The sequence below is a fragment of the Litchfieldella rifensis genome (genome assembly GCF_042646605.1).
Lineage (GTDB): Bacteria > Pseudomonadota > Gammaproteobacteria > Pseudomonadales > Halomonadaceae > Litchfieldella > Litchfieldella rifensis.
The window spans coordinates 182,940-237,056 of sequence record NZ_JBHRUG010000009.1 but is presented as its reverse complement, the minus strand read 5'-3'; the positions used below and the strand labels follow the sequence as shown (position 1 = coordinate 237,056).

General features: G+C 62.3%; 62 protein-coding genes (1 of these 62 cut by a window edge). 29 read left to right on the top strand and 33 right to left on the bottom strand.

Annotated elements, in window-relative coordinates; translation table 11 throughout:
- Positions 1–1,053, bottom strand: partial view of a DNA recombination protein RmuC gene (gene rmuC, locus ACFOEV_RS04660; protein ID WP_386771968.1) — the 5' portion only. 384 nt of this gene lie to the left of the window's left edge; 1,053 of the gene's 1,437 nt are visible here — the first part of the coding sequence; the start codon lies at positions 1,051–1,053; the stop codon falls past the left edge of the window.
- 156 nt (positions 1,054–1,209) lie between these two features.
- Here rmuC and ACFOEV_RS04655 point away from each other — a divergent pair, with 156 nt between their 5' ends.
- A complete protein-coding gene (locus ACFOEV_RS04655) occupies positions 1,210–2,061 on the top strand; it encodes an alpha/beta hydrolase (protein ID WP_386771967.1) in 852 nt (283 codons plus the stop codon).
- 25 nt (positions 2,062–2,086) lie between these two features.
- On the opposite strand, the gene ACFOEV_RS04650 is transcribed toward ACFOEV_RS04655, so the two are convergent.
- From ACFOEV_RS04650 to ACFOEV_RS04590, 13 genes are all read right to left on the bottom strand, one after another.
- Positions 2,087–2,500 carry a RidA family protein gene (locus tag ACFOEV_RS04650; protein ID WP_386771966.1) on the bottom strand — a complete coding sequence of 138 codons (414 nt, stop codon included), beginning with the start codon at positions 2,498–2,500 and terminating at the stop codon, positions 2,087–2,089.
- Positions 2,501–2,511: 11 nt separating this feature from the next.
- Entirely contained in the window at positions 2,512–2,919 is a 408-nt protein-coding gene (locus ACFOEV_RS04645; protein WP_386771965.1) for an acyl-CoA thioesterase, read from the bottom strand.
- 9 nt (positions 2,920–2,928) lie between these two features.
- Positions 2,929–3,609, bottom strand: coding sequence for an ABC transporter ATP-binding protein (locus ACFOEV_RS04640; protein ID WP_386771964.1), 681 nt, complete (start codon positions 3,607–3,609; stop codon positions 2,929–2,931).
- 1 nt (position 3,610) lies between these two features.
- The gene (locus tag ACFOEV_RS04635) at positions 3,611–4,354 is read right to left on the bottom strand and encodes an ABC transporter ATP-binding protein (RefSeq protein ID WP_386771963.1); all 744 of its coding nucleotides are present in this window, start codon (positions 4,352–4,354) and stop codon (positions 3,611–3,613) included.
- Complete coding sequence (locus ACFOEV_RS04630) at positions 4,347–5,336, bottom strand: branched-chain amino acid ABC transporter permease (RefSeq protein WP_386771991.1); 990 nt, start codon at positions 5,334–5,336, stop codon at positions 4,347–4,349. Before ACFOEV_RS04630 ends, ACFOEV_RS04635 begins: the two co-directional genes overlap by 8 nt.
- A gap of 49 nt (positions 5,337–5,385) precedes the next feature.
- The gene (locus ACFOEV_RS04625; RefSeq protein WP_386771962.1) at positions 5,386–6,306 is read right to left on the bottom strand and encodes a branched-chain amino acid ABC transporter permease; all 921 of its coding nucleotides are present in this window, start codon (positions 6,304–6,306) and stop codon (positions 5,386–5,388) included.
- Positions 6,307–6,379: 73 nt separating this feature from the next.
- Positions 6,380–7,528 carry an ABC transporter substrate-binding protein gene (locus tag ACFOEV_RS04620; RefSeq protein WP_386771961.1) on the bottom strand — a complete coding sequence of 383 codons (1,149 nt, stop codon included), beginning with the start codon at positions 7,526–7,528 and terminating at the stop codon, positions 6,380–6,382.
- 57 nt (positions 7,529–7,585) lie between these two features.
- Positions 7,586–9,232, bottom strand: a complete 1,647-nt coding sequence (locus ACFOEV_RS04615; protein WP_386771960.1) for a benzoate-CoA ligase family protein — start codon at positions 9,230–9,232, stop codon at positions 7,586–7,588.
- A gap of 61 nt (positions 9,233–9,293) precedes the next feature.
- Positions 9,294–10,427 carry an acyl-CoA dehydrogenase family protein gene (locus tag ACFOEV_RS04610; RefSeq protein WP_386771959.1) on the bottom strand — a complete coding sequence of 378 codons (1,134 nt, stop codon included), beginning with the start codon at positions 10,425–10,427 and terminating at the stop codon, positions 9,294–9,296.
- The gene (locus tag ACFOEV_RS04605) at positions 10,427–11,236 is read right to left on the bottom strand and encodes an enoyl-CoA hydratase family protein (protein WP_386771958.1); all 810 of its coding nucleotides are present in this window, start codon (positions 11,234–11,236) and stop codon (positions 10,427–10,429) included. The genes ACFOEV_RS04610 and ACFOEV_RS04605 overlap by 1 nt, the downstream gene beginning before the upstream one ends.
- Positions 11,233–11,685: a MarR family winged helix-turn-helix transcriptional regulator gene (locus ACFOEV_RS04600; RefSeq protein WP_386771957.1), complete on the bottom strand. Its 453-nt coding sequence runs from the start codon at positions 11,683–11,685 to the stop codon at positions 11,233–11,235. Before ACFOEV_RS04600 ends, ACFOEV_RS04605 begins: the two co-directional genes overlap by 4 nt.
- Before the next feature lie 26 nt (positions 11,686–11,711).
- On the bottom strand, positions 11,712–12,455 hold the full coding sequence (locus ACFOEV_RS04595) for an SDR family NAD(P)-dependent oxidoreductase (protein ID WP_386771956.1): 744 nt from the start codon (positions 12,453–12,455) through the stop codon (positions 11,712–11,714).
- Positions 12,456–14,741 (bottom strand): bifunctional salicylyl-CoA 5-hydroxylase/oxidoreductase, encoded by a 2,286-nt coding sequence (locus tag ACFOEV_RS04590; RefSeq protein WP_386771955.1) that lies wholly within the window; start codon positions 14,739–14,741, stop codon positions 12,456–12,458. It abuts the gene before it with no gap.
- Positions 14,742–14,888: 147 nt separating this feature from the next.
- On the opposite strand from ACFOEV_RS04590, the gene ACFOEV_RS04585 reads away from it, so the two are divergent.
- From ACFOEV_RS04585 to ACFOEV_RS04555, 7 genes are all read left to right on the top strand, one after another.
- Positions 14,889–15,659, top strand: a complete 771-nt coding sequence (locus tag ACFOEV_RS04585; RefSeq protein ID WP_386771954.1) for an enoyl-CoA hydratase-related protein — start codon at positions 14,889–14,891, stop codon at positions 15,657–15,659.
- Between the two features lie 2 nt (positions 15,660–15,661).
- Positions 15,662–17,065, top strand: coding sequence for a 3-hydroxyacyl-CoA dehydrogenase NAD-binding domain-containing protein (locus tag ACFOEV_RS04580; protein WP_386771953.1), 1,404 nt, complete (start codon positions 15,662–15,664; stop codon positions 17,063–17,065).
- Between the two features lie 157 nt (positions 17,066–17,222).
- Positions 17,223–19,160, top strand: coding sequence for an ATP-dependent zinc metalloprotease FtsH (gene ftsH, locus ACFOEV_RS04575; protein ID WP_386771952.1), 1,938 nt, complete (start codon positions 17,223–17,225; stop codon positions 19,158–19,160).
- A 19-nt stretch (positions 19,161–19,179) separates the two neighbouring features.
- The gene (locus tag ACFOEV_RS04570) at positions 19,180–20,907 is read left to right on the top strand and encodes a PHA/PHB synthase family protein (protein WP_386771951.1); all 1,728 of its coding nucleotides are present in this window, start codon (positions 19,180–19,182) and stop codon (positions 20,905–20,907) included.
- Between the two features lie 126 nt (positions 20,908–21,033).
- Entirely contained in the window at positions 21,034–21,252 is a 219-nt protein-coding gene (locus tag ACFOEV_RS04565; RefSeq protein ID WP_386771950.1) for a hypothetical protein, read from the top strand.
- Between the two features lie 22 nt (positions 21,253–21,274).
- Complete coding sequence (locus tag ACFOEV_RS04560) at positions 21,275–21,733, top strand: nodulation efficiency, NfeD-like protein (protein WP_386771949.1); 459 nt, start codon at positions 21,275–21,277, stop codon at positions 21,731–21,733.
- Positions 21,734–21,735: 2 nt separating this feature from the next.
- Positions 21,736–22,773: an SPFH domain-containing protein gene (locus ACFOEV_RS04555; RefSeq protein ID WP_386771948.1), complete on the top strand. Its 1,038-nt coding sequence runs from the start codon at positions 21,736–21,738 to the stop codon at positions 22,771–22,773.
- An 18-nt stretch (positions 22,774–22,791) separates the two neighbouring features.
- On the opposite strand, the gene ACFOEV_RS04550 is transcribed toward ACFOEV_RS04555, so the two are convergent.
- The 6 genes from ACFOEV_RS04550 to ACFOEV_RS04525 all read right to left on the bottom strand — a co-directional run bounded on the left by ACFOEV_RS04550 (position 22,792) and on the right by ACFOEV_RS04525 (position 29,522).
- Positions 22,792–23,277, bottom strand: coding sequence for a GNAT family N-acetyltransferase (locus ACFOEV_RS04550; protein ID WP_386771947.1), 486 nt, complete (start codon positions 23,275–23,277; stop codon positions 22,792–22,794).
- An 84-nt stretch (positions 23,278–23,361) separates the two neighbouring features.
- Positions 23,362–24,702, bottom strand: a complete 1,341-nt coding sequence (gene astB / locus ACFOEV_RS04545; RefSeq protein ID WP_386771946.1) for an N-succinylarginine dihydrolase — start codon at positions 24,700–24,702, stop codon at positions 23,362–23,364.
- Positions 24,699–26,168 (bottom strand): succinylglutamate-semialdehyde dehydrogenase, encoded by a 1,470-nt coding sequence (astD, locus tag ACFOEV_RS04540; protein ID WP_386771945.1) that lies wholly within the window; start codon positions 26,166–26,168, stop codon positions 24,699–24,701. Before astD ends, astB begins: the two co-directional genes overlap by 4 nt.
- Positions 26,169–26,176: 8 nt before the next feature.
- Positions 26,177–27,193: an arginine N-succinyltransferase gene (gene astA, locus ACFOEV_RS04535; protein ID WP_386771944.1), complete on the bottom strand. Its 1,017-nt coding sequence runs from the start codon at positions 27,191–27,193 to the stop codon at positions 26,177–26,179.
- Positions 27,193–28,257, bottom strand: a complete 1,065-nt coding sequence (locus tag ACFOEV_RS04530; RefSeq protein WP_386771990.1) for an arginine N-succinyltransferase — start codon at positions 28,255–28,257, stop codon at positions 27,193–27,195. Before ACFOEV_RS04530 ends, astA begins: the two co-directional genes overlap by 1 nt.
- A 50-nt stretch (positions 28,258–28,307) precedes the next feature.
- On the bottom strand, positions 28,308–29,522 hold the full coding sequence (locus ACFOEV_RS04525) for an aspartate aminotransferase family protein (RefSeq protein WP_386771943.1): 1,215 nt from the start codon (positions 29,520–29,522) through the stop codon (positions 28,308–28,310).
- Between the two features lie 243 nt (positions 29,523–29,765).
- On the opposite strand from ACFOEV_RS04525, the gene ACFOEV_RS04520 reads away from it, so the two are divergent.
- Entirely contained in the window at positions 29,766–29,903 is a 138-nt protein-coding gene (locus ACFOEV_RS04520; RefSeq protein WP_386771942.1) for a hypothetical protein, read from the top strand.
- 89 nt (positions 29,904–29,992) lie between these two features.
- On the top strand, positions 29,993–30,631 hold the full coding sequence (locus tag ACFOEV_RS04515) for a class I SAM-dependent methyltransferase (protein WP_386771941.1): 639 nt from the start codon (positions 29,993–29,995) through the stop codon (positions 30,629–30,631).
- Here ACFOEV_RS04515 and ACFOEV_RS04510 read toward each other — a convergent pair.
- The 5 genes from ACFOEV_RS04510 to fabV form a co-directional block, all read right to left on the bottom strand.
- Entirely contained in the window at positions 30,605–31,627 is a 1,023-nt protein-coding gene (locus ACFOEV_RS04510) for a GlxA family transcriptional regulator (protein WP_386771940.1), read from the bottom strand. The two genes, ACFOEV_RS04515 and ACFOEV_RS04510, sit on opposite strands and share 27 nt — an antisense overlap.
- The gene (locus tag ACFOEV_RS04505; protein ID WP_386771939.1) at positions 31,617–32,174 is read right to left on the bottom strand and encodes an isochorismatase family protein; all 558 of its coding nucleotides are present in this window, start codon (positions 32,172–32,174) and stop codon (positions 31,617–31,619) included. Before ACFOEV_RS04505 ends, ACFOEV_RS04510 begins: the two co-directional genes overlap by 11 nt.
- 118 nt (positions 32,175–32,292) lie before the next feature.
- On the bottom strand, positions 32,293–33,270 hold the full coding sequence (locus ACFOEV_RS04500) for a GlxA family transcriptional regulator (protein ID WP_386771989.1): 978 nt from the start codon (positions 33,268–33,270) through the stop codon (positions 32,293–32,295).
- Positions 33,271–33,426: 156 nt separating this feature from the next.
- Entirely contained in the window at positions 33,427–33,624 is a 198-nt protein-coding gene (locus ACFOEV_RS04495) for a hypothetical protein (protein WP_386771938.1), read from the bottom strand.
- Between the two features lie 41 nt (positions 33,625–33,665).
- A complete protein-coding gene (gene fabV / locus ACFOEV_RS04490) occupies positions 33,666–34,865 on the bottom strand; it encodes an enoyl-ACP reductase FabV (RefSeq protein WP_386771937.1) in 1,200 nt (399 codons plus the stop codon).
- Positions 34,866–35,063: 198 nt separating this feature from the next.
- Here fabV and ACFOEV_RS04485 point away from each other — a divergent pair, with 198 nt between their 5' ends.
- Positions 35,064–35,453 (top strand): DUF7079 family protein, encoded by a 390-nt coding sequence (locus ACFOEV_RS04485; RefSeq protein ID WP_386771936.1) that lies wholly within the window; start codon positions 35,064–35,066, stop codon positions 35,451–35,453.
- A gap of 5 nt (positions 35,454–35,458) precedes the next feature.
- Here ACFOEV_RS04485 and ACFOEV_RS04480 read toward each other — a convergent pair whose 3' ends face one another.
- Together ACFOEV_RS04480 and ACFOEV_RS04475 are read right to left on the bottom strand one after the other, a co-directional pair.
- Positions 35,459–35,953 carry a glutathione peroxidase gene (locus tag ACFOEV_RS04480; protein WP_386771935.1) on the bottom strand — a complete coding sequence of 165 codons (495 nt, stop codon included), beginning with the start codon at positions 35,951–35,953 and terminating at the stop codon, positions 35,459–35,461.
- A gap of 79 nt (positions 35,954–36,032) precedes the next feature.
- Positions 36,033–36,578 (bottom strand): NUDIX hydrolase, encoded by a 546-nt coding sequence (locus tag ACFOEV_RS04475; RefSeq protein WP_386771934.1) that lies wholly within the window; start codon positions 36,576–36,578, stop codon positions 36,033–36,035.
- 141 nt (positions 36,579–36,719) lie between these two features.
- Here ACFOEV_RS04475 and ACFOEV_RS04470 point away from each other — a divergent pair, with 141 nt between their 5' ends.
- Both ACFOEV_RS04470 and ACFOEV_RS04465 read left to right on the top strand, forming a co-directional pair.
- On the top strand, positions 36,720–38,366 hold the full coding sequence (locus tag ACFOEV_RS04470) for an acyl-CoA dehydrogenase family protein (protein ID WP_386771933.1): 1,647 nt from the start codon (positions 36,720–36,722) through the stop codon (positions 38,364–38,366).
- 102 nt (positions 38,367–38,468) lie between these two features.
- A complete protein-coding gene (locus ACFOEV_RS04465) occupies positions 38,469–38,960 on the top strand; it encodes a copper chaperone PCu(A)C (protein WP_386771932.1) in 492 nt (163 codons plus the stop codon).
- Here the strand turns inward: ACFOEV_RS04465 and ACFOEV_RS04460 are convergent.
- The 3 genes from ACFOEV_RS04460 to ACFOEV_RS04450 all read right to left on the bottom strand — a co-directional run bounded on the left by ACFOEV_RS04460 (position 38,951) and on the right by ACFOEV_RS04450 (position 41,330).
- The gene (locus ACFOEV_RS04460; RefSeq protein ID WP_386771931.1) at positions 38,951–40,144 is read right to left on the bottom strand and encodes an EAL domain-containing response regulator; all 1,194 of its coding nucleotides are present in this window, start codon (positions 40,142–40,144) and stop codon (positions 38,951–38,953) included. The genes ACFOEV_RS04465 and ACFOEV_RS04460 overlap by 10 nt on opposite strands.
- A 99-nt stretch (positions 40,145–40,243) precedes the next feature.
- Positions 40,244–40,861 (bottom strand): LysE family translocator, encoded by a 618-nt coding sequence (locus tag ACFOEV_RS04455; RefSeq protein ID WP_386771930.1) that lies wholly within the window; start codon positions 40,859–40,861, stop codon positions 40,244–40,246.
- Positions 40,862–40,946: 85 nt separating this feature from the next.
- Complete coding sequence (locus ACFOEV_RS04450; RefSeq protein ID WP_386771929.1) at positions 40,947–41,330, bottom strand: hypothetical protein; 384 nt, start codon at positions 41,328–41,330, stop codon at positions 40,947–40,949.
- A gap of 482 nt (positions 41,331–41,812) precedes the next feature.
- Between ACFOEV_RS04450 and ACFOEV_RS04445 the strand changes: the two genes are divergently transcribed.
- The 3 genes from ACFOEV_RS04445 (at position 41,813) to ACFOEV_RS04435 (ending at position 43,672) form a co-directional block, all read left to right on the top strand.
- Positions 41,813–41,968, top strand: a complete 156-nt coding sequence (locus ACFOEV_RS04445; protein ID WP_386771928.1) for a hypothetical protein — start codon at positions 41,813–41,815, stop codon at positions 41,966–41,968.
- A 525-nt stretch (positions 41,969–42,493) separates the two neighbouring features.
- Positions 42,494–42,694 carry a hypothetical protein gene (locus ACFOEV_RS04440; RefSeq protein WP_386771927.1) on the top strand — a complete coding sequence of 67 codons (201 nt, stop codon included), beginning with the start codon at positions 42,494–42,496 and terminating at the stop codon, positions 42,692–42,694.
- Between the two features lie 114 nt (positions 42,695–42,808).
- Positions 42,809–43,672 (top strand): hypothetical protein, encoded by an 864-nt coding sequence (locus tag ACFOEV_RS04435; RefSeq protein WP_386771926.1) that lies wholly within the window; start codon positions 42,809–42,811, stop codon positions 43,670–43,672.
- 15 nt (positions 43,673–43,687) lie between these two features.
- Here ACFOEV_RS04435 and ACFOEV_RS04430 read toward each other — a convergent pair whose 3' ends face one another.
- Genes ACFOEV_RS04430 through ACFOEV_RS04420 form a run of 3 tightly spaced genes read right to left on the bottom strand, consistent with a single transcriptional unit; the run spans position 43,688 to position 44,487 of the window.
- Complete coding sequence (locus tag ACFOEV_RS04430; RefSeq protein ID WP_386771925.1) at positions 43,688–43,972, bottom strand: hypothetical protein; 285 nt, start codon at positions 43,970–43,972, stop codon at positions 43,688–43,690.
- 53 nt (positions 43,973–44,025) lie between these two features.
- Positions 44,026–44,160 (bottom strand): hypothetical protein, encoded by a 135-nt coding sequence (locus tag ACFOEV_RS04425; RefSeq protein ID WP_386771924.1) that lies wholly within the window; start codon positions 44,158–44,160, stop codon positions 44,026–44,028.
- Between the two features lie 42 nt (positions 44,161–44,202).
- A complete protein-coding gene (locus ACFOEV_RS04420; RefSeq protein ID WP_386771923.1) occupies positions 44,203–44,487 on the bottom strand; it encodes a hypothetical protein in 285 nt (94 codons plus the stop codon).
- Between the two features lie 139 nt (positions 44,488–44,626).
- Between ACFOEV_RS04420 and ACFOEV_RS04415 the strand changes: the two genes are divergently transcribed.
- The 13 genes from ACFOEV_RS04415 to ACFOEV_RS04355 all read left to right on the top strand — a co-directional run.
- A complete protein-coding gene (locus tag ACFOEV_RS04415) occupies positions 44,627–44,833 on the top strand; it encodes a DNA-binding protein (RefSeq protein ID WP_386771922.1) in 207 nt (68 codons plus the stop codon).
- Positions 44,830–45,255, top strand: coding sequence for a hypothetical protein (locus ACFOEV_RS04410; RefSeq protein WP_386771921.1), 426 nt, complete (start codon positions 44,830–44,832; stop codon positions 45,253–45,255). The genes ACFOEV_RS04415 and ACFOEV_RS04410 overlap by 4 nt, the downstream gene beginning before the upstream one ends.
- Positions 45,252–45,467: a hypothetical protein gene (locus ACFOEV_RS04405; protein WP_386771920.1), complete on the top strand. Its 216-nt coding sequence runs from the start codon at positions 45,252–45,254 to the stop codon at positions 45,465–45,467. Before ACFOEV_RS04410 ends, ACFOEV_RS04405 begins: the two co-directional genes overlap by 4 nt.
- Positions 45,468–45,840: 373 nt before the next feature.
- Positions 45,841–46,167 carry a hypothetical protein gene (locus tag ACFOEV_RS04400; RefSeq protein WP_386771919.1) on the top strand — a complete coding sequence of 109 codons (327 nt, stop codon included), beginning with the start codon at positions 45,841–45,843 and terminating at the stop codon, positions 46,165–46,167.
- 12 nt (positions 46,168–46,179) lie between these two features.
- The gene (locus tag ACFOEV_RS04395; protein ID WP_386771918.1) at positions 46,180–46,278 is read left to right on the top strand and encodes a tail virion protein G7P-2; all 99 of its coding nucleotides are present in this window, start codon (positions 46,180–46,182) and stop codon (positions 46,276–46,278) included.
- Between the two features lie 100 nt (positions 46,279–46,378).
- A complete protein-coding gene (locus ACFOEV_RS04390) occupies positions 46,379–46,621 on the top strand; it encodes a major coat protein (RefSeq protein ID WP_386771917.1) in 243 nt (80 codons plus the stop codon).
- A gap of 66 nt (positions 46,622–46,687) precedes the next feature.
- The gene (locus ACFOEV_RS04385) at positions 46,688–48,052 is read left to right on the top strand and encodes a hypothetical protein (protein ID WP_386771916.1); all 1,365 of its coding nucleotides are present in this window, start codon (positions 46,688–46,690) and stop codon (positions 48,050–48,052) included.
- Between the two features lie 2 nt (positions 48,053–48,054).
- On the top strand, positions 48,055–48,423 hold the full coding sequence (locus ACFOEV_RS04380) for a DUF5455 family protein (protein ID WP_386771915.1): 369 nt from the start codon (positions 48,055–48,057) through the stop codon (positions 48,421–48,423).
- A gap of 8 nt (positions 48,424–48,431) precedes the next feature.
- Entirely contained in the window at positions 48,432–49,487 is a 1,056-nt protein-coding gene (locus ACFOEV_RS04375) for a zonular occludens toxin domain-containing protein (RefSeq protein ID WP_386771914.1), read from the top strand.
- Entirely contained in the window at positions 49,468–50,715 is a 1,248-nt protein-coding gene (locus ACFOEV_RS04370) for a secretin N-terminal domain-containing protein (RefSeq protein ID WP_386771913.1), read from the top strand. Before ACFOEV_RS04375 ends, ACFOEV_RS04370 begins: the two co-directional genes overlap by 20 nt.
- Positions 50,715–51,410 (top strand): TraX family protein, encoded by a 696-nt coding sequence (locus ACFOEV_RS04365; protein WP_386771912.1) that lies wholly within the window; start codon positions 50,715–50,717, stop codon positions 51,408–51,410. The genes ACFOEV_RS04370 and ACFOEV_RS04365 overlap by 1 nt, the downstream gene beginning before the upstream one ends.
- Before the next feature lie 403 nt (positions 51,411–51,813).
- Positions 51,814–53,109: a hypothetical protein gene (locus ACFOEV_RS04360; protein ID WP_386771911.1), complete on the top strand. Its 1,296-nt coding sequence runs from the start codon at positions 51,814–51,816 to the stop codon at positions 53,107–53,109.
- On the top strand, positions 53,109–54,117 hold a 1,009-nt coding region (locus ACFOEV_RS04355; protein WP_386771910.1), incomplete at its 3' end, for a phage integrase. The genes ACFOEV_RS04360 and ACFOEV_RS04355, both read left to right, overlap by 1 nt.

The window sequence follows — 54,117 nt, the reverse complement described above, 5'->3', positions numbered from 1 at the left end:
CACGTTGTTCTCGATGGCGCGCTGGTAGAGGCTCTCGTCGTACTTGAGCGCCTCGACATAGGCCGACTCTACGGGGATGAACATCACTACCACCTCCGGCGAATTGAGCCCCGGGAGGTCGTAGTAGTGGCGATCGGCCAGCTCGGTGATGCGATCGGAGACCGCCCGGCAGTGCTCGGCCAGGGCCTGGCGGCGTTCGACGTCGTCGTCGCTGTTCACGTAGCGGGTATAGGCCGCCAGCGAGGTCTTGGCGTCGATGACCAGGTGCTTGTCCTGAGGCAGGTAGACGATGGCATCCGGGCGGCGGCGGCCCTCTTCGGTGTTGAAACTCTCCTCGCGCTGGTAGTCCTTGCCGCGGCGCAGGCCGGCACCGTCGAGCACGTTCTCGAGCATCAGTTCGCCCCAGTTGCCCTGGATCTTCTTCTGCCCCTGCAACGCCGTGGTCAGCTTGTCGGCCTGGTCGGTGATCGCGCGGTTGAGTGTCTGCAGGTGCTGCAGCTCGGTGCGTAACTGCACGCGCTGCTCGGTCTCCTGCTGATGGATCGACTCGACCTTCTCGCGAAAGCCCTTCATCTCCGTCTGGATCGGCTGCAGCAGGCCGCTGATGTTCTTCTGCGACAGCTCCGAGAACGCCTTGCCCTTGCGCTCGAGGATCTCGTTGGCGAGATTCTCGAACTCACGCTTCAACTGGTCGCGGCTCTCCTTGACCAGCTCGAGCTGCTCGCGAAAATGCGCCTCCTTGAGCGCCAGCGTCTCGGTCGTTCTGGCCCTTTCCTGGCGCAGGCGCTGCTCGCGCTCCTGCAACTCGGTCAATCGCGCCTGCAGTGCCTCACCATCCTGTTGCGCCCGATCCAGCGCCTGGCGCGCGGCATCGCATTCGGACTCCAAGCGCGCCTGGCCGACATTGGCCTGCGCCAGTTGCTCGCGCAGGCGTGCCGCTTCGGCACTCTCCTTCCCCAGCCGACGCCCCGCACGCCAGCTCGACAGGGCCCAGGCCACCACGAAGGCCAGCAGCGCTGCCAGGGCATTCATCATCATCGGGTCGAGGATCATTATGAATTCCTTTTAATCCATCAGCTATGAATGCAAGCCATGGTAGCGTGGTGCAACTCATCGCGTGAAAATCTTCTGACGCACCACGGCGGCGATACTGAGATGTATCTAACGTAAACTGCCCAGAAGAGAACCAAGCACAAGCAAGGATCCTCCATGCTCTACCGCGACTTCGCCACCCAGGAACAGATCGACGCCCAGTACGACCCGATGCGTGGTCGCGATAGAGCGGCGCTGCTCGCCGACTGGCGCGAGCGCAGCGCGGCGACCCGTTCGCGCCTGACGGTGCGCGAGGATGTGGCCTATGGCCCGTCGCTGACGGAACGCCTGGACCTGTTCCCCGCACAGCAGGCCAATGCCCCACTGCATGTGTTCTTTCACGGCGGCTACTGGCGCTCGTTGAGTCACAAGGAGTTCTCGTTCGTCGCCGAACGGCTGGTGGAAGCCGGCATCAACGTGGCAGTGGTCAACTACGCGTTGTGTCCAAGCGTGCCGTTCAGCGAGTTGGTGCGTCAGTGCCAGGCGTCGCTAGCATGGCTCTATCGCCATGCCGGCGAGTTGGGAGCCGATGCTGAGCGCATCACGGTGTCCGGGCATTCGGCGGGTGGCCATTTGTGCGGCATGCTGATGGCGACCGACTGGGAGGGGGTGTTCGGGTTGCCCAACGACCTGATCAAGGGTGCGCTGGCGATCAGCGGGCTATTCGACCTGCGACCGTTTCCGTATTCCTGGCTGCAGCCCAGTCTGCAACTCACCGGCCGCGAGGTGACGGACTACAGCCCACTGTTCCTGCCACCGCGGGTCGCAGCCCCGGTGCTCCTGACCGCCGGCGGCGCGGAACCCGCCGAGTTCGCGCGCCAGATGAACGCCTACGCCGAGCATCTGCGCGACCGGGGAATCGAGGTTCATGCGGATCTCAAGGCCGGTGACGATCACTTCTCGATTCTTGAGCACTACGTTCGTCCCGGTGGCGATTTCATTACCGCCATCGAGCGCTTGAGTCACTGAGATACGGCAGCCAGGGCATGATGACTCAGCGCTGCGGCACTACGGCGGTGGCTTCGATCTCGACCTTGGCGCGGTCCTCGATCAGGTCCGCCACCTGGACCATGGTCATCGCCGGGAAGTGCTTGCCCAGCACGGCGCGATAGGCGTTTCCCACCTCCTTGAGCCGCGCCAGGTATTCGCGCTTGTCGGTGATGTACCAGGTCAGCCGCACGATGTGTTCGGGGCCGGCATCGGCCTCGGCCAGCACGGCGACGATGTTCTCCAAGGCCTGGCGGATCTGCGCGACGAAGTCGTCGCTCTCGAAGACCTGATCCTGGTTCCAGCCGATCTGGCCGCCCACGAACAGCAGACGGCCGTCGGCCAGCATGCCGTTCGCATACCCCACGGCGGGTTTCCAGTGGGCAGGGTGCAGCAACTCATGGGCCTTGAGTGACGTCATGGCAAGGGTCCTTATGAAAGCTCGGAGACAAGACGCTGACGCATGGCATCAGGCCAGGGAATGGGGCGGCCGCTGTCCATGTCGACGAACACCAGGGTCGTCCGGCAGCTCAGGCGGAGTTCATCTCCGCAATGGACGTGAATGGACAGCGTCAGGCTGGTCGTGCCCACTGCTGTCGGCTCCAGGCGGAACTCCAAGTCGTCGCCGAGACGGCTGGAGGCGTGGAACTGGGTGTCGAGCGAGGCGGTGGGCACGCCCACATGGCGCTCGACATGCATGGCCCGGAAATCGACTTCCACCACCTCGGCGAAGTAGTCCTCGACCACCGAGTTGATCATCTCGAAGTAACGCGGATAGAAGACGATGGCCGCCGGGTCGCAATGCTGGAAGCGCACCTTGCGGTGGGTGACGTATGGCATATGATCTCCTTATACTCCCAGATAACGATCGCGGATCCCCTCGTCGAGCTCGCCGGGCAGCCCGTTCCAGGCCGTACGCCCTTTCTCCAGGATGGTGCAGCGGTCGACCAGCGGCAGCAGCTCGGAAAGCGACTTGTCGACGATCAGCGTCGACTGCCCCTGCTGCTTGAGGGTACGGATGGCCGCCCAGATCTCCTTGCGGATCACCGGGGCCAGGCCCTCGGTGGCCTCGTCGAGCACCAGCAGGCGCGGGTTGGTCATCAGCGCCCGACCGATGGCCAGCATCTGCTGCTCGCCACCCGACAAGGTTTGCGCCGACTGCTCGGCACGTTCGGCCAGGCGCGGGAACAGGCGCTCGACCTGCGCCAGATCCCACTGGCCGGGGCGGGCGGTGGCGATCAGGTTCTCGCGTACCGTCAAGTTGGGAAAGCAGCGACGCCCCTCCGGCACCAGGCCTAGCCCCAAGCGGGCGATGCGATAGGATGGCAGCTTGCGCAGGTCGCGAGCCTCGAACTCGATGGTACCGCTGGCAGCCGGGGTCAGGCCGAATAACGAGCGGATGGTGGTGGTCTTGCCCATGCCGTTGCGGCCCATCAGCGCCACCATCTCCCCCGCGGCAACCTGCAGGTCGACGCCGAACAGCGCCTGGGAGGGACCGTAGAAGGTTTCGATACTCGTGATGGTCAGCATGTCAGTCCCCCAGGTAGGCTTCGCGCACCAGTGGATTGGCGCGGATCTCGTCGCCGACGCCATGGGCGATCACCTGCCCCGCCACCAGCACGGAGATGCGGTCGGCGAGGCGGAACACGACGTCCATGTCGTGCTCGATCAGCAGGATCGGCACCTCGTGCTTGAGTTCCTCGAGCAGTTCGGTGAGTCGCGCCGAGCCCTCCGGCCCCAACCCGGCCATGGGCTCGTCGAGCAGCAGGGCGCGCGGCCTCAACGCCAGCGCACAGGCCACTTCCACCTGGCGACGCTCGCCGTGGGAAAGCTCCGACACCGGCGTCTCGGCACGCGCCTCGAGCCGCATACGCGCGATGGCCGCGCGTGCCGGCTCCACCAGACTGGCATCGCGATGCACCGGCTTCCAGAAGCGGAAACTGTGCCCCTGCAGGCCCTGCACGGCGATCATCACGTTGCGCAACACCGACAGCGAATCGGCCAGCGAGGAGATCTGGAAGCTGCGCCCCAGGCCCCGTCGCGCCCGCTGCGCCACGCTCAGCGCGGTGATGTCCTCACCGGTCAGCCGCACCTGGCCCCGGTCGGGCGTCAGGTGGCCGGTGATCTGGCCGATCAGGGTCGACTTGCCGGCCCCGTTGGGGCCGATCAGGGCATGGATTTCCCCCGCCTTGAGGTCGAGCGACACATCCTGGGTGGCCTGCAGCGCGCCGAAGCGCTTGTGCAGGTGACTAAGCGTCAGCACGGCCTCAGACATGACGCTCCCTCCCGGCCAGCAGCCCCATCACGCCGCCGCGCGCGAACAGCACCACGAACAGCAGCACCAACCCTAGGAACAGCAGCCAGTACTCGGTCAGCCCGCCGAGCAGGGTTTCCATGAGCACGAACAGTATGGCCCCGGAGAGCGGGCCATAGAGCCGGCCGACACCGCCCAGGATGACGATGACCATGATCTCGCCGGAGCGATGCCAACTGAGCATGCTCGGCCCGACGAAGCCGTTGAGGTCGGCGAACAGCGCCCCGGCCAGACCGGTGATCACCGCCGAGATCACGAATGCCACCAGGCGGATCGGATAGGGGGCGATCCCCGCCGTGGCCAGGCGCGTCTCGTTGAGCCGCGCCATGCTCAGCGCCGCACCGAAACGCGATTGCATCAGGCGCGCGGTGATCGCCAGCGCCAGCACCAGTGCCGCGAAGCAGATCAGGAAGTAGGTCAGCGGATCGTTGGTATCGAGCCCGGGGAACTGGTTGCGCAGGTAGATCGGCAACCCGTCCTCGCCGCCGTAGGTCGGCCAGGAGACGGCGAAGTAATAGATCATCTGGGCGAATGCGAGGGTGATCATGATGAAGTACACCCCGGAGGTACGCAGCGAAATCGCTCCGATCGCCAGCGCCAGCACGGCGCATGACAGCATCGCCGCCAGCCAGATCGCCAGCAGGTTGTCGGTTCCCGGCATCGTGACGGGCCAACTCAGCACCGGTGTCATGTCGAAGGCGTGAAACGCGCTGATGCCGGCGACATAGCCGCCCAGCCCGAAGAAGGCGGCATGGCCGAAGCTGATCATGCCGCCATAGCCGATCGCCAGATTGAGCCCCACCGCCGCCATGGCGACGATCGCGATGCGGGTCGCCAGGTTGACGTAGTAGATCTCCCCCAGGGCATTGGCGATCAGCGGTGCCACCAGCAGCAGGCCGAGCAGCGCCCAGTTGACCCAGGTTTCACGGCGCATGCGCGGCATCGACACCGGCGTCGTGCCCGAGGTCTTGTGCAGTGCGCCCTTGTGTAATCTAGTCATTGGCAACAAACAGCCCTTTCGGTTTGAACGCCAGGATGATGGCCATCAGCACGTAGATCAGCATCGAGGCCAGTGCCGCCCCGACCCCGGAGGCCTCGGCCGGGGTCATGAACAGCTTGAACAGCGACGGCAGGAACACCCGGCCCAGGGTATCGACGAGGCCTACCAGCAGCGAGCCGATCAGCGCCCCTTTGATCGAACCGATGCCGCCGATCACGATCACCACGAAAGCCAGGATCAGCACCGGCTCGCCCATGCCCACCTGCACCGATTGCAGGGCGCCGATCATCGACCCGGCCAGCCCCGCCAGGGCCGCCCCCAGGGCGAACACCAGCGTATAGAGCTTGGCGATGTCGATTCCCAGCGCCCCGATCATTTCCCGGTCGCTTTCGCCGGCGCGGATGCGCATGCCCAGGCGGGTGCGGGAAATCAGCAGGAACAGCGCCACCGCCACCAGCACGCCCACGCCGATGATCACCAACCGGAACACCGGGTAACGCGATCCGCCCGGCAAGGCCACGGAGCCCGACAGTACTTCGGGCACGTTGAGCCATAGTGGCGAGGAACCGAACAGCCAACGCGTGCCCTCGGAAAAGATCAGGATCAGGGCGAAGGTCGCGAGCACCTGATCGAGATGCTGGCGATGATAGAGGCGACGAATCACCAGCAATTCGACCACGGCGCCGACCGCGGCGGCAGCCAGGATGCCTGCCCCCAGGCCGACCCAGAACGACCCGGTGGTACCGGCGGTCCAGGCGGTCACGAAGGCGCCGACCATGTAGAAGGAACCATGGGCGAGATTGATCAGGCCCATCACACCGAACACCAGGGTCAGGCCGCTGGCCATCAGAAACAGCATGGTGCCGAGCTGCAGGCCATTGAGAAGTTGTTCGAATAGCAGGGATAGGGTCACGATGGCGTCCCTGAATCAGGCGAGATGAAATCACCGTTCGGATCGGAGTGCCGATCCGAACGGTTGGATAGATCTACATTTGGCACTGATCGACGAAGACGTCCTGCATGTCCTCGACGGCAACGCCCACCAGCCGATTGGTCGGCTGGCCGTGGTCGCCGGCGACCACGGTACGCACGTAGATGTCCTGGATCGGGTGATGATTCCTGCCGAAGCGGAATTCGCCGCGTGTGGATTCGAAATCAGCGGCGCGCAAGGCCTCGCGGAAGGCATCCGCATCATCCGGGTGCGCCGTCTCCAGGGCACTGAGGATCAGGTTGGCGGTGTCGAAGCCCTGCGAGGCATACAGGGTCGGTGTGCGGCCATAGGCTTCACGGAAGCTTTCGACGAAAGCCTGGTTGGTGGGATTGTCCAGGTCGTAGGCCCACTGTGAGGTGTTCACCACACCCAGCGCTGCATTACCTACCGCACCGAGGATGATCTCGTCGAAGGAGAACGCCGGCCCGAACATCGGCAGCTCGACACCCGAGCCATGGAACTGCTTGGTGAAGGCGATGCCCATACCACCCGGCAGGAAGAAGAACACGCTGTCGGCATCGCTGGCACGAATCTGGGCGATCTCGGCGGCATAGTCGGTCTGCCCCAGTTGGGTGTAGATCTCGCCGGCCAGTTCACCGCCATAGCGGCTCTTGAAGCCCTCCAGGGCATCGGTCCCGGCCGGGTAGTTGGGTGCCAGGATGAAGGGCTTCTTGAGACCCTGCTGCTGCATGTAGGCACCCATGGCCTCATGCAGGTTGTTGTTCTGCCAGGCGACATTGAAGTAGTTTTCGTGGCAGAGACGCCCCGCCAGGTCCGAAGGCCCGGCATTGGGCGAGAGGTAGAACACCCCTTGGCGCACCACGGAGGGCACTACCGCCATGGCCAGGTTCGACCACACGATGCCGGTGAGGATATCGACCTCGTCACGCTGGATAAACTCGTCGGCCAGGCTCTTGGCCACATCGGGCTTGCGGGCATCGTCCTGCACCAGCAGTTCGATGTCGTCGCGACTGGACTGCTGGAGGGCGAGCTGGAAGCCATCGCGGATATCCACGCCTAGGTGCGACCCGCCTCCCGAAAGGGTGGTGATCATGCCGATCTTGACCTCGTCGGCCTGGGCGTGGAGCGACGCCAGGCCGGTCGACATCAACAGGCCGAGGCCGATGGCGGTCATTTTCTTCATTGTTTAGATCCCCTTGTGCACAGGTGCTGTTGTCACGTCATCTCGTTGTGGTTGGCGTCATGCCTGGCCATTGGCGGCAGCGGGATGGTACGCCTGCTTGAGGCGGAAGCGCTGGATCTTGCCGGTTGCCGTCTTGGGCAGCTCATCGATGAAACGCACCGAGCGCGGGTACTTGTAGGGTGCCAGGCTCTGCTTGACGAAGCCCTGCAGACGTTGGGCACACGCCTCGTCACCCACCACACCCGGCGCCAGCACGACGAACGCCTCGACGATCTGGCCACGCTCGTCGTCGGGCGCGCCGACCACGGCGCATTCCAGCACCTCGTCATGCGCCAGCAATGCCGCCTCCACCTCCGGGCCGGCGATGTTGTAACCCGCGGAGACGATCATATCGTCGCTGCGCGCGGCGAAGTGAAAGTACCCCTGCTCGTCCTGAACGAAGCTGTCGCCGGTGAGGTTCCAACCATCGCGCACGTATTGGCGCTGACGGTCGTCGGCCAGATAGCGGCAACCGGTAGGTCCCCGCACTGCCAAACTGCCGACTTGACCCACCGGCACTTCCTGCATCTCCAGATCGACGACCCGTGCCTCGTAGCCCCCCACCGGTTTGCCGGTGCATCCCGGTCTGGCATCGTCGAGCCGGTTGGAAATGAAGATATGCAGCATCTCGGTGGAGCCGATGCCGTCGAGCATGAGCTTGCCGGTTTTCTGCCTCCACTCCTCATAGACCGGAGCTGGCAAGGTCTCGCCGGCGGAGACCGCGACACGCAGGCTCGACAGATCGGCACCTTCGTCCATCGCCTTCAACATACCACGGTAGGCCGTGGGCGCCGTAAACGAAACGGTCGCCCGGTAGGTCTCGATGATGTCGATCATGTTGGCTGGCGAGGCCTTCTCCAGCAACGTGGCGGTGGCGCCGAAACGCAGCGGGAAGATCGCCAGCCCACCCAACCCGAAGGTGAAGGCCAGCGGCGGCGAGCCGACGAAGATGTCGTCCGGCGTGACCTGCAGAATCTCGCGGGCATAGCCGTCGGCGATGATCAGCAGGTCGCGGTGAAAATGCATGGTGGCCTTGGGCTGGCCAGTGGTACCGGAGGTGAAGGCGAGCAGGGCGACGTCGTCCTGGGCGGTATTCACGGCGGTGAACGTCGCCGGCTTGTGCAGGGCGGCACGATCGAGCTCGGCGTCGTGGTTGGCGGTGCCGTCGAAGCCGATCACCTGAGTCAGGTAGCGACTGGTTTCGGCACATGTATGCAACTCGTCGAGCAGCCGGGTATCGCACAACGCATGGCTGATTTCGGCCTTGTCGACGATCTTCGCCAGCTCGCCGGCGCGCAGCATGGGCATGGTATTGACCACCACGGCACCGGCCTTGGTGGCCGCCAGCCAGCAAGCGACCATCGCCGGGTTGTTGGCCGAACGGATCAGCACCCGGTTGCCGGGTTTCACGCCATAGTCCTCGACCAGCGCATGGGCCAGTTGGCTGGTCCACTCGGCCAGTTCGCGATAGGTGCGTTGCCGGTCGTTGCCGATCAGCGCGATGCGCTCGCCGAACCCGCGTTCGACCAGCCGGTCACTGAGCTCGACGGCGGCGTTGAGTTGCGGTGGATAGTCGAACCCCGCCAGCCTCAGTTCGGGCCATTGGTCGCGAGGCGGCAGGCTGTCCCGGGTGAAGGTATCGAGATGGGCCGTTTTTCCTGACATCGTGGGCCTCCATCGTCAGAGACGTTGTTGTTGTCAGCGATTGAGCTGCGCCAGCATTCATTCATGCGTTTCCCAGTGCACTGCGCGCGATAATGACCTTCTGCACCTCGGAAGCCCCCTCGTAGATACGCAGCGCGCGGATCTCACGATACAGACTCTCGACGATATGGCCCTTGCGCACCCCGTCACCGCCATGCAATTGCACCGCCTTGTCGATCACCTGCTGGGCACGGTCGGTGGCGTAGAGCTTGGCCATGGCCGCTTCGCGGGTGATCCGCTCGGCGCCCTGGTCCTTGGTCCAGGCGGCGCGATAGACCAGCAACGCGGCGGCATCCACATCCAGCGCCATGTCGGCGAGATGGCCCTGCACCAGTTGCAGATCGGCGAGCGGCCCGCCGAACAGCTCGCGTTCGCGGCAGCGGGCCAGCGACTCGTCCAGGGCGCGACGCGCGAAACCCAGCGCGGCCGCCCCCACCGTGGAACGGAACACGTCGAGTACCGACATGGCGATCTTGAAGCCCTGCCCGCTCTCGCCGATCAGGTTCTCGCGCGGCAGGCGCATATCGTTGAAGCCCAGTCGCGCCAGGGGGTGCGGAGCGATGGTTTCCAGGCGTTCGCGGATCTCCAGCCCCGGGGTGTCTGCCGGCACCAGGAATGCCGACAGCCCCTTGGCGCCCGACGCCTCGCCGGTGCGTGCAAAAACGGTATAAACATCGGCGATCCCGCCATTGGAGATCCAGGTCTTCTCGCCGTTGAGCACGTAGTGATCGCCATCGCGGGTGGCGCTGGTCTCGATCCGGGCGACGTCCGAGCCGGAGCGTGGCTCGGTCAGGGCGAAGGCTGCCAACGCCTGACCACCGCGCGTTCTCTCCAGCCAGCGCTTCTGCTGCTCGCTGCCGAACAGGCTGATCGCCCCGGTGCCCAAGCCCTGCATGGCGAAGGCGAAGTCGGCCAGGCCGTCGTGGCGTGCCAGGGTCTCGCGCAGCAGGCACAGCGAACGCGCGTCGATGGATTCCCCCGCCGTGTAGTTCAGGAAACCAGCCTCGCCGAGCGCACGCACCAGGCCGATGCAGGTGGCGTCCACATCGGCATGGGGAACTGGCAGGTGCGCCGTGCACCACGCTTCCAGGCGTTCAGACAACTCGCGATGCGAGGCCTCGAAGAAGGGCCATTGCAGGAAGCTGCGATCGCTCATCAGTCGCCTCCGAACTCGGGTTTCTGCTTGGCCACGAACGCCCGGTAGGCGCGCTCGAAGTCCTTGGTCTGCATGCAGATCGCCTGGGCCTGGGCCTCGGCCTCCAGGGCCTGTTCCAGGCTCATCGACCACTCCTGGTTCAACTGGGTCTTGGTGATGCCATGGGCGAAGGTCGGCCCCTCGCAGAGGCGCTGGGCGTAGGCGATGGCCTCGTCCTCGAGCTTGCCGGCCTCGACCAGGCGGTTGTAGAAGCCCCAGGCCAGCCCCTCCTCGGCTCTCATGTTGCGGCCGCTGTAGAGCAAATCAGCGGCACGCCCTTGGCCGATGATGCGCGGCAGGATCGCGCAGGCGCCCATGTCGCACCCGGCTAGCCCTACCCGGGTGAACAGGAAAGCGGTCTTGGCTTCCGGCGTGGCGAAGCGGATATCGGAGGCCATGGCGATGATCGCCCCTGCCCCCACGCACACCCCATCGACGGCGGCGATCACCGGTTTCCGGCAGTTGAGCATCGCCTTGACCAGGTCACCGGTCATGCGGGTGAAGGCCAGCAGACCCTTCATGTCCCGCTCCACCAGCGGGCCGATGATGTCGTGCACGTCGCCGCCGGAGCTGAAGTTGCCGCCATTGGCGGCGAACACCACCGCCTTGACGTCGTCGGCATAGGCCAGGTCGCGGAAGGTGTCGCGCAGTTCGGCATAGCTGTCGAAGGTCAGGGGATTCTTGCGCTCGGGACGGGCGAGTTGAATGACGGCGACGTCACCCTGCATGCGCCACAGGAAATGCTCGGGGGTAAGGCTTGCCATGTTCATCGTGCGGCTCCCGGTTCGGCAGGCAGGCGGTGCAGCAGTTCGCCCATGTGGTGGGCGTCCTCCTCGGTGACGCCGTCGAACAGTTCGCTGACCCACGCCTCATGGGCCTCGGCCATCTCGGCAAAAGCGGCACGGCCACGTTCGGTCAGGCACACGCGAGTGGCGCGGCGGTCGCCCTCGATGGCGATACGGTCGATGTAGCCATCCTCCACCAGGCGGCTGACGATGCCGGTGACATTGCCGTTGGAGACCATCAACTGGCGTGACAGCTCGTTCATCTTCAGGCCCTCCACATGCCGGTACAGCGCGGCCAGCACATCGAAACGCGGCAGGGTGGAATCGAACTGCACACGCAACTTCTCACGCAATTCGGCCTCGACCTGGCGCGTCACGCGCAGCATACGCAGCCACAGGCGCAGGCGTTCCTTGCTGGTGGTTTGCGGACTCATGGCCTGGATTTTCTCCTCGACTCCCATCAAATCTCGCCTCCCGATATCGAAATCGCCTGGCCGGTAATGGCATCGCTGCCGGGTCCGCACAGCCACAACGCCGTGGCGGTGACGTCGGCGGGCTGCACCAACCGCCCGGAGGGATTGGTACGAGTGAAGTGCTTTCGTACCTGCTCAGTCGTGCGACCGGTCTTGTCGACGATGCTGTCGATGCTGGCCTCGAGCAGCGGCGTCTCGGTGAAACCAGGACACAGCGCGTTGACGGTGATGCCACGCGGAGCAGTCTCCTGGGCCAACGCCCGGACCAGCCCGACCACGCCGTGCTTGGCCGCGCAGTAGGCACCGACATAGGCGTAGCCCTTGAGTCCGGCGGTAGAGGCGACCGCCAGCAGGCGCCCACCGGGACACAGATGTTTCAGCCCCTCGCGCAATGTCAGGTAGGTTCCGGTGAGATTGACGTCGAGCATTCGCTGCCAATGGGCGAGGTCGGTCTTTTCCAGCGGGGCGCTGTCGGCGGCACCGGCGTTGGCGATCACCACGTCGACCTCATCGAGCGCATCGAACAGCGCCAGCATGGCAACCTCATCGGTCACGTCGGCCACCTGCACATCGATGTTGTCGTGCTGCCCAGCCACCTGTTCCAACGCCTCTCGGCGACGCCCGACGATGGTGACCCGGGCGCCGGCCTCAGCGAAGCCCAGCGCCATGTCGGCGCCGATGCCGGAGCCGCCACCGGTGATCAGGACGCGTTTGTCGTGCAGGGTATCCATTCAGACGAGTCCTTCGTTGCGTTCGGCCAGCCGGTAGAGCTGGTCGCGGCCGGCGAGATAGGGCTTCGGCCAGCTCACGCCGCGATCGCCCAGCCGCGCCGCGGCATGCAGGGTCCAATAGGGATCGGCCAGGTGCGGGCGCGCCAGACACACCAGGTCGGCACGCCCGGCCATCAGGATCGAATTGACGTGGTCGACGTCGTAGATATTGCCCACCGCAATGGTCGCCATGCCGATTTCGTTACGGATACGGTCGGAGAACGGGGTCTGGAACATGCGCCCGTATACCGGCCGCGCACGGGTCGAGGTCTGCCCCGCTGAAACGTCGCAGATATCGACACCGGCTGCCTTGAGACGTCGGGCGATCTCCACCGCCTCCGCCGGGGTCACGCCTTCCTCGCCCACCCAATCGTTGGCCGAGATACGCATCGAGATCGGCTTGTCGTCGGGCCATGCCTCGCGCACGGCGTGAAACACCTCCAGCGGATAGCGCAAACGGTTGTCCAGTGAGCCGCCGTACTCGTCGTCGCGATGGTTGGTCAATGGCGAGATGAACGACGACAACAGGTAACCGTGGGCGGCATGGATCTCGAGCATGTCGAAACCGGCGCGATCGGCCATCCGTGCTGCAGCGATGAACTGCTCTCGGACGCGGTCCATGTCGTCGCGATCCATGGGCTTGGGCACCTGATTGCGCTCGGACCAAGGCACGGCGGAGGCGGCCATCACCGGCCAGTTGCCGTCCGGCAGCGGTGCATCCATCTCCTGCCAGCCGAGCTGGGTCGAGCCCTTCGGCCCGGAGTGGCCGATCTGTGCGCACAGCTTGGCCGGCGTTTCGGCGTGCACGAAGTCGCACAGCCGCTTCCAGGCGATCTCGTGTTCGGGGGCGTAGAAGCCGGTGCAGCCCGGAGTGATGCGGCCTTCCGGGCTAACGCAGGTCATCTCGATGTAGACCAGACCAGCGCCGCCCTTGGCGCGCTCGGCGTAGTGCACGAAGTGCCAGTCGGTGGGGCAACCGTCGACGGCCTTGTACTGCGCCATCGGCGACACCACCACGCGGTTGGCGAGCTTGAGGCCACGCAGTGCGAAGGGTGCGAACATCGGAGCGCGGTCGCTGCCGGGGTTGCCGGCCTGCACCTGGAACCAGCGTTCGGCACTGGCCAGCCATTCGGGGTCGCGCAGGCGCAGGTTCTCGTGGCTGATGCGTTGCGAACGCGTCAGCAGCGAGTAGTTGAACTGCACCGGGTCGAAATCCAGGTAACGCTCGACCTGCTCGAACCATTCGGTGGAGTTGCGTGCCGCCGACTGCAGGCGCAGTACCTCCAGGCGCCGCTCGTCTTCGTAACGGGAGAAGGCATCCGCCATGTTCGGCTCGCTATGCAGGTAGTCGGCCAGAGCGATGGCGCTCTCCAGCGCCAGCTTGGTGCCGGAGCCGATCGAGAAATGCGCGGTGGCGGCGGCATCCCCCATCAGCACCACGTTCTCAAAACTCCAGCGCTCGCACAGCACGCGCGGGAAATTGATCCACGCCGAGCCGCGAATATGCCGGGCATTGCTCATCAGCGAATGACCGTCGAGGTGGCGGGCGAAGATCCGCTCGCAGATGGCGATCGATTCCTGCTGGCTCATCTCGCCGAAACCGAACCTGCGCCAGGTGTCCTCACTGCATTCGACGATGAAGGTCGCGGTATCGGCATCGAACTGGTAGGCGTGCGCCCATACCCAGCCGTGTTCGGTGTGCTCGAAGATGAAGGTGAAGGCGTCGTTGAAGGTCTGGTGAGTGCCGAGCCACACGAATTTGCAGGCACGTGTGTCGATATCGGGTTTGAAGTGTTCCCGATAGCGTTCACGCGTCTTCGAATTGATTCCGTCGGCGGCGATCACCAGGTCGAATTCGCGACGGTAGGCGTCGATGTCGTCCTCTTCGATGGGCGTCTCGAAGCGCAGCTCCACGCCCAGCTCGCGGGCCCGCTGTTGCAGCAGGATCAGTAGTTGTCGGCGTCCGATACCACAAAAACCGTGGCCGGTGGAGACCGTCTTCACCCCCCGGTGGATCACGGCGATGTCGTCCCAGTAGGCGAAGTGCTCGCGAATACGCTCGGCGCTGGCGGTATCGTTGCGCGCCAGGTTGTCGAGCGTCTCGTCCGAGAGCACCACACCCCAACCGAAGGTATCGTCCGGGCGGTTGCGCTCGATCACCACGATCTCATGAGACGGGTCGCGCCGTTTCATGCTGATGGCGAAATAAAGGCCAGCGGGACCGCCGCCGAGACAGGCTATCCTCATCGCGAATCACTCGATGGTTGCATTATGACTCAAGCTAGGCGCTCTTCCAGAATACTTCAAGCTTAAAATTTTAAGCTTGAACATTCAGATTTCGCGCCATACGCTCGAGACATATCCACCTGAACCTATCCGGCGCCGAGGTGGCCCATGACCGATCTTCTCGAGACCCGGCACGATGCGGGAGTGGTTAGACTCACCCTCAACCGGCCCGCGGTGCGCAACGCACTGAACAGCGACTTACTCGCGGCACTGGCCGATACTCTCGACCAGGCCGCACAAGACGAGACGGTACGCTGCGTGGTGATCCATGGTGCGGATGACCACTTCGCCGCGGGCGCCGACATCAACGAGTTGGCCGAACGATCCGCCGGCGACGGCCCGGGCGATCCTCGTCTAGGCCACTGGCAGCGCATACAGCGCTTTCCCAAGCCGTTGATCGCCGCCGTGGAGGGCTACTGCCTGGGGGGCGGCTGCGAGCTGGCACTGTGTGCCGACCTGCTGGTGGTCGCCGACGATGCCCAACTGGGCCAGCCGGAGATTCGACTGGGACTGATTCCCGGTGCCGGCGGCCTGCAGCGCCTGGCCATCACCCTGGGCAAGGCACGCGCCATGCACCTGGTGCTTACCGGCGAGCGCATCACGGGCCGTGAGGCCCACGACTGGGGGCTGGCCTCGCAATGCTGTGCCCATGGCGAAGCGCTGGACACGGCACTGGCCACCGCGGCCTTGCTCGCCAAAGGGCCGCCACTGGCCCAGCGGCTCGCCAAGCAGGCGGTGCTGGCGGCCACCGAAACCCCGCATCAGGCCGCCTTCGAGCTGGGACGCCGCTCCTTCGAACTGCTGCTCGCCACCGACGACAAGGCGGAGGGTATCGCCGCCTTTCGCGACAAGCGCTCACCGACCTTTCGCGGAGCATGACCATGCCGATCGCCAACATTGCCGTCATCGGCGCCGGCACCATGGGCCAAGGCATCGCCCAGCTCTGTGCCCAGCAGGGTTACACCACCTGGCTCTACGACGTGCAGGACGGCGCCGCCGAGCGCGCGCGGCAGCGGATCGCCCAGGCGCTGGACAGACGGGTCGCCAAGGGGCGAATGACGACCGGGGACGCCGACGCGGCGCTTTCCCGCGTCAGCGTGGCCGACTCGCTCGCGGAGCTCAGCGAGGCCGACCTGGTGGTGGAGGCGATCGTCGAGGATCTTGCCGTCAAGCGTGCCCTGTTCGCCGAACTGGAGACGCTCTGCCGCGCCGATGCCCTACTGTGTACCAATACCTCGTCGCTATCGGTCGGCGAGATCGCCGCCGAGCTGCACACCCCTCAGCGCTTTGCCGGCCTGCACTTCTTCAACCCGCCCACCGCGATGAAGCTGGTCGAAGTGGTCAGCGCTGACGCCACGGCGCAGACCACACAACGGGCACTGCACGACTTCGCCCGCTCGCTGGGCAAGACCCCCGTCGCCGTCAGCGACAGTCCCGGCTTCATCGTCAACCGCTGCGCGCGGCCCTTCTACAGCGAGGCGCTGTGGTTGCTGGAACATGGGGCCGCCGCGGCAGCGACCATCGACGCCTGCCTGAAGAGTGGCGGCGGCTTTCCGCTCGGCCCGTTCGAGCTGATCGATCTGGTGGGGCTCGATATCAACCTGCGTGCCACCGAGACCGTCTGGCAGGCCTTCGACCACCATCCCCGCTTTCGTCCGTCACCGCTGGTGGCCGATAAGGTCGCGGCCGGCCAGTTGGGACGCAAGAGCGGCGTGGGGTTCTATCGCTATGACAGTGACGACCACACTGGCGCAGCGGACAACACCACACCGGCCGGCGTGACCGGACCCGAGGCGCTGATCGCCGACCTGCAGGCCGAGGTGCCGGGACAGTACCAGGTCACCGATGGCCGCACCGCGACCGAACTCGCCGCTGAGCTGGGGCAGCCGGTGGCCGTCCTCGATACGGCCTTGTGTCCCTGGGCCAACGACCGACCGACCACCCTGGCCTTCGCCACCCACGGCGTCGATTCAGCCGATCGAGAGCGCTTGGTAAAGGCCGCCGCCGGCCGGGGCGTGCACCTTGTCGAGGTCGCCGATCGGCCGGGGCTGATCGTGCTGCGCGTCGCCGCCATGCTGATCAACGAGGCCCGCTTCGCCTTGAACGAAGGCATCGCCAGCGCCGACGACATGGATACTGCCATGCGCCTGGGGCTGAATTTCGCGCTCGGTCCCTGGGCAATGCTCGCGCGACTGGGTGTCGAACGCATTCGCACCACACTCGAACGTGCCACCGAGGAAGACCCTTCAGGACGCTACACCTACTCCCCGTCTGAGACGCAGTGAAAACACTATCCCCCGACAAGACTTACGCCGACTTTCCTTGATGTGGCGCAAGTCATGCCTCGCCATTCCTGGGCTAAAGTAACGGAACCACTGAATGAAGTGGCCTGCCCCGCTTGCGCGGCTCGTTCCCTCGATGACACCGAGTGCGAGGTCTCCCGTGGACAAGAAGCATCAGTTCAATGTGCTGTACGTGTTCGCTGCCGTTCTGTTGTTCATGGCGTTTCAGAATGCCTATCACAGCTGGCACTCCGTCGAACCGATCCCTTATTCGGAATTTACCCGGCTGCTGGAGGCTGGCCGGATCGCCGAGGTCAAGGTCGGCACCGAGCGCATTACCGGCACCTTCACGTCGCCACAACCCGATGGGCGCACCGCCTTCACCACCAATCGCATCGATCCCGGCCTGGCCGAGGAGCTGGCACGCTACGATGTCGCCTACGACGGCAGCGTAGAGAACACCTTCTTCGCCACCATCCTGTCCTGGGTGCTGCCGATCCTGATCTTCTTCGTGATCTGGTCCTTCCTGATTCGCCGCATGACCAGCGGCTCGGGACTGGGCGGCATGATGACGCTGGGCAAGTCCAAGGCCAAGGTATACGTGGAGACCGCCACCAAGGTGACGTTCGACGATGTCGCCGGTGTCGACGAAGCCAAGCGCGAGCTTCAGGAAGTCGTGGAGTTCCTGCGCGATCCGCAGCGCTATGGCCGACTCGGAGCACGGATTCCCAAGGGCATCCTACTGGTCGGCCCGCCGGGTACCGGCAAGACGCTGCTGGCCCGTGCCGTGGCGGGGGAAGCCGGGGTGCCATTCTTCTCCATTTCAGGCTCGGAATTCGTCGAGATGTTCGTCGGTGTCGGCGCCGCCCGGGTCCGGGACCTGTTCGAGCAGGCTGCCAAGGCCAAGCCATGCATCATCTTTATCGACGAACTGGACGCCTTGGGCCGGGCACGTGGCGCCGGCATGCCCGGCGGCGGGCACGATGAGAAGGAGCAGACCCTCAACCAATTGCTGACCGAACTCGATGGCTTCGATCCCTCGTCGGGCATCGTGTTGCTCGCGGCCACCAACCGGCCGGAGATCCTGGATCCGGCACTGCTGCGCGCGGGACGTTTCGACCGCCAGGTGCTGGTCGACCGGCCCGAGCGCCAAGGGCGCATCGCCATTCTCAAGGTGCATATCGGCAGGATCAGCCAGCTCGCCCCCGATGTCGACCTGGACCACATCGCCTCGCTGACCCCAGGCTTCACCGGAGCCGATCTCGCCAACCTGGTCAACGAGGCGGCGCTGCTGGCCACGCGGCGCGACGCCGAGACGGTCGGCATGACGGACTTCACCAATGCCATCGAGCGCATCGTGGCCGGGCTGGAAAAGAAGAGCCGGCTGCTCAACCCCCAGGAGCGCAAGGTGGTGGCCTATCACGAGATGGGGCATGCCCTGGTCGCCGCCTCGCTGCCGGGCATGGATCCGGTGCACAAGGTGTCGATCATTCCGCGCGGTGTGGGAGCACTGGGCTACACCATCCAGCGGCCGACGGAAGATCGTTTCCTGCAAACCACCGCGGACCTCAAGAACCGCATGGCCGTACTGATGGGCGGACGGGCCGCCGAGAGGCTGATCTTCGAGGAGGTATCCACCGGCGCCGCCGACGACCTGACCAAGGTCACCGATATCGCCCGGCGTATGGTCACCCAGTTCGGCATGGCGGATGGCGATGTCCAGGTCGTCTACGAGGAGGAGCGACAAGCCTTCCTGGGCGATGTCTACGGCGTCGCCCGTCCCAAGCAGTATTCCGAGGCCACAGCGCGGGAAATCGACCTCGCCGTACTCAAGCTCGTCGACGAGGCCTTCACACGAGCCACGCAAACTCTCGGAGAACGTCTGGCGGACCTGCATGCCGGGGCCACCCTGCTGCTCGAGCGCGAGACGCTCACGGCCGAGGAATTTCCCCCCATCCTGCCCCATCCCGAAGGCGCTGAACCGTCGCGCCTTTCGCTGGCCAGTGAAGGAGCCGATGACGGGGATCAGGTGCCCCGCAACACGGAGACGACCGTGACACCATCATCCAGCGCGGGCGAAGTCGACCACCAGCCATAGGGATAGGGAGGACAGCGAGATGTTCCTGGACGATGGCCAGAACGAGAATGCCGACCGCATGATACGGGCATCGCTGGCGCAGCTGACGAATAACATTTCACCGGCGGCGGTCATGCTGACCTATGTGGACTGGCTCTCCAGCCTCGCCGTGTCGCCGGGCAAGCAGATGTCGCTGATCCAGAAGGCCCTCAAGAAGCAGTTCCGGTTATCCGCCTGGACGGCGCGATCGGCCTTCGAACCCGACGCCGAGCCTTGCATCGAGCCTCTGCCGCAGGACCGTCGTTTCCGGCACGAGTCCTGGCAATTGTTTCCCTATAACGTCATCTATCAGGGATTTCTGCTGCACCAGCAGTGGTGGTTCAATGCCACCACCGGCTTGCGCGGGTTGTCCCCCCATCATGAGCAGGCGCTCGAGTTCGGCGCGCGACAGTGGCTGGACATGTGGGCCCCGTCGAACTTTCTGCTCACCAATCCCCAGGTACTGGGCAAGACCGTCAATAGTGGCGGTACCAACCTGATCCAGGGCTGGCATCACCTTGTCGATGACTGGCAGCGCAACATGCTCGGCAAGAAACCCGCCGGGGCCGAGGACTACGTCGTGGGCGACAATGTCGGCATCACGCCGGGGAAGGTGGTCTTTCGCAATCACTTGATGGAGCTGATCCAGTATGCTCCCACGACGTCGCAAGTCCATGCGGAGCCCGTGTTGATCATCCCGGCCTGGATCATGAAGCACTACATCCTGGACCTTTCACCGCCCAATTCCCTGGTCAAGTATCTGGTGGATCAGGGACATACCGTGTTCATGATTTCCTGGCGCAATCCCACGGGCGAGGACCGCAACCTGGAGCTGGACGACTATCGTCGCCAAGGCATCATGGATAGCCTGGAGGTGATCGGCGAGGTGGTGCCCGATTCGAAGGTCCATGCCGTGGGGTACTGTCTCGGCGGCACCCTGCTCGCCATTGCGGCAGCCGCCATGGCACGGGATGGCGACGAACGCCTGGCCTCCCTCACCATGTTCGCCGCCCAGACCGATTTCCGTGAGGCCGGGGAACTGATGCTGTTCATCGATGACAAGCAGCTCGCTTTCCTGGAAGACGTGATGTGGTCACAGGGAGTACTCGACACGAAACAGATGGCCGGGGCCTTTCAATTGCTGCGTTCGAACGACCTGATCTGGTCACGCATGGTCAACAGCTATTTGTTGGGAGAGCGCCAGCCCATGAACGACCTCATGGCCTGGAATGCCGATGCCACCCGGATGCCGTATCGCATGCATTCGGAGTACCTGCGGCGGTTGTTCCTGAACAACGACTTCGCCGAAGGGCGCTTTTCGGTCGACAACAAGCCGGTCGCGATAAACGCTATCCGGGTGCCCATCTTTGCCGTGGGTACCGAACGGGACCATGTGGCGCCATGGCGCTCCATCTACAAGATCCACTTGCTGGCCGATACGGATGAGCTGACCTTCCTGCTCACCAGTGGCGGACACAACGCCGGTATCGTCAGCCCCCCGGAGCGAACGAGGCGGCACTACCGCATGAGCACGATGCACGGCCACGATGCCTATGTGGATCCCGACCTCTGGCTGGCGCGCACCCCGGTCAACCAGGGTTCATGGTGGCCGGCCTGGCAGGCCTGGCTGGCGGACCATTCGGGGCCCAAGACATCTCCTCCCGAGTTGGGCTCAACACACTACCCTCCCTTGGGCGATGCTCCCGGTACCTATGTGTTGCAGGAGTGAGCCGCCAATCGCTCTTGAGCCTGCCGCCCATGTTTCATTAGCGGTCACCTGCTATAAGCATGGGCAGGCGGACGATTTCCTGAGATCATCGACTCACGACCACCGATCTCGAACAGGATCTCCTCGATGCCGCGACGTCTACGACCCCTCGTCATCCTGTCTGCCATGCTGCTCCTCGCCATCGCGATAACGGGCTGCACCGTCAATACCTATCCCGACGGCAGCCGCGAAACCGTGTGGGGCGTGCCGCAAGATACCGGCGGCAACAACGACCAGTACCGCCCCGGCACCATTCGCGACGAGAACGGCGAGGTTCGCCGCCAGACCGACCTGCCCGAACGCTGATACCTTCCGACTCGGAGATCCCATGGACTGGACCCTGGCCCATACCTGGCTCGCCATCGCCCTGCTGCTGGGGCTGGCGGAACTGACCTCAGGCGCGATGGTGCTGCTCGCCTTGGCCGTCGCCGCCGCCTTGACCGCGTTACTGGCCTACCTGGAGCTGACACTGCCCTGGCAACTGCTGGGTTTCGGCGTGTTTGCCGGCTTGCTGATCCCGCTGGCGATCAAGGTGATTCGCCCCCGGTTCTCGCCGCACGGGGTGGCCTACGGCACCACCGGCACCGGGGTGGAGAAGGGACGGGAATATCGCACCCTCAAGCGCGATTTCGATGGTGCCACCGGCATCGTGATCAATGGCGACTTCTACCGTCTCAGAGTCGCGGAAACCGCAACGACCGAGCTGTCGGAGAACACCCCGGTCATCTTCCAGAAATTCGATGGCACCACGGCCATCGTCACACTGGCATCGCAAAAGGAGCAGTGAACATGGAATTTCCTGTCAGCCCAGGGCTGATCCTCAGCCTGATCGTCGTCGTCATCGGCATCCTGATCATCGTCAAGGGGATGGTGATCGTGCGCCAGTCGGAAGTCATGGTCATCGAGCGGCTGGGCTCGTTCAATCGGGTGCTGGAGAGCGGCATCAACATCATCATCCCGTTCATCGAGCAGCCCCGCGCCATCACCATGATCCGCTACAAGAGGCTCGGCGAAGAATATCACCCGATCACCAGCAGCGAGATGCGCATCGATCGCCGCGAGACGGTGATGGACTTCCCCGGTCAGCCGGTGGTCACCACCGACAACGTCACCGTCACGATCAACGGCGCGTTGTATTTTCAGGTAATCGATCCCAAGCGCGCCGTCTATGAGGTCGAGAACATGAGCCAGGCCGTCGAGATCCTGGCCAAGACCACGCTGCGCTCGGTGGTCGGCAAGATGGAACTCGACAAGCTGTTCGAATCGCGCGCCGAGGTCAACAACGAGATCCAGGCGGCCATGGAGGAGCCTGCCTCCAAGTGGGGAGTGAAGATCTCGCGGGTGGAGGTGCAGGACATCGCCATGCCCGGCGAGGTGGAAGAAGCCATGCGCCTGCAGATGGCCGCCGAGCGCAAGCGCCGCGCCACCGTCACCGAAGCCGAGGGCGAGAAGGCCGCCGCCATCGCCAAGGCCCAGGGCCAGCGCGAGTCGGCGATCCTCAATGCCCAGGGCGACAAGGAATCCGCCATCCTGCGCGCCCAGGGCGAGCAGGAATCGATCAAGCTGGTACTCAATGCCATCGGCGACAGCGAGGAGAACAAGCGCACCGTGGTCGGCTACCTGCTGGGCCAGAGCTACATCAAGGCCCTGCCGACCATGGCCCAGGATGGCGAACGGGTGTTCGTGCCCTACGAGTCCTCCGCCCTGCTCGGCTCGATGGGCATGTTCCGCGAAATGGCCGGATCGCCGGAAGACGTGGTGTCACAGCATCTCAAGCGCGACGGGTTGCGTGGTGGGGTCGTCGGTGGCACCGCTTCCGGCGGTTGAGCCGGACGCCGTGAACGTTCAGGCCGAGCTGCCGATCAGCAGACGAGTCATGATGGTCACGTCCTCGCCGCGATAGGTGAGCACTTCATGGTCCTGCCACCCCAGCCGGCGATAGAGCCCCTGCTGGTCCGGGGTGAACAGGTGGCAGTGCGCAAAACCGACGTCACGCGCCTCGCGCTCGACCCGTTTGACGAGACGCGAGGCGATCCCCTGCCCACGCCATTCGGGCACGACGAACACCGAGGCCAGCCAGGGGGTCAACTGGAGACGCTCGCCCATATCGTCCTCGACGAGGCTCGCCGTTCCCACGGGACGCGTGTCGCAGAGCGCAACGAAGACCGAGGGCACGCCCCGGGAGCCGCAGTGTGCCTCCAGTGACCCACGCCACACGGCGAGGGTCTCACCGGGATGCAGGTACCCCCACTGCTCGTACTGCCACTCGGCGATGGTCGCGACATACGGGGAGTCGGCGGTCAGGCGAAGAATTTCCAGGGAATGGTTCACGCGGATGTACCCGATAGATAAACCGGCCCGCCTGATGGCGGGCCGATTCATTTCCTCACACTTGCTCTGACGTGTCGACCGCCCTTACCCCAACTGGAACGGATAGACGTTACCGATGCGGAGAATCCGGGTCAGTTCGTCGAGTGCGGTCAGCGTCTCTTCCGCCAATTGCGGGTCGGCGAGATCGGCGGGGGCCAGACGATCGCGGTAGTGACGCTCGACCCAGGCGGTGAGTTCACCGTAAAGCGCTTCGTCGAGCAGCACCCGCCCGGAGAGCGCGCTGCGTTCGGCTTCGCTGAGCGCTACCCGCAGGCGCAGGCAGGCGGGACCGCCGCCGTTGCGCATGCTCTGCTTGACGTCCTTGACCAACACCTCGGAGATCGGGTTGGCACCGGCCAGCAGCAGGTCCTGGACGGTACGCCAGACCGCCTTGTTCTCCTGGCACTCGCCGGGCACCACCAGGGTCATGGAGCCATCCGGCTGGGAGAGCAGCTGCGAGTTGAACAGGTACGAGGACACGGCATCTTCCATGCTCACCGCCTCGACCGGCACCCGCACCGGGATCAAGGGTGTGGCCATCTTCCGACGCAACTCGTCGAGGGTCTGTTGCTCATCGAGGAAAGCCATCTGGTGGTAGAGCAGCACCGGGCCATTGCCGACGGCGATCACGTCGTTGTGGAACACTCCGGCGTCGATGGCCTCCGGGTGCTGCTGGGCGAACACCGTCTGCCCCTCGTTCAGGCCGTGCTGGCGCGCCACCGCCTGGCTGGCTTCCAGGGTCTGGCGAGCCGGGAAACGCTTGGGCTCCAGCGTGCCGCCAAATGCCTGGCGGCCATAGACGAACAGATGCACGCCGGTCTCGCCATGCTCGGCGCACAGCCGGGTATGGTTGGCGGCGCCCTCGTCGGAAAACGCCGGGGTCGCCGGCAGCACCGGATGATGGGCGAAGTGGGCCTGGTCATGGAAGATTGCCGCCAGTACCCGCGCGGTGGTCTCCGGCTCCAAGTAGCGATGGAAGCTAGACTGCAGGTTGGCGGGAGTGAAGTGAACCCGGCCATCCGGGGCATCGACGCTCGGTGTCACGGTGCCGGCGTTGGCCGTCCACATGCTGGAGGCCGAACACACCGCACGCAGGATCTGCGGGGCCTCCGTGGCGGCACGGGCGAGGACCTCGGCGTTGCTGCCGGAGAAGCCCAAGGCCCGCAGCGCACCGAGATCGGGACGCTGCTGGGGTGGCAGCACGCCCTGGGCGAAGCCAGCATCGAGCAGCGACTTCATCTTGGCCAGCCCCTGCAGCGCGCCCTCCTTGGGGTTCGAAATCAGGCCTTCGTGGCTCATCGAGGCCACATTGCCGTGGGCCAGACCCGAGTAGTTGTGCGTGGGGCCTACCAGGCCATCGAAATTGACTTCGCGGACGTTGCTCACAGCACCACCCCCGGCGGCAGATTATCGGGCAGGGCCAGATCGTCGGCCTCCATGGACGCCACCGGATAGGCACAATAGTCCGCTGCATAGTAGGCACTGGGGCGATGGTTGCCGCTCTCGCCCACCCCGCCGAAGGGGGCATCGCTGGAAGCACCGGTGGTCTGGCGGTTCCAGTTGACGATCCCCGCGCGAATACGCAACAGGAAGTCGTCCCAGTCGGCTCGCTCGCCACCGATCAACCCGGCGGAGAGGCCGTAGCGGGTATCGTTGGCGAGCCGGATGGCCTCGTCCCAGTCAGCGTAACGGTGCACCTTGAGCAGCGGGCCGAAATGCTCCTCATCGGGAATTTCCAGCCCGGTCACATCGATCAGCGCGGGCGACAGCAGGCTGGTTCCCTCCTTGAGACGCCGCATACGCGACAGCACCGTGCCCCCCATGGCCTCGAGGTCCGCTTGGGCCTTGAGCAGGCCATCGGTCGCCTGGACACCGACCAGCCCGCCATAGAACGGGGCAGGTTCGTCGAATTGGCCGGCCACATGCAGCCTGTCGATGGCCGTGACCAGCGCCTCGATCAGACGATCCCCCACCGCGCCTTGTGGCACCATCAGGCGCCGGGCACAGGTACAGCGCTGGCCACCGGACAGGAACGCCGACTGCAGGATGGTCAACACCGCCGCATCCTCGTCGTGCACGTCCTTGACCACCAGCGGGTTGTTGCCGCCCATCTCCAGCGCCAGGATCTTGTCAACATCGCCGGCGAGCTGGCGATGTAGAATGCCGCCGACCTTGGGGCTACCGGTGAACAGCAGGCCGTCGATGTCGGCGGCCCCGGCCAGTGCTTGGCCGACGGGGGCGGCACCCTGCACCAGGTTGATCACGCCCTCGGGCAAGCCGGCCTCGCGCCAACATTGCAGCGTGAGGTCGGCGGTCAGCGGGGTCTGTTCACTAGGCTTGAAGACAACGGTATTGCCGGCCAGCAATGCCGGAACCATGTGCCCATTGGGCAGGTGGCCCGGGAAGTTGTAGGGGCCGAAGACTGCCATCACGCCGTGCGGGCGATGACGCAGGACGGCTTTCGCCCCGCCGACGTCGCGTTCCCGCTCGCCGGTGCGTTCATGATAGGCGGTGATGGAAATCGCCACCTTGCCGATCATCGCCCCCACCTCGGTGCGCGCTTCCCACAGTGGCTTGCCGGTCTCGTGGGCGATGGCCCGCGCCAGGTCTTCACGATGGCTTTCCAGTACCCCGCGGAAACGCTCGACGATGGCCTGACGCTCGGCGAAGGGCTTGCGTGCCCAGGCGGGAAAGGCCTGGCGGGCCGCGGCCACGGCGGCCTCGACCTGGGCGGGGCTGGCGGCCTTGGCCTGCCACAGGGGTTCACCGGATACCGGGTCGGTCTTGGCGAACGTCTCCGCTTCGCCGTCGACCCAGGCGCCGCCGATCAGCAGTTGCTGCTTGGCATTCATAAACTCTCCTAGGTTTCCAGTATGCGGAGGGAATCGCCCGCGGCGACGTCGAGCCGTCGCGCCTCCTCCTCGGTCAGGGTGATGACGTCGTCGACACCGGGGCCGCGGCCGACCCAGGTGGCCCGGAAATCAAGCATCCCGGTAGTCGCGACCAGCCAGGTAGGCCGCTCGCCGTGCTCGGCCTCGGCCGTTATCTCGACCTTGCACAGCCGCGAATTGCGCACCGCGCGCACGTCATCGATATAGGCCTCCACGGTGGGGCCGCCGTCGAAGATGTCGACATAGCCTTCCCAGCGCAGGCCTTCCTTCTTGAGCATCTCCAGCGCCGGGCGCGTGTCCTCGTGGACCTGGCCGATGCAGGCTCGCGCTTCCTCGCTGAGGAAGGTGGTGTAGATCGGGAACTTGGGCATCAGCTCGCCGATGAAGCTCTTCTGCCCCATGCCGGTCAGGCGGTCGGCCTCGTTGAAGTCCATGGGGAAGAAATGGCTCCCCAGGCACTCCCAGAACGGGCTTACCCCCTGCTCATTGAACACGCCGCGCATCTCGGCCAGCACCTTGTTGGGAAAACGATCGCGGAACTGGGCCATGAACAGCCAGCGGGCCTTGGACAGTATCGCCCCGTTGCGATGCTTGCGGTATTCCGGACGCAGGTATAGCGAGGCGACCTCGGCATCGCCGGTGTGATCCGAGCTCAGGAACAGGGTGTCGATGGTGCGGTGCAGGTCGAGTTGCACCGAGGAGTGTGCCAGGGTCCCCAGGCGGTAATGATAGAACGGCACCTCGCGTCCCACCTGACCCTCGATGGCACAGCAGCCGGCCAGCTCGCCGTTGGTCTCGTCTTCCAGCACGAAGAAGTACAGGCGATCGTCCACCGGGGTGCGCTCCTCGAAGGCGCGCGCAGCGGACTCGATCTTGCTGGCCAGGAAGTCGCGGTTGTCGGGCAACGAGGTGAAACCGACGCCGGTCTGTTGGGCCAGGACCTGCAGCCCGTCCAAGTCGCCGCGGGCAATCGGACGAATGCGCATCACAGTTCTCCCTCGTCGAGTGAATCTTCGGCGGCGGGCAGTGCCAGCGGCGCGGCCAACACGGCGCGTCCCTCCTCCACGCCGAGGATCTCGGCATGTTCCGGCGAGAGCATCAACTGGCCGGTCGGTGATAGCGCATAGCGGGCCACCACGCAGCGGAAATCGCCGAGCTTCTGGTTGGCGACCATCGCCGGTTCGGCGTCGGGCAGCGAATGCGCCGGGCGAATCCGCACCGGATGCCAACTGGCGTGGCGGAAGGTTTCGAGGCGCTCGAGCTCACCCTTGACCACCGGGCCAGCATCGAAGATATCCACGTGGCGTGAACGAACGAAGCCCTCGGCGAGCATCTCTTCCAGGGCGTGCTCGTGATCCGGGTGTTCACGGCCGATGGCCGAGCGCGCCTGAGGAGTAAGCAGCGGCAGGTAAAGCGGAAACTGCGGCATCACCTCGGCGATGAAGCTCTTCGAACGCACCCCGGCCAGGTGGTTGATGTCCTGATAGCCGCGTACGAAGAAGTGCCTCCCCACGCTGTTCCAGAACGGCGACTCTCCCTCGCTGTCGAGATACCCCGGGAAGGCCACCGCCAGGATCTCCGCAAAGCGCTCGGGATACTGGGCGATGAACATCAGTCGTGAACGGCGCAGCAGGCTCTCGGCGCTGGTGCCCTTGTAGCGGTCGTTCAACGACAGCGCGCACAGCAGCGTCGCCTCGGACACCTCGTGCGACAGCGACAGGGTCTGCACCTCGCGGCGCACGTTGAGCTGCTGCGAAGCGTGGATCAGCGTTTCCTGACGATAGGTATAGTACGCGTCCTGGGCGCCGGCCTGGGCGCGGATGGTGGCGGTTCCCACTACCTCGTTGCGTTCGCGATCCTCGAGCACGAAGGTGTAGTGCTCGTCGCCAGGAAAATCGATCTCGCGGCTGAAGGAGCGCTGGGAGCGCGTGATGCGCTCCTCGAGACGGTCGCGATGCGCCGGCAGGTTGGTCAGGCGCGGGGTGGCGGTGGTGGCCAGGCGCTCCAGGGCCGGCAGATCCGCCGGCCTGGCGGGACGAACGACCAGCATGGCGTGCCCTCTCGTTGTCGGTTCCTGGGAGCCCTCGTTCATGGACGCGCTCATGCCTGGGCGACGAGCTTGTCGATGGCACGCTCGAGGCGAGCCATGCCTTCATGGATGTCGGCTTCGGGGATCACCAGCGACGGCGCCATGCGCAGCACATTCGGCCCGGCAATCAGCGCCATCAGGCCTTCCGCGATGGCCAGCGGCAGGATGTCCTTGGCCCGGCCTTCGTACGCAGGCGACATCTGGGCGCCGATCAGCAGCCCCATGCCGCGGATCTCCTGGAACACGCCATGCTTGCGATTGATGGCTTCCAGGTGCTCGCGGAACAGCTCGTGGCGCTTCTGCACGCCTTCGAGCACCTCGGGGGTATCGATATGCGTCACGGCGGCCAGGGCCACGGCCGAGGCCAGGGCATTGCCGCCATAGGTGGAGCCGTGGGTGCCGATGGCCAGCGACGGTGCCACCCTGTCGGTGGTCAGCATGGCGCCGACCGGGAAGCCGCCGCCCAGCGACTTGGCGCTGGTCAGGATGTCCGGGGTCACCCCATAGTGCATATAGGCATAGAGCTTGCCGCTGCGGCCCACGCCGGTCTGAACCTCGTCGAAGATCAACAGCGCCTGGTGCTTGTCGCACAGCTCGCGCAGCCCCTCGAGGAACTCGGGGGTGGCCGGCACGATGCCGCCCTCGCCCTGCATCGGCTCGACCATGATCGCGCAGGTGTCGTCGCCGACCAGTTCACGCACGCTGTCGAGATCGTTGAACTCGGCGTGCAGGATACCGCCCGGCACCGGGCCGAACCCTTGAGAGTACTTGGGCTGCCCGCCGACGCTCACGGTGAAGAACGTCCGCCCGTGGAAGGACTGGCGGAAGGAGATGATCTTGTCCTTGTGCTCACCGTGGTGATCGTGGGCATAGCGGCGCGCGAGCTTGAGCGCCGCTTCATTGGCTTCGCCGCCCGAGGAGCACATGAACACCTTGTCGGCGAAGGTGCGTTCGACCAGCGACTTGGCGAGCCTCAGGGCGGGTTCGTTGGTATAGACATTGGACAGATGCCACAGCTTGTCGGCCTGCTCCTTCAGGGCATCGACCAGCACCGGATGACAATGACCCAGGGCATTGACGGCGATACCGCCGGCGAAGTCGATATACTCGCGCCCTTCCTGGTCCCACAGTCGGCTGCCCTCACCGCGAACCGGAATCACCTTCTGCGGGGCATAGTTGGGCGTCATGTACTGATCGAAATCGCTGCGAATCGGGGTATGGGTCATATTCCTCTCCATCCGGTGGGGTCGGCTGATCAACCGAGTATAGGGGCCAACGTCAAGCCGGGCTTTCAGCAATGGGACGACGAATTATGAAAAGCGGCTGAGGGCTGTATAGAAAAGTGATCAAGAACTTTATGGAAAAAACGACTTGAGTTTATCGTCGTTCGCCCCATCTCGTTAGCAGGCTTGTCATTTGATCCCGGCATGACGATGCCGGAAAACCGCCAAGGCAGCAGGAGTGTTCCCATGCGTATCGACCTATCCGGCAAGCACGCTATCGTCACAGGATCCACCGCCGGCATTGGTTTTTCCATCGCCCAGGGGCTAGCGAGTGCCGGCGCCGCGCTGCGTGTCGAGGGCGGCGTCGTCGATACCATGGCGTGAGCCTCTCTAGAAAAGCGTGGCAATGTCATCTCCCGGACCGATACTGTGGTGCTATTGGAGCGTCACCGGCGCTCACGGGAGATGGCTTCATGCTCAACACCACGACGTGGAATCGCCTGCGCTATACCCTCTATGCTCCGGGCTACGACCTCGTCGCCGATCGCCCCCTTCGTCGAGCGCGGCGTCGCTCACTCGGGGCGGTGGACTGGCATGCGGGGCAGCGGGTGTTGATCGTCGGCGTCGGTACCGGACTCGACCTGCCCTATATGCCACGCGATATCGAACTGCACGGCATCGACCTCGCTCCGGCCATGGTCAGACGTTTCCGCGACCGAGCCGATGGTCTCGGTTTCGATGCCACCGCCCGGGTGATGGACGCCGAGTGCCTCGACTATCCCGACGACCACTTCGATGTGGTGATCATGCACTTGATCGTGTCAGTGATGCCACGCCCCGAGCTGGGGCTGGCCGAAGCGCATCGCGTGCTCGTCGATGACGGTCAATTGTGCGTGATGGACAAGTTTCAGCCAGATGACCGTCGCACGGGGTGGGGGCGGCGTGCACTCAACCTGCTGACCACCGCCATCGCTACCGATATCACCCGCCAGGCAGGGCCGCTGCTGAGCGGTGCCGGCTTCGTCATCGAGCGCAACGAGCCGGTGATGATGGGCTCGCTGTTCCGCGCGCTGCTGGCGAGAAAATCAGCGCCGTCCCGGAACCGAACCTGACGTTGACAAGCCGTTCGGGGCATTTAACCCACAATGGGCTCGCCGCCAGGCCTGTGGCGATCCAGGCTCGAAGCGCTGCCAGGCACGCCGCAACTGGCGATCCTCTCCCATCCCCACCTCCTCGGCAATTCGCGCCAGGCTCCAGTCGGTTTCGCTCATCAGCTGTCGAGCCAGTTGCAGCCGCAGCCGGGTCACGTATTCGCCCAGCGCCATCCCCGTCAGTGACTTGAAGCGGCGGCGCAGGTGTCGCTCACTCATCGCCGCTTCGGCTGCCATCGCCGGCAGCGACCAAGGGTGCTTCAAACGTGAGCCCAGCGCATCCTGCAAGCGATGGATACGCGCATCGACATGGTTGCGGCCCTCCAGCCAGATGCCCAGTTGCGGCTCATGACCGCTGCGGCGAAGGTACAGGACCATCTCGCGGGCCACCGACAGCGCCACTCGATGACCACAGCGACGTGTCAACCAGTGCAGCATGGTGTCGATGCCAGTGGAGATGCCGGCACTGGTCAGGTAGGGGCCGTCCTCGATGAAGATACAGTCACCTTGCACATGAGCCGTGGGCGCCAGCTCGGTCAGTCGCTCCTGCAAGGTGTGATGGGTCGTGCAGCGTCGTCCGCCAAGCAAACCGGCCTCGGCCAGCAACAGCGTTCCCGAGCAGACACTCATGACGGTCTCGGCGCAGGCTGCCTGTTCACGCAGCCATTCGGCGCAGGCGCGCTGTAACAACGGATCAATGCCGCTACGATATTGTCCGGGCACCAGCAGCAGGTCGAGCCGACCCAGCGGCCGCGGCAACGGCTCGATACCCGACAGCACCAGCGGCCCCAGCCAGTCGAGGGAGGGGCTCGGACCGAAATAGCGTATCGACAGTCCACCGGCGATACGCTCAGCGCTCTGCAGCACCTGCAGCGGCCCGATCAGGTCCAGTGGCACCTGACCGGGTAGCATCAACACACCGATCTTCAGCATCGGCTCAGCGGGTTCAAACGGCATCGCGACGCCATTCCCCAGCCAGCGTGGCCACATCGACAATACGTGCGAAGCGCTCTTCCAGCACCAGTTCGGTCCGCGCGCGAATCTCCTCGGCGGGCCAGGTCCGGCCGTGGCGAGTCATGGGGAAGGTCAGCGTCGCTTCACTGACGAAATCGACCCCGAAACCGAGATCGGCAGCAACACGAGTCGTGGTCTCGCAGCATTGTTCGGTACGAATGCCACTGATGGCCAGCTTTTCGATGCCGTGCTCACGCAGCCAGTCTTCCAGCGCCGTATCGGTAAAGGCGTTGTGCGCACGCTTGTGGAAGGTCACGTGACAAGCGTCCTCGAAGCCTGCCAATGGACGAACCAGGCCATGAGCGGGATCGAACGGACCATCGCTCCCCGGCGCTTCGTGGAGAATACGAACCACTGGAATATCCGCTGCGCCGGCAGCATCGAGCAATGTGCGCTGGTGCTCACGCCAAGGCATGGCCAGCCTCTCATCCCAGTAGTCACGAGCAGGAAAGGATGCCTGAACATCGACTAGCAGCAGTGCGGTACGCATGAGGACGGTCTCCGAACAAGGGAAGGAGTCGCCAGGATAAAGGCTGCATCGTCGCACACCGAGGCGCGCCACGGCTCATCATCGGACAATTTCGGCCAAATCGCCTGGGCCCGACACCTCAAATCAGCCGCTCTTCCCGCGGTGTCATGCCGAAATGGTTGCGGTAGGCGGTGGAGAAGTGCGCACCGGAGGAAAAACCGGTCAGCAGCGCGATGTCACCGACCGGCTGGTCGCTCTCGCGCAGCAGCTTGCGCGCCTGCTGCAGGCGCAGGTCGAGGTAGTAGCGGCTAGGCACCGCCTGCAGGTACTTCTTGAACAACCGCTCGAGCTGACGGCGCGAAATGCCCAGGTGCTCGGCCAGCTCATGGGTGGTCAGCGGTTCCTCGATATTGGCTTCCATCAACACCACGGCATCGATCAGGCTCTGCGGCGCATGGCCCAGGCGCGAGCGCAGCGGCACGTGCTGGGGTTCGTCGGCCATGCGGATGCGTTCGCAGACGAAGTGCTCGGAGACCCGCTCGGCCAGGCGCTGGCCGTGGTGCATGCCGATCAGCGTCATCACCATGTCCATGGCCGCGGTGCCGCCACCACAGGTCAGCCGGTCGCGGTCGATCTCGAACAGCTGGTGCGAAAGATTGATCCGCGGGTAGTCGCGTGCCACGGCATCGAAGCGCTGCCAGGGCAGGGTCGCGCGGTAGCCATCCAGCACCCCGGCCCGCGCCAGCACTTCGGCCCCGCCGGCGATGCCACCCAGGGCCACGCCACGGCCGGCCAGGCGCTTCAACCACTGGCCAAGCCCACTCTGGTCGATCGCCGGCAGCGGGGACGGTGCACAGACCAATAGCATGTCCAGCTCCCGACCCTCCTCGCCGATGGGGGTCTCGGGTGCCAGCGACAACTCGGCAGCGCTTCGCACGCTGCGGCCATCGAGGCCGAAGGTGGATGGCGTATACAAGCGCCTCCCGCCGAGGTGATTGGCGATGGCCAGCGGTTCCAAGGCACACGCCTGGGCCAACAGCGAAAACCCGGGCAACAGTACGAACCCCACTTGGCGTGGGGTGCCATCGACCGGGATCGCGGAGGCGAAGTCAGGCATCTCGGCGGCACGCTTGTCCATGAATAAGCGGATATCTTAACCAAAAGGCCCGCAAACGAAAGCATTGGGCAGCCGTGCCAGGACAACGGTGAAAGTGGCGGCCCGAATATGAAAGCCGGGCCACTTGCATGGCCCGGCATCAGAGGATGAACGGTCTCAGGTGCGGCCCAGGTAGTGAAAGATCAGGCCGGCCACGAGCACCAGTACGATCACGATCGGCAGGATCCGATGTAGGTGGGAGGGAGGATTCCTGGCCTCGGGCTGCTCCTCGTCCGGCTCGGGATGCTCGTAATCTTCCGGCATCCGTGAATCCATCATGTGCCGTTTTTCTTCTTCCCGGCTCTTGCTGTCCATCGTCACCTCCCGGCGTGCCCATGACTGAGCGTCGCTGCTCACTACAAGGTTATGACATCGAATTCCACCACGGGGTCCACATCGGCATCATAGTCGACATCCTCGCGCTCGAAGCCGAACAGCTTCAGGAACTCGTGCTTGTATCCAGCATAGTCGGTGATGGCGAACAGGTTGTCGCTGGTGACCTGAGGCCACAAGTCCTTGCAGGCTTGCTGGACGTCAACGCGCAGTTCCCAGTCGTCCAGCCGCAGACGACCAGCCTCATCGGTTTCCGGGGGCTGGCCACTGTAGAGTCGCTCGCCGAATAGGCGGTTCAACTGGTCGATGGTGCCTTCGTGCAACCCCTGCTCCTTCATCACCCTGTAGACCATGGCGATGTACAGCGGCATCACCGGGATCGCGGCGCTGGCCTGGGTGACCACCGACTTGAGCACCGCCACATTGGCACTGCCGCCGCTGGCCTTGAGCTTGGCATCGATCTCGCCGGCGGCGCGGTCGAGGTCTTCCTTGGCCTTGCCCAGGGCACCATGCCAGTAGATCGGCCAGGTGATCTCGGTACCGATGTAGCTGAAAGCCACCGACTTGGCCCCGGGGGCCAGTACCCCGGCCTCGTCCAGCGCATCGATCCACAGTTCCCAGTCCTCGCCCCCCATCACGGCGATGGTATCGTCGATCTCCTGCTGGGTGGCCGGCTCGACCTCGGCCTCGATGATGGTGTCCTTGTTGGTATCGATGGCGGTGGCCCGATAGGTCTCGCCGATCGGCTTGAGCGCCGAGCGCTTCAGCTCGCCACTGTCGGGCAGCTTGCGCACCGGTGAGGCCAGCGAGTAGACCACCAGGTCGACCTGGCCGAGATCCTGCTTGATCAGCTCGATGGCCTTGGCGCGGGCCTCATGCGAGAAGGCATCGCCGTTGATTGACTTGCTGTATAACCCCTCGGCCTTGGCGAACTTGTCGAACGCCGCGCTGTTGTACCAGCCGGCGGTACCGGGCTTCTTCTCGGCGCCCGGCTTTTCGAAGAACACCCCCAGGGTATCGGCGCCATAGCCGAAGGCCGCGGTGACACGCGCCGCCAGGCCATAGCCGCTGGAGGCCCCGATCACCAGCACCTTCCTGGGGCCCTGCGTCTTGTCCAGACCGCGAGCACGGGTTGCCTCGATCTGTTCGAGCACGTTCTTCTCGCAACCGACGGGATGGGTGGTAGTGCAGATGAAACCGCGGACCTTGGGTTTGATGATCACGACAGACCTCGACATTCCATGGACAGGACACGCTCGGCGCCAGGCAGTGACGACCGAGCACGAGTCAATTGTTGATGCAGACATTCTAACGGCTCGCGGATACCCTGTCCGCCCTTGAGCGGAATGCCGACATGCTGGACCATTGGCGGTATCCATTCCGACCGACCCCATATGCCGTATGACGGCTGGAGATTCCAGATGGACGTTCAGACCCTGGTCGACGAGCGCGCAGAATTGTGGCTGACCTTGGCCCCACTGTGGCTCGAGCGTGAGCCCCGGGAAACCGACTATGCCCACATGGTCGAAGTGATCCAGCGCCATGACCTGACCCTGAACCAGCTCGAGTGGATCTTTCGCCTGGAACTGGCACCGGTGTTGTCGCGCCAGCAGATGTCGGTGGCTGGGGAATGGCGCGCCTTCGACAACGACAAGCTGTTGCGTCAACTGGTCGCGCACAACCGTCGTCTCCATGGGTGGCGCCGCAAGACCTGGGCGCTATTTTCCGGCCTGACCACCATGATGACCCGCCATCGCTGGAATGAGCTGATGGCCAGGGTCATGGTCGAGCGAGGCGAAATCTCCCGCTGATCGCATCAGACGGAAAAGGGCACCTCCAGCGCCGCTTCCAGGTCAGGGCGAATCTCTTCAGCCCCATCGCGGGGACCGAAGCGACGAATCACCCGACCGTTGCGTCCGACCAGGAACTTGGTGAAATTCCACTTGATCAAGGTACTGCCCAACACCCCCGGAGCCTGGCGTCGCAACTCCACGAACAGCGGATGGGCCTCGGCGCCGTTGACCTTGACCTTCTCCATCAGCGGGAAGGTGACACCGTATTCGCGTTCGCTGAAAGTGCAGAACGCCGTGGCCGACTCCGGCGACTGACGCGCGAACTGGTTGCAGGGAAACCCCAGCACGGTAAAGCCCTGATCGCGATAACGCCGATAGAGATCCTCCAACTCCTTGAGCTGGGGCGTGAAACCGCACTGGCTGGCCACATTGACCACCAGCAGTACCTGACCGCGCAGGGCGCGGAGATTGAAGGGCTCGCCGCTGTGGGTCGAGCAGTCGAAATCATAGATCTGCATGACCGGAAGTATCGCCTGGCGTTGGATATTTACGATGCCACGACTTGGGCCGCAGCGCTAGCTATCGTCCCTCCGAGGTTCATGACCCGCGTTCCAGCCAGCCGCCCTCGACCAGGCGCGTCAGGGCCAGATGCGTATCCGGCGTTGCCTGCGGGTGGGCCAGTGCCTCGTCGAGCGGTAGCCATATGGCCTGGGCGACTTCCTCCGGCTGCAGCCGCAGTGCGCCGCTATACTCGACCAGAAAGGCGCTGCCGTAGATGTGGTGACCACCCTCGGCATAGCGAAAATCGAGGCAGAACCGCAGTGGCACGCCGGTGATGCCGAGTTCCTCGGCCAGTTCACGGCGTGCCGCGACATGCACCGCTTCACCGGCCCCCACCACGCCTCCCGCGGCCAGGTCGACACCACCGGGAAAGACCTCCTTGGTCAGGGTGCGCCGCTGGACACAGAGCTCGCCATGCCGATTCCTGACCACCACATAGGTGGCCCGATGCCATAACTGAAAACGCCGCATCTGGGCCCGCAGGGCACTTCCGCAGGGACGGTTGTGCGCATCCACCAACTGGATGCGCTCATCGGCAATCAAGGGCATCAACTCGGCTACTGCGGAAAACTCGGCGCTCATTAGAAGATTCTCCTGCTACAAGCCTCTAGCCTAACCAGTCCTTGCCATCAGAGCCAGCCACCGAACTCGTGTCGCAGGCGTTGACCCCGTGGCAGTCGGCGACCATGCTCCTTTCAGTCCCCCTCTTCGTGGAGTTCGACCATGGCCGATGCAGCGCCTCGTACCCGGCTCGCTACCCATGAGGTCGTCAATCAGCCCATGCCGGAGAGCGATAGCGACATCTTCGCCCTCGACCGACCGTTACAGGAAGCCTTGGCCCGCGAGGCCCCGGACTGGGTCGCTCGCCGCCTGGCCCCGCTCGGCGTGGATGTCGGCAGCCGCCGTGTACAGGCACTGGGCGAGGCCGCCAATCGTCACCCACCGGAACTTCGACTGTTCGACCGTCACGGCCGGCGCCTCGACGAAGTCGTCTATCACCCGGCCTACCACGAGTTGATGCACCTGGCCTGCGATCACGGCTGGCATGCCGTGGCCTGGCAGGAGGAATCCCGCGGTGGCCACCAGGCACATATCGGCGCCATGTACCTGCTGACCCAGGCCGAACCCGGTTTCTGCTGTCCGGTGACCATGACCCATGCCGCCATGCCGGCCTTGCGCCATCAATCCGAGGTCCACGCCCAATGGGCACCCCGCCTGCTGGCCTGGGACTATGACGGTCGCGCCGTGCCCGCCTGGGACAAGCCCGCGGTGACCCTGGGCATGGCCATGACCGAGAAACAGGGCGGCAGCGATGTGCGTACCAATACCACGCGTGCCGTGGCCGAGGGAGACGACTTTCGCCTGACCGGCCACAAGTGGTTCTGCAGCGCGCCGATGTCCGACGCCTTCCTGACCCTGGCCCAGACCGACGAAGGACTGGGCTGCTTCCTGGTCCCGCGTTTCACTCCCGATGACGAGCGCAATGCCATCGAACTGCAGCGCCTCAAGGACAAGTGCGGCAATCGCGCCAATGCCTCGGCCGAGATCGAATACCGCGGGGCGTGGGCGCAAGCCATCGGCGAGCCGGGGCGCGGCATCGCGACCATCCTCGAGATGGTCCAGCAGACCCGCCTGGATGCCGCCACCGCACCGGCCGGCATGATGCGTCAGGCCCTGGTCGAGGCATGGAAGCATGTACGTGGCCGCCAGGCCTTCGGCAAGACGCTTGCCGACCAGCCACTGATGCGTGCGGTGATCGCCGACCTGGCCTTGGAGGCCGAAGCCAGCCTGGCGTTGGTGATGCGCACGGCACGGGCTTTCGACAGCCCCGGCAGCGAGCACGAGCGGGCCCTGGCCCGACTGGCACCGGCGCTGGCCAAGTACTGGCACAATCGCCGCGGACCGGGTTTCATGGCCGAGGCCATGGAATGCCTGGGTGGCATCGGCTATGTCGAGGAAACGCCGCTGGCGCGGCTCTATCGCGAAGCCCCGGTGAACTCGATCTGGGAGGGTTCGGGCAACGTGATCTGCCTGGACGTGCTGCGCGTGCTGGCCCGCCATCCTGAGAGCATCGAGGCGCTGCGCACCGAGTTGGCCGAAGCGCGTGGCACCAGCCGCGACTACGACCATGCCGTCGACGGGCTGGAGCAGGCCCTGACGAGCGACCCGAGCACGCTGGAACCCCGCGCCCGCTGGCTGACCCAAGGCCTGGCCCAGTGTCTGCAGGCATCGATCCTGCTGCGCCATGCGCCCCCGGCAGTGGCCGAGACCTTCTGCCGCACACGGCTCGGCGCGGTGGCCAGCCCCGCCTACGGGGTACTGCCCACTGATGCCCCTCTCGACGAGATCCTGGGCCGGATCCTGCCTTGAGGCCCGTGGCAGCGGGGCCCTCGGGATGCGACAAATGGTAACTTGGCAGTTGACGAATAGCCTCTACGCTATACGCCCATGAATCACGACAAGGAAGATCGCATGCCCGTACGCCGCGCCCATTGGTCCGCCCTGTTCGCCGCCACCCTGATGCTGCCGGCCTTCGCCCTGGCCCACGACGTCCGCTTCGAGGACCTACGCATCGCCCATCCTTTCGCCACGCCGACCCCGCCGGGCGCTCCCAATGGCGCCGCCTATCTGGACATCACGGTGGAAGGCGACGGCGCCGCGACGCTGGTAGGCACCAGCAGCCCGGTCAGCCGTGCGGTGGAGATGCACGACATGTCGATGGACGACGGCAATATGCGGATGCGCAAGCTCGATGAAATCCGTATCGAGCCCGGCGACACCCTGACCATGCGCCCCGGTGGCGGTTCCCACCTGATGCTGCTCGGTCTCCAAGAGGCGCTACGGGTAGGCGACTCCTTCCCGCTGACCCTGGAATTCGCAGAACGTGGAGAGATCGAGGTCGAAGTCTGGGTCCAAGAGGCCAGCGATGGCAGCGAGGCCGCCGACGCCCATCATCACGACTGAGCCCGCCGCCCTGACAGGCCGCACGCCAAGGCCAGGATGGCCTCGGCCGGCATCGGTCGAGCCAGGGCGAATCCCTGGACGTGGGTACAGCCCAGGCGCTGCAATGGCTCCAGGCTTTCCAGGGATTCCACGCCTTCGGCGACCACGCGGATACCCAGGCGCTGCCCCAGCAGGGCCACCGCCTCGACGATGGCGGCATCCTGAACGTCCTCATGCAGGTGGCGCACGAAGCTCCTGTCCAGCTTCAATTCGCTGATCGGCAGCAACTGCAGGCGCGATAACGACGAGAAGCCGATGCCGAAGTCATCCACCGAGACTTCCAGACCCAGCAGGTGCAGACGTGCGGCCACCTCACTGCCCAACAGGTCGTTGTCCATGCTCCCGGTCTCGGTGATTTCCAGCACCAGCGGCGAGCGCTGGGCCAGCGACCGCCGCCACTGTCCCATCAGCGACAGTAGCTCGACATTCATCAATTCGGCCGGGGTCACGTTGACCGAGACCGACAGTTGCAGCCCCGCCTCGCTCCAGCGAGCGGCGTCCCGCATGGCCAGTGCCACCAAGTGCCGCGTCATCGCCTGGCACTGTTCGGGGGCCATCAAGTGCAGGAACTGGCCCGGATAGAGCAGACCGGCACCGGGATGCTGCCAACGCACCAGGGTCTCGACCCCGCTCAGACGACGATTGGCCAGTTCGTACTGCGGCTGGTAATGCACGATGAATTCGTCATGCGCCAGCGCCAGCTCGATCTCGTCGGGACTGCGTATCGCATCGACACGGGATTCGCCACCGCCCTGGACACGAGGCCTGATCCCGTCAAGGCGCCGGCGCAGATCGGCCAGCCGATAGGGCTTGCTCAAGGAATCGAGAATGGTCAGTCCCAAGGCACGACCGACACGCTCGGCGATACGCACAATCTTGCGCTCGACGCCACTGAGCAAGAGCACGACACCCCGATACTCCAGCTCGGCCAGTCGGCGCAGCACGGCAATGCCATCGACCTGACCGAACTCCAGGGCCAGTATCACCATACGCGGACGGCGATAGGGCAACTCGGCCAGAAGCGGCGCTTGCTCACGGTAACAGCAGGCTTCCATGCCCAGTACACGCAATTGCAGCGAGAGCATGACGGCGACATCCGGGTCGTCATCCAGTATGGCCGCCAATGGCTGGGTGTCTGCAGGCATCCTGTCCCTCGCTGGGTACCGGAGCGGGATATGTAATCAAGTGTAACACCAATCAGACATTCGAGTGAGAATCTTGTCCCGGCAGGAGGTAAAGCATCATTACCCGAGTGGTCCCAGCACCACCCGTAGGGCCAATCCCAGCAACAGCACGCCGGTAAGGCGATTGATCCAGTGAGCACGAGCCTGCAACCAGGGCAATACCGACGAATGCGACAACGCCATGGCCACCAGTACATACCAGCCACCATCGATCACCATCGCGGTGGCGACGATCAGCGTCTTGGCCGCCAGGCTCATCTCGGGGCTGACGAACTGACTGAGCAATGCGACGAAGAACAGGATCAACTTGGGGTTGCCCAGAGCCACCAGCATGCCCTCGCGGGCCGCCTGAGCACGGCTCGTGATCACCCCCGAGGCTTGCCATGTGGCCACGCGCCCGGCACGCAACGCCTTGATGCCCAGCCATGCCAGATAGGCCGCCCCCACCCAGGTGATGAACTGGAACAGCAGTGGCTGGCGTGCGATCAGCGCCCCCAGCCCCCACACGGTGAGCAGGGCATAAAGGCCCACGCCCAAGGCGTGGGACAGCGCCGCCGCCACGCCCGGCAAGCGCCCGCCTCCCAGGGTATGGCGCAATACCAGGGCCAGACTCGGTCCCGGCGACATGGCCCCCATGGCGCATACCGCTGCCAACGACAGCCACAGTGAAAAGGGCATGTACTCCTCCCTGAAGACTCCAAACGAATCGACCCACGAAAACAGCCCCATGACCGCACCGGCAGCCCGCAGCGACACCCTGGCGCTACTTGGCGCCTCTCAGATGAGCGGTGAAGGTAGCCTCCAGGTCCTCGGCGCTCCCTCCCCCTTCGATCACTCGCGCTACCTCGCCTCGAGCGTCGAACAACATCACGGTCGCCGGCGACACGCCATACTCGTAGGCGAAGCGAGCTCCCCGGGAAGTATCAATGTTGACCACCCGAAATGCCAACTCGCCGCTCATCCGGCTGCGGGCCGCATCGATATCGCGGCGCAAGCGCTCGCTATCCTCGAACCCAGGCTCATGGATCTGCACCACCACCGGCTCACCGCTGCCGATGATATCCAGATCGGTCAGCATCTGCGTGCTGCGAACTTCCATGATGAGCCAGGTCACCGGCACCAACAGGATGGCCAGCGCGATCACCACCCCGCGCACCAGCCTGCGAGGCCTGAACGAACGCGATCGGTGCCTGGAAGACGGGAACCTGCGCGGAGTGATAGGTGGCTTCTGACGCTTGCTCTTGCTTCTCGGCATGGCGTGACGGCTCCCCGAACCCTTCACGTCTCAGATAAGCATAAATGACGTGTCACGCCAATCCGCTGCATCGCCAGCCGGAAAAAGACAACAAAAAGCCGGCCACTAAGCGGGGTGGCCGGAAAAAAGCAGGGAACACGACTCGAGGAACTGATTATCACTCTAGTCATCATGACATCACCATGTTGTGAGCCATTGCCAACATGTTCTGTAGGAGATCTCCTACATCGCTTGTCGGATATTTCCCATCCCCATCTGAACCAGCTCAATGGTGCGCACCGCGCCAACAAACGTCTCCTTCCCTTTGCGCGGCCATGCAAGCCCTTCAGGCATGCGGTTACACTGGTACGACATATGCAGGCAGGAAGCGAAATATGAACGTCAGGACATTCGCGCTGATCCTTCAGGTCATCGGCGTCGCGTTGCTCATCTATGGGTGGCAGAGCATCAGCCCCTTCGGCTTTGTCGGGCTGGTACTGATCATTCTGGGTGGGGTGATCCGGTGGACCCGGAAAACGGACCGGGAGTGACAGCTCACCTCGCGGACGACGCAATCAAGTACGCCCTGCCGTAGACACAACGTAGACACGCTAGAAAAATCGGAAGGAATCGAGAGTGAGGAAGAGACGCTAAGTACTTGAAAGGAATGGTGCCCGGGGTCGGACTCGAACCGACACGCTGTCTCCAGCGGCGGATTTTGAATCGAAGCTGATACATGCCAGTGCGAACCTTTAGCCTATAAATCATATGGTTAGGTGGTGAAATACCTGCCTACGATGGCCTTGGTATGTATCGAGCGTAGCCACAATGTGGACGCATTGGCATCAAGGAGTTATGAATTCTAGCTAATGCATGCCAATAACTGGCTATCTTTCTATTGCCGTCGTCACAAAGTCGACACCATTTACTGCCCAACTTGTGCTATGCATTAGAGACGGGTATATTCCGCAAGCTGCAAAGGTGCAAGAAATGGCAAGCAAGGAGCGCAGTCAAATTTGAATTACCTATCACAATCACAAGAATGATAGATAATGACTATGGGAGAGGTGGCTACTATGACTACGGATACAGTTAAACGCATTGACTTGGAAGCTATTAAAGACATGGCCAAAGAGGCTGCTAGGAAAGCTAGCCAAGAAAGTGGTGTGCGCGTAGTTGGAACCTCGACTGTGGTTGCTACATATAGCGGTTATGAAAAGGCCTCCCAAAGAGAGAAAAGAAATATAGATATATTTTTTAAGAATAACAAAAAGTAAATAATCTTCCAAAAAGGAAAGGGACAACCTTTGATCGGCCTCCTTATATTTCCGATTTTGATATGTGGGTATCTTTATATATCATGCTGGCCGTCAGAAAAGATAAAAATAAGCTTGTATCATGGCTGGTCGCTATATATAAGAGCGGCCACCTTTGGATTTATAATCGTCAGCGCTATTTTTGTAATATTTGGCATTGCACTACCAAAACTAGGATTTTCTAGTATATTTAGCATTGCTTCCACCATTATCGAAGACAGTCACATATTCAGACTATCCAACTCGGCTTCATCAAGCACTAGCGTTGATGTTGCATCTGTATCTATCGTTTCAATATTCACGACCTGGGTAATATATGGTTCAATAAGCATCATTGCCAATGGTGAAAATAGATTCTTAGTAATACTTTCGAGAATATTCCTCTTGGCAAAAAAGAAGACTCGCGCCATTGAAAGAATATTCTTTGAAAAGTCTCCTGTTGAATATCAGCTTATGGTTATCGCTGACAAGGCAAAAGAAGATCTCGTTTACAATGACAATATACAGTCTTCAAGGGAAGAAGTGTATAACGCAATTAAGTCTATTCGTCGCAAAGATATGAGCGATGAAGAAAAAGAGTCAATAAGCGCAACTCTAAATGAGATTACCCAGGTTTTGGAACCTAGAGTCATCACCTATGCGCTGATTACACTCGAGAATGAAAAGTTTTATATAGGGCTTCCGAAAATTATACCGGAACCTGATGAGGAAGGGGTTGCTTCCACTTCAATACAAATTGTACCTGTTGTTTCTGGATATAGGGGCGACGACAAAACATTATCTTTTACCACTAGATATGACTTCGATCTTAGCAGTGCCAACAGTTATGACTGCATATCTATCCCTAGGGACAAGATTTTAACGGTATCTGGGTTTAATTTTGACACTCACAATAGATTGACTGGAAATTCTGAACACAATGATAAGGCTGGCAAATAAGCCAGCCTTTCTATTTTAGAAAAATTCTTTTTCTCTCGTATCTATTCCGCCTTTCTCCAATCTATCATTGAGCGCCAATGATTCCAGTCTAATTTGTTCTGCTCTAGCCAAGTTATAACTCTTCTCTGCATTCCTTATTCTCACATCTTCTTCAAACCAGTCACATCTAGACGTCACATAAACATAGGAGCACCACATAAAAAAATAACGACGGCCACAACAACTACCATCGTCATTAATTGAAGTACCAATAATTGGTTTAGAACGTATTGCATTTCCTGCATTTTTATTTCCTTCCATCCCTGTTCATACTAGTTATTCACAATTTTCTTGGCCAATTAGCATCCACGCCATTATTTTCTTCTATTTTTTCTTTTGAATTTACTAAGCAACCACTTTTCAAAAATAATATAAGCAATACTCATTGCTCCAAAAAGTATTGCCATTCTAATCATCGCTCCGAATGCTTCCTTGGCGGCATCCTCCATAGTCCCTTCCTCCCTGGTACCAGTTATCCACAACCTTCCTGGCTAATCGGTAGCCGTTCCCGTTGGCTTAAACGCTTTACGCGCCTTTTCTATTTCTGGGCTGATCTGGCCAGCCTCTTCGTTCACTTGGCCTGTCATTAGCCATAGCGTGTACTTCGGCCATGTATTACATACCGCTTCTAGAAGTTCACCTTTGGGTGTCCTTCCTGTTTGCTCCATGCCTTCGATAGTTTTCTTAGATATTCCAATAAGTTGCGAAAACTCTGCTCTGCCCGATGTCTCGGCCTCACGTATCAGGCGAATTCTTTTTGCTAAATCACTTGCCATATACTCGCCCAAGGGTATACTTGCATAAAGGTGGCCTCGTATAAGAGTACACCGCCCGGCAATCAAGATACCCCATCCCAATGATCAAGATTGCTGATTTTGAGACTACCACAGACCAACATTGTGCAGGGAATGACACATGGAAGAGAACCAAGCGCCCCAGGTCCCGGCCACCGTGCCAACCATGACCATCGAACGCTTCTCGCAGCTCTCCGGCCTCGATGAAGGCGTGATCTACGGCCACGTCCGCCGCGGCTACCTCCCCACCATCAAGGTCGGTCGCTATCGCCTTATCAATGTCGCCCTGCTCAATGCGCAGTGCCTGCAAGCGGAGGACTGGGCATGATCACCTTCCGCACTGTCTCCGATTCCCTGGGCACCGCCCGCTTCTTCCAAGTCGATGGCCGCGAAGCCGGCTATATCAGCCAGCGCCTTGACGGCAGCTTCGAGGTCTTCTTCGCCGATCTGCTCGACGCCCCGCGTGGCGTCCCCCTGGAGCGCTCCACCGCCCCCGGCAGCCAAGGCATCTACGCCTTCGGTTTCGCCTCCCTGGACGACGCTCTGGCCCTGGTACGCCGTACCTATGGCGAAGACACCGCCCAGCAAACACCGGCCACCGTCCCCCCTTTCACTCGCAGCGTTCCCAAAGCTTTGGCCCGTGACGTCGTTCGTTCCTTCCCCGTCACTTTATCCACAACGACCGAACGGGCCGCTTTTTTTGGCACTGCGGTTTATCCACACCCCCTCACCGCGAGGACACCCCAATGACCACAACCGCCAACGGCAAGAAACGCCCCGTTCGCGTGTTCCTGGACGAGCAACACCATAGCCGTTTTCTCATCCAGGCCGGCACCCACCTGCTGACGCCCTCCGCCTTGGGCGAACTGATCATGCACGACGGCCTCGACCGGCTGGAGCGCGGCGACTTGACCGCCCTCGGCCTGGCCGACGCCACCCAGCGACCTGGCTCTGGGGCCTAAAAGTGTTTGTGCCTGCCCGTCACCCGTCGCCCATCGGTCGCACGGCTCCCCGAGTCGGCGACGGCCACCCCGTCATACCCGAGGCACGAGCGGTTGACGGGGTGGTCGGAGTCGACTGCCGTGCAAGCCGACCGATGGGCAGGGTGGCAGGGCAGGGACACGCCTGCCCGGATCCTAGAGCTTTGAGGGAGCGGGCTTCCCGGTGCCTCCACGGCCGGGACTACGGCAAGGCCGCGCTTCTCTACGGCCAGGCCGAATACCTCACCCTGGTAACGGAAGGATCGTCACCAGACACCACAGAGCTAGCTGTGCTCGCGGCCTACTGCCTGGCCCACGCTGCCAGCACCCAAGCCAACGAAGGAAGGACCACCTCATGATCAACACCATTCAAGCCCGCGTTCTCGGCGCTATGCGCTACTCCATGGATAACGGCGTCAAGGGGGCCAAGCTGACCCTCATGAACGAAGCCGATCCTAACAACGAGAACCGCGTTGGCCATGAAGTCATGACCATCTCGGCCCCCTACGAAATCCTCGATCAACTGCGGGCCCATGCCCCGCACATGCCCTGCAACTTCGAGATCGACACCGAGATGCGCACCACCCAGGGGAAGATGACCATGCACGCCATTGGCATTCGTAAACCCTCTGTCTCCAGCAATAGCGGCAGTAGCACTGCCGCCAAAGCCGACACCAAGTAAGGACCTTAAGCCATGGACGCTGACCAATTCGACCGTCTGTGGCTCCTGATTTATTGCATCGGGCTCGTAACCTGTTTCGGGCTCGGCGCAATAAAGGGGGGCCAACGATGACCGCCGTTGAAATCATTGGCTCTCTTTTCAGTGCCTACGCCCTGGGTTGGGCGTGGGGAACCTCAATGCTTGCATTCAAGCGCTTTTCGGAAGTTTCCACATGAAAACACTCGTCTCTCGCGGTAAGCAGTTTGCTGTCAAGTCCGTCGCCGGTACCGGTCTCTTTGCTGGTTCTGCTGGTGTAGCTCTCGCCACCACGGCAAGTCCCGGAGTCACCGCTATCTCGGAGCTGGAAAGTCAGGCCGCAAGCCTGATCACTGCCGCCTGGCCGGTGGCCACGGCCATCATGGCCGGCATGATCGGTATCAAGCTGTTCAAGAAGTTCGCCAACCGGGCGTCTTGAGGTCCCGCATCTTGGGCCAATCAGTCGGGGGCCTTCGTGGCCCCCTTTTCATGGTGGTGGGCTGACATGAGATTTCTTTTTTTATCACTTCTGTTCTTTCTGCCATCGGTGTCTTATGCGTCCTGGCAGACCTCTACGTTTACTCAGTCGTCGTGTACGACTGGTGGAAGTCCTGAAGAGGCGGAGTCTAAGGCTTGGGCAAGTTATGCTGATACCGCTGCTCAAGTTCCTGGTCGTACTTATGTTTTTATTTCCGATTCGGCGACTACCACTACTGGTTGGTTTGGATGTCCTTCGGCATATAGGCATAGCTTGCGATTTGTTTTTAGTGATACCGATCCTGTTGACCATTATTTGGCCGATGGAAAAGTCGCTTATAACCGGGTTTATTCCGATGCCGAATGTGAATTGGCATATGGAGAAGGGTCAACGTCTACTGGCCAGATGAATAGCACAGAAACCGGCGAGGGGGCTTGTAATTACGTTACTCCTTTAACGCCTGATGAAGAGTGCCAGGCGTTGACTTCGGGCGGTTCTAATTTTGTTTCGCTGCCGTTTCATCCTGATCCTTCGCAGCCGTCCTATTCCTTCGAGTGGGATCACGGTGGTTGTGAGTTCAAGACGCATGGCGTTTGGCTGGAAACCCCCTCTGGCGACTGGTCGGCCCAGTACACGTCAACCGGCGCGGTGCCTGGCGCTACGGAAGTTGAGGCCGAGGCGCCTGTGGTACCGGATGAGGCTGACGAAGTTTCGAGCAATTACACGCCGACTGATAATCCCTCTAACGATTGTCCGTATTCCAATGTCAGCTTTGGTGGCTCGTCATACTGTTATTCCGGATCCGATGCGCCCCAGGGCGATAGTTATGGCGATGGTTCCAGCCGTGTGAATCATTGGGATGGGTCTTTCACCATCACCGATCCTGATGGTACCTCGACCACGTATAACCCCGATGGCTCCGTCAAGGATTCTGGCACCGCGCCGACCGATCCTGGTCAGGGTGCTGGCTATGTCAGTAATGGTTGTCCCCCCTGGGCGCCTGCCTGGCTGTGTTCGGGTAAGACGTCAACGACTGATGGAATTATTGGGCCGTTTACCGAGGGCCTGCCCGATGCCGATGGCTTGATTGGGGACTCGAACATTGACGAAAGCCTGCAGAGTATGGATGGCGACGGTGAGGGTTATACCGCTGGTTTAGACAGTCAGTTTGATGAGCTGGAAAAGGGTATTCCCGATGAAGTTACTGCATTTATGCCGCAAACTGGGGGCGGTGGTTGTTCGCCTTTGTCGTTTGGCAATGGGGCTTACTCCTTCGAGATTTCTTGCGAGGCATTTAATAAAATTAGTGTCTGGTTGGGTTGGATAGTGTATTTCTGGACTGCTGTAAGCATTATTGACACTTTCTTTTCACCTGTTATAAGGAGTAAATAATCATGCCTGCACTTCTTGCGGCGGCGGTTAGTGCGCTGATGACCTTTATTCTAAAGATTGTCGAGTGGTTGGTCGCGAAGTATGCGCTTTATGTGACAGCCCGATTGGCGACTAGTCTCGCTTGGGTGACGTTCTATATTGCGCTGTTGGTTGCTCTGGCGGCGACGTTCTCTGCAATTCTCTCCGCTATCGAGGTTGCTTTGCCTGGTGATCTGGCCCAAGGAATGGCGATGGTCAAGCCTGCAAACTTTGAAGCCTGTGTTGCCGCTATTTATGGCTCTAAAATCGCCATGTGGATCTTCCAGCAGAAGAAACAACTGATCGACTGGGAACGTATGACGGGCGGTCAATTTGGCGGCTACGGTCGCTAGGGGACGTTATGGCCGTTTATGTGGTTACCGGAAAACTCGGGGCGGGAAAAACCCTGGTTGCTGTCGGCAAGATCAAGGACAAGTTGTGCCAGGGCTGTAAAGTGGCCACGAACCTTGATATTAAGCTCGACAAACTGATCGGCCCCACGCCGTCGCAAACCCGTTTCTATCGTATCCCCGATAAGCCGGCCCTGGCCGATCTTGAGGCGATTGGCACCGGCACGGATTCCTATGACGAAAATAAGAACGGGCTTCTGGTCCTGGATGAGTGCGGCACCTGGTTCAATAGTCGCTCCTGGGCGGATAAGGAACGCCAGGCGGTCATCAACTGGTTTTTGCATGCGCGAAAGCTGGGCTGGGATATCATATTCCTGATCCAGGATCTGTCGATTATGGATAAGCAAGCGCGTGTGGCTCTCGCCGAGCATGTCGTGTATTGCCGTCGCCTGGATCGTTTGACCCTGCCGTTTATTGGGGCGCTATGGTCCATGTTTGCGGGTGGCAAGTTCCCGATGCCGAAGGTTCATCTTGGCATTGTCAAATACGGCGATAGTCAGAACGCAATTGTTGTCGAGCGCTGGACTTATACGGGGCGCTCTTTATATCCCGCCTATGACACTAAGCAAGCATTTTCCGATAACTACCTTCACGGCACTTATTCGCAGTTGCCGCCCTGGTATACCCACGGTTTTAAGCGCGTTCCACATGATGGAGTATTTGCCATGCGTATGACTCGGATTTATTGGAAGCGGTTTAATCGACCCTTTCTCGCCTTAGGCGGTTTCGTCCTGGGCGCCGCTATCTCGATGTCGTTGTTTGCCGGGGGCGATGAATCCGAGTCCCCGGGCGCGGTTCCCGATCCCGTCGATCTATCCGCCTATGAAGCGATGCGGATCGTTGGCTATTCCCGCCTGGGTGATGACATCCGTTATCGCCTCGAGGACGAATCCGGGGAAGTCGTGTCGTCGTCTGAGCTCCGTCGCAAGGGGCTTACCGTCCAGGCGGTCGATTCTTGCCGTCTCCGTCTTTCTCAAGGGGGCTCCTATGCCATGCTCACCTGCTAGTCTGCTGCGTATCCTGCTGTTGTCCCTGGTCGCCTCGCCGGCCTGGGCCATGCCGGTCGAGTTGATCGATGCCGACATTCGCGATTTCGTGTCCTGGTACTCCGATCAGACCGGCCAGCCCCTTGCCGTGGCACCCTCGGTTGAAGGGGAGCTGACGGTATACGCGCCTGACGTGACGCCAGAACAGCTACCCGAGTTCTTCGAAGGGGTACTGCACTCGCACGGCTACACGATCATGCCGGGCAATCCCTCGACGGTGGTGGTCGGGAGTCCCGAGGATTTCGTCGATGCCATTGCCAAGCTGCCTGTTGAGCCGCTGTCGACTACCTTGCTCGCTTTTGCCAATATCCGGGCTTCTGACATGGTGCCGGTCGTGTCCGCCTACCTGTCCAGCCTATCGCCCGGCGCTGTTGTGCCTCAGGTTCTCCCAGCGGCCAATGCTCTGCTCGTGACTGGCACTGACGCTCAGCTGGCCGATCTCGCCCAGTTGTTGCCGCAATTCGACGTCGCCCACCCTCAGGTACTGATCAAGGCGGTCATGTATGAGACGTCCGAGGGGGACACCTTCGATCTCGGCGTGGCCTTGGGGCGGGCTCACAGCGGTACCGATCTCGCGGGAGGCTTCAATACCAACATGCTCGGTCGATCGCTCAGTGTGGCGGGCGGATCGTTCGGGATCTTCGATGGTGATGTTCTCGCCCTGGCCGTCCAGGCACTGCGCCGGGATTCCTCTGCCACGGTCTTGTCTACGCCGCAGGTCATCACCTTGTCGGGGCAGCGGGGGCGGATCAGCGTTGGCCAGAACGTGCCCTTCATCACCGGGCGCGTGACCGGGCAGGCGGCGGACATCGAGAATCCCTTCCAGACCATCGAGCGTCAGGATGTGGGCGTTTCCCTGGAAGTGTCGCCGGTGGTGACCGCCTCCGGCCTAGTGATCATGGACGTGTTGACGCAGGCCGATAGCCTCTCGTCGTCGGTGGAAGCCTCCGACGTGATTACCAATCAGCGATCCATCACCACCACGGTGCAGATCTTGTCAGGCCAGACCGTGCTCCTGGGTGGCCTGGTGAGTGAGGACGTTACGGAAACGGTGTCATCGGTGCCGGGGTTAGGATCGCTGCCCCTGGTCGGTGGCCTGTTTCGCTCCACGTCGACCTCGACCGAGAAACGCAACCTCAATGTCTTGCTTCAGGCCACGGTCCTGCCGACGATCGGGGAGGCATCGTGATGCGTAATCATTGGATCTCGCTTGCCCAGTGGCTCGCCCTGGGCGCCATGACGCTCGAACATATCGCTCGCTTTGCCTTGCCTGACATCTGGGGACTCGCGACCTGGGCAACGTTGTTGGGCCGTATCGCCCTGCCCCTGTTCGCGGCCATGATCGCCTGGCACCTCGTCCACTCGATCCGTGACCCGCTGGCCTATCTCCACCGTTTGCTACTGATCGCCTTGGTGGCTCAGTTGCCGTATACGCTTGTCGTCACCTCCAGCGTGGGCAATGTGGTCTTTACCCTGTCCCTGGGCGCGGCCCTGACGGGCGTATTGCTTAGCTCGGGTTACTTGCCTCGGCCTGCGATGCTTCTCCCCCTGGGCATTCTTGCTGTCGCTCTTCGGGATTATCTCGAGTACGGCTTGTTCGGTGTCGCCCTGGTCCCCGCCTTTGCCCTGGTCTTCGCTTCGCGTGGTGTCTGGCAGCTCCCCGCCGCCCTGGGCCTGCTGATCGTGGCTTACCGCCTCAATACCGTTTGGCTGTTCTCCCTGGTTTCCCTGGCGGCTGCACTGGCGGTGCTGGCCCTTCACCTCGGTCTGTTACGTCAAGTAGCAAACGTACCGCGCATTTCTCCCTGGCTCTGGCGTGCCTGGTACCCGCTGCATTTCGCCCTGATCGCCGCCTTTCAGATTTTCGTGCCCTGGCCTGGGTAAACCGCTTGCTGTCGGACACGCTGCCTTCAGAACGACGAAAAGGAAGTGGATGCAATGGAAGCCCCCGTGTCGGTTCACCAAAGGCGGACGTCAAGGGCTGCCAGGAAGGTGCATCCCAAGCTGGCCGGGTCAGGAGCGCGTTGAAGGTGCGCCAGTGGCTTGAGGCGCACCGCACGCGCGTATACACGGCCATAGCGCAGGGATACGCACCTTGCTCGACCGCTGCCCGGGTCCGACTTGGTGAAACGACAGGTAGGGGGCCCATGAGGACACGAACGACTCGACAGACTCGCAGCCTAGTCAACCGACTCTACGTGGAGACCCTCCCTGTAGCACGTCTCGCAGAGTTACAGCGAAGCTGCCGAAAACTTGCCACTAACTGCCAATAGGTGTTTAGAAAAAAATGAAAGCATGGGAACGCTATTCGGTCGAATCCTTGTCACGTGGCGAACACGACGACCAGGGGCCCATTTTCATCAGCCCCAAGGGCCAACGTGAGCTGGGAGGTATCCGCCTGCTCAATGCCGGCGTCGACACCGTTCGTCAGCTTTACATCGGCAAGCCTTGCCTGTCCCTCTTCGACCAGATCATCGAAGCCTATAACCAGGGCAGGGGTGCCACCATCGAGCTGTTCGACACCACCTGGATCGTCGCCGCGGGCTCGTCCAGTTCCGGCTTTCGCTACCGCCTGCAGAACAATGACCTGGGCGTGATCGTGTTGTTCTATGCCCGACATCAGAAGGTCGAGAACCCCGGTACCCATCTCAAGATTGAGCTCTCCCCGCATTTCATCCAGGAACGCAGCCCTCAGCAGTGCCAGGACTTCATGGACACGATCTCGAAGCACATGCTGGCCAACATCGAGCCTGCTGGATGCGCCGTGCACCTCGCCCTGGACGTCCAAGGCTGGCAACCGCCCAAAGACTTCATGGACCGTTTCGTGACACGCTCCAAGCGCGTGACCAAGCTCCACGGCATCGACTCTCTCGAGATCACCAGCGGCGAAGTTGCCGCCCAGTATGGTTATGGCCAAAGCTACCTGTTTGGCACCGCTGGGGCCTTGCAATGCGCCCTGTACAACAAGACGCGTGAAGCTCACCGACGCGACAAGCTGCATTTCTGGCAAGGCATCTGGCAGCAAGCCCCCGGTAATGATCCTCTCTCCCCCTCCTACGATCCCGATCAGGACGTGTGGCGCATCGAAATGCGCTTCCATCAATCCGTGCTGCGTGAGTTCGCCCAAGGCATTCCTTGCAACGTCGATACCGGCGAAGTCCTCGACGATGGCCATGGCTTCCAGCGCTTCATCGATACCATTCCCCACCTGACCGGCCTATGGCGCACCGCCATGCAATCCTACCGCCTCGACCATAGCCGGGACCTGATCGATCCCACCTGGCAACTGCTGCGCGACGATCCCCGCTTCTATGCCCATGAACCCCACTTCCTCTACAAACGAGCGCGTAAGGCCCCTGGCCTCGGCAATGAAAAGAACGTCTGCCTTGCCTTCGGCAATCTGATCTCGATCTATGCCCGACAAGGCTTTCGCACCCATGAAGCCATTCGCTACCTGCAACGCTCCGGGATGTGGGATGACCTCGCCGAGTACTACCGGCGTCGCGGCGTCGATAAGCACGGCTTCCGCCAGTTGGTCGAACAAAAGCTCATCGAACGACGATTGATAGGGAAAGCCGCCTGATGGGTATCAAGAAAACCGCCACGGGATGGTGTGTCGATGTCAGGCCAGATGGCCGGTTCGGTAGGCGGGTGCGCAAGACTTTCAAGACCAAGGCCGAGGCCAAGCGTTTTGAGGATTATCTACGTGGCAAGGCTGCTGCCGGCGAACCCTACATGCCCAAGAAACGCGACCGCCGCCGGCTCCTGGATCTTATCCAGATTTGGTATGACTTCCATGGCATCTCACTCAAGGATGGCAAGCGACGCCTGTCACAGCTCCAGGCATTGGCCGAGAAGATGGGCAACCCCGTTGCTTCGACCCTCACCCCCATGGATGCAGCAAAATCTCGTCAACGCCGCCTGGATGAAGGCATCACCCCGAACACCGCCAACCATGACCAAGCCCATCTGCGGGCTGTTTTCAACAAGGTGATTCAGCTTGGAGAGTGGGAAGGCCAGAACCCTTTTGCCAATATCCAGCCGCTACGCTTGGACGAAACCGAGCTTTCCTATTTGACTGAAGACCAGATCGACCGGCTGTTCCAGGTCCTGGAGAAGTCACGAAACCCCGACGTCTTGTTGATCACCAGACTATGCCTGGCAACCGGTGCTCGCTGGAGTGAGGCGCAATACCTCCGGGCTGAAATGCTGCGTGATGGACGTGTCACTTTCACGGGTACAAAAAACGGCCGAAATCGCACGATTCCTTTGCCCCAGGATCTCTACCAGACCCTGGCCAAGCATGCTCCCAGGAAGATGGGCAGAGTCTTTCAAACCACCGGCTACAACCCGTTCTCAGAAGCCATCATCGAAGCCGGCATCAGACTTCCTAAGGGCCAACGTACCCATGTGCTACGCCACACCTTCGCCAGCCATTTCATGATGAACGGAGGCGACGTGCTGACGTTACAAAAGATTCTTGGCCATCAGACGATTACCATGACCATGCGGTATGCCCACCTGTCCCCGGATCACCTTGCGGACGCAATCAAGTACGCCCCAAAATGCCGTGGACACAACGTGGACACGT

What these genes read in the sequence shown, in the direction of transcription:
- ACFOEV_RS04655 (WP_386771967.1), top strand. Translation starts at nt 1,210, where the DNA reads ATGCTCTACCGCGACTTCGCCACCCAGGAACAGATCGACGCCCAGTAC.
- ACFOEV_RS04650 (WP_386771966.1), bottom strand. Translation starts at nt 2,500, where the DNA reads ATGACGTCACTCAAGGCCCATGAGTTGCTGCACCCTGCCCACTGGAAA.
- ACFOEV_RS04645 (WP_386771965.1), bottom strand. Translation starts at nt 2,919, where the DNA reads ATGCCATACGTCACCCACCGCAAGGTGCGCTTCCAGCATTGCGACCCG.
- ACFOEV_RS04640 (WP_386771964.1), bottom strand. Translation starts at nt 3,609, where the DNA reads ATGCTGACCATCACGAGTATCGAAACCTTCTACGGTCCCTCCCAGGCG.
- ACFOEV_RS04635 (WP_386771963.1), bottom strand. Translation starts at nt 4,354, where the DNA reads ATGTCTGAGGCCGTGCTGACGCTTAGTCACCTGCACAAGCGCTTCGGC.
- ACFOEV_RS04630 (WP_386771991.1), bottom strand. Translation starts at nt 5,336, where the DNA reads ATGCCGCGCATGCGCCGTGAAACCTGGGTCAACTGGGCGCTGCTCGGC.
- ACFOEV_RS04620 (WP_386771961.1), bottom strand. Translation starts at nt 7,528, where the DNA reads ATGAAGAAAATGACCGCCATCGGCCTCGGCCTGTTGATGTCGACCGGC.
- ACFOEV_RS04615 (WP_386771960.1), bottom strand. Translation starts at nt 9,232, where the DNA reads ATGTCAGGAAAAACGGCCCATCTCGATACCTTCACCCGGGACAGCCTG.
- ACFOEV_RS04610 (WP_386771959.1), bottom strand. Translation starts at nt 10,427, where the DNA reads ATGAGCGATCGCAGCTTCCTGCAATGGCCCTTCTTCGAGGCCTCGCAT.
- ACFOEV_RS04605 (WP_386771958.1), bottom strand. Translation starts at nt 11,236, where the DNA reads ATGAACATGGCAAGCCTTACCCCCGAGCATTTCCTGTGGCGCATGCAG.
- ACFOEV_RS04600 (WP_386771957.1), bottom strand. Translation starts at nt 11,685, where the DNA reads ATGAGTCCGCAAACCACCAGCAAGGAACGCCTGCGCCTGTGGCTGCGT.
- ACFOEV_RS04595 (WP_386771956.1), bottom strand. Translation starts at nt 12,455, where the DNA reads ATGGATACCCTGCACGACAAACGCGTCCTGATCACCGGTGGCGGCTCC.
- ACFOEV_RS04590 (WP_386771955.1), bottom strand. Translation starts at nt 14,741, where the DNA reads ATGAGGATAGCCTGTCTCGGCGGCGGTCCCGCTGGCCTTTATTTCGCC.
- ACFOEV_RS04585 (WP_386771954.1), top strand. Translation starts at nt 14,889, where the DNA reads ATGACCGATCTTCTCGAGACCCGGCACGATGCGGGAGTGGTTAGACTC.
- ACFOEV_RS04580 (WP_386771953.1), top strand. Translation starts at nt 15,662, where the DNA reads ATGCCGATCGCCAACATTGCCGTCATCGGCGCCGGCACCATGGGCCAA.
- ACFOEV_RS04570 (WP_386771951.1), top strand. Translation starts at nt 19,180, where the DNA reads ATGTTCCTGGACGATGGCCAGAACGAGAATGCCGACCGCATGATACGG.
- ACFOEV_RS04565 (WP_386771950.1), top strand. Translation starts at nt 21,034, where the DNA reads ATGCCGCGACGTCTACGACCCCTCGTCATCCTGTCTGCCATGCTGCTC.
- ACFOEV_RS04560 (WP_386771949.1), top strand. Translation starts at nt 21,275, where the DNA reads ATGGACTGGACCCTGGCCCATACCTGGCTCGCCATCGCCCTGCTGCTG.
- ACFOEV_RS04555 (WP_386771948.1), top strand. Translation starts at nt 21,736, where the DNA reads ATGGAATTTCCTGTCAGCCCAGGGCTGATCCTCAGCCTGATCGTCGTC.
- astD (WP_386771945.1), bottom strand. Translation starts at nt 26,168, where the DNA reads ATGAATGCCAAGCAGCAACTGCTGATCGGCGGCGCCTGGGTCGACGGC.
- astA (WP_386771944.1), bottom strand. Translation starts at nt 27,193, where the DNA reads ATGCGCATTCGTCCGATTGCCCGCGGCGACTTGGACGGGCTGCAGGTC.
- ACFOEV_RS04530 (WP_386771990.1), bottom strand. Translation starts at nt 28,257, where the DNA reads ATGCTGGTCGTTCGTCCCGCCAGGCCGGCGGATCTGCCGGCCCTGGAG.
- ACFOEV_RS04525 (WP_386771943.1), bottom strand. Translation starts at nt 29,522, where the DNA reads ATGACCCATACCCCGATTCGCAGCGATTTCGATCAGTACATGACGCCC.
- ACFOEV_RS04520 (WP_386771942.1), top strand. Translation starts at nt 29,766, where the DNA reads ATGCGTATCGACCTATCCGGCAAGCACGCTATCGTCACAGGATCCACC.
- ACFOEV_RS04515 (WP_386771941.1), top strand. Translation starts at nt 29,993, where the DNA reads ATGCTCAACACCACGACGTGGAATCGCCTGCGCTATACCCTCTATGCT.
- ACFOEV_RS04510 (WP_386771940.1), bottom strand. Translation starts at nt 31,627, where the DNA reads ATGCCGTTTGAACCCGCTGAGCCGATGCTGAAGATCGGTGTGTTGATG.
- ACFOEV_RS04505 (WP_386771939.1), bottom strand. Translation starts at nt 32,174, where the DNA reads ATGCGTACCGCACTGCTGCTAGTCGATGTTCAGGCATCCTTTCCTGCT.
- ACFOEV_RS04500 (WP_386771989.1), bottom strand. Translation starts at nt 33,270, where the DNA reads ATGCCTGACTTCGCCTCCGCGATCCCGGTCGATGGCACCCCACGCCAA.
- ACFOEV_RS04495 (WP_386771938.1), bottom strand. Translation starts at nt 33,624, where the DNA reads ATGGACAGCAAGAGCCGGGAAGAAGAAAAACGGCACATGATGGATTCA.
- ACFOEV_RS04485 (WP_386771936.1), top strand. Translation starts at nt 35,064, where the DNA reads ATGGACGTTCAGACCCTGGTCGACGAGCGCGCAGAATTGTGGCTGACC.
- ACFOEV_RS04480 (WP_386771935.1), bottom strand. Translation starts at nt 35,953, where the DNA reads ATGCAGATCTATGATTTCGACTGCTCGACCCACAGCGGCGAGCCCTTC.
- ACFOEV_RS04475 (WP_386771934.1), bottom strand. Translation starts at nt 36,578, where the DNA reads ATGAGCGCCGAGTTTTCCGCAGTAGCCGAGTTGATGCCCTTGATTGCC.
- ACFOEV_RS04470 (WP_386771933.1), top strand. Translation starts at nt 36,720, where the DNA reads ATGGCCGATGCAGCGCCTCGTACCCGGCTCGCTACCCATGAGGTCGTC.
- ACFOEV_RS04465 (WP_386771932.1), top strand. Translation starts at nt 38,469, where the DNA reads ATGCCCGTACGCCGCGCCCATTGGTCCGCCCTGTTCGCCGCCACCCTG.
- ACFOEV_RS04460 (WP_386771931.1), bottom strand. Translation starts at nt 40,144, where the DNA reads ATGCCTGCAGACACCCAGCCATTGGCGGCCATACTGGATGACGACCCG.
- ACFOEV_RS04455 (WP_386771930.1), bottom strand. Translation starts at nt 40,861, where the DNA reads ATGCCCTTTTCACTGTGGCTGTCGTTGGCAGCGGTATGCGCCATGGGG.
- ACFOEV_RS04445 (WP_386771928.1), top strand. Translation starts at nt 41,813, where the DNA reads ATGAACGTCAGGACATTCGCGCTGATCCTTCAGGTCATCGGCGTCGCG.
- ACFOEV_RS04440 (WP_386771927.1), top strand. Translation starts at nt 42,494, where the DNA reads ATGACTACGGATACAGTTAAACGCATTGACTTGGAAGCTATTAAAGAC.
- ACFOEV_RS04430 (WP_386771925.1), bottom strand. Translation starts at nt 43,972, where the DNA reads ATGGAAGGAAATAAAAATGCAGGAAATGCAATACGTTCTAAACCAATT.
- ACFOEV_RS04425 (WP_386771924.1), bottom strand. Translation starts at nt 44,160, where the DNA reads ATGGAGGATGCCGCCAAGGAAGCATTCGGAGCGATGATTAGAATGGCA.
- ACFOEV_RS04420 (WP_386771923.1), bottom strand. Translation starts at nt 44,487, where the DNA reads ATGGCAAGTGATTTAGCAAAAAGAATTCGCCTGATACGTGAGGCCGAG.
- ACFOEV_RS04415 (WP_386771922.1), top strand. Translation starts at nt 44,627, where the DNA reads ATGGAAGAGAACCAAGCGCCCCAGGTCCCGGCCACCGTGCCAACCATG.
- ACFOEV_RS04410 (WP_386771921.1), top strand. Translation starts at nt 44,830, where the DNA reads ATGATCACCTTCCGCACTGTCTCCGATTCCCTGGGCACCGCCCGCTTC.
- ACFOEV_RS04405 (WP_386771920.1), top strand. Translation starts at nt 45,252, where the DNA reads ATGACCACAACCGCCAACGGCAAGAAACGCCCCGTTCGCGTGTTCCTG.
- ACFOEV_RS04400 (WP_386771919.1), top strand. Translation starts at nt 45,841, where the DNA reads ATGATCAACACCATTCAAGCCCGCGTTCTCGGCGCTATGCGCTACTCC.
- ACFOEV_RS04395 (WP_386771918.1), top strand. Translation starts at nt 46,180, where the DNA reads ATGGACGCTGACCAATTCGACCGTCTGTGGCTCCTGATTTATTGCATC.
- ACFOEV_RS04390 (WP_386771917.1), top strand. Translation starts at nt 46,379, where the DNA reads ATGAAAACACTCGTCTCTCGCGGTAAGCAGTTTGCTGTCAAGTCCGTC.
- ACFOEV_RS04385 (WP_386771916.1), top strand. Translation starts at nt 46,688, where the DNA reads ATGAGATTTCTTTTTTTATCACTTCTGTTCTTTCTGCCATCGGTGTCT.
- ACFOEV_RS04380 (WP_386771915.1), top strand. Translation starts at nt 48,055, where the DNA reads ATGCCTGCACTTCTTGCGGCGGCGGTTAGTGCGCTGATGACCTTTATT.
- ACFOEV_RS04375 (WP_386771914.1), top strand. Translation starts at nt 48,432, where the DNA reads ATGGCCGTTTATGTGGTTACCGGAAAACTCGGGGCGGGAAAAACCCTG.
- ACFOEV_RS04370 (WP_386771913.1), top strand. Translation starts at nt 49,468, where the DNA reads ATGCCATGCTCACCTGCTAGTCTGCTGCGTATCCTGCTGTTGTCCCTG.
- ACFOEV_RS04365 (WP_386771912.1), top strand. Translation starts at nt 50,715, where the DNA reads ATGCGTAATCATTGGATCTCGCTTGCCCAGTGGCTCGCCCTGGGCGCC.
- ACFOEV_RS04360 (WP_386771911.1), top strand. Translation starts at nt 51,814, where the DNA reads ATGAAAGCATGGGAACGCTATTCGGTCGAATCCTTGTCACGTGGCGAA.